The 56,458-nt window shown below is 65.3% G+C and carries 49 protein-coding genes (1 of these 49 running past the window's edge); 20 read left to right on the forward strand and 29 right to left on the reverse strand.

What is annotated here, in order from left to right; translation table 11 throughout:
• The 3 genes in view from potC to potA are tightly spaced (each overlapping or abutting the next) and all read right to left on the reverse strand, a layout consistent with a single transcriptional unit that may run on beyond the window.
• A protein-coding gene (gene potC, locus ACYQ3G_RS12240; protein ID WP_459826095.1) for a spermidine/putrescine ABC transporter permease PotC crosses the window boundary here: on the reverse strand, positions 1 to 501 show its 5' portion. Its footprint begins 264 nt before the window's first position; the window shows 501 of its 765 coding nt (coding positions 1-501); its start codon is at positions 499 to 501; the stop codon falls past the left edge of the window.
• On the reverse strand, positions 501 to 1,352 hold the full coding sequence (gene potB, locus ACYQ3G_RS12245; protein WP_459826096.1) for a spermidine/putrescine ABC transporter permease PotB: 852 nt from the start codon (positions 1,350 to 1,352) through the stop codon (positions 501 to 503). Before potB ends, potC begins: the two co-directional genes overlap by 1 nt.
• Positions 1,342 to 2,487: a spermidine/putrescine ABC transporter ATP-binding protein PotA gene (gene potA / locus ACYQ3G_RS12250; RefSeq protein WP_459826097.1), complete on the reverse strand. Its 1,146-nt coding sequence runs from the start codon at positions 2,485 to 2,487 to the stop codon at positions 1,342 to 1,344. The genes potB and potA overlap by 11 nt, the downstream gene beginning before the upstream one ends.
• Before the next feature lie 242 nt (positions 2,488 to 2,729).
• Between potA and ACYQ3G_RS12255 the strand changes: the two genes are divergently transcribed.
• Genes ACYQ3G_RS12255 through ACYQ3G_RS12270 form a run of 4 tightly spaced genes read left to right on the forward strand, consistent with a single transcriptional unit; the run spans position 2,730 to position 6,445 of the window.
• Positions 2,730 to 4,286: an NAD(P)H-hydrate dehydratase gene (locus ACYQ3G_RS12255; protein ID WP_459826098.1), complete on the forward strand. Its 1,557-nt coding sequence runs from the start codon at positions 2,730 to 2,732 to the stop codon at positions 4,284 to 4,286.
• Complete coding sequence (locus tag ACYQ3G_RS12260; protein WP_028576118.1) at positions 4,262 to 4,717, forward strand: CBS domain-containing protein; 456 nt, start codon at positions 4,262 to 4,264, stop codon at positions 4,715 to 4,717. The genes ACYQ3G_RS12255 and ACYQ3G_RS12260 overlap by 25 nt, the downstream gene beginning before the upstream one ends.
• Positions 4,714 to 5,190 (forward strand): tRNA (adenosine(37)-N6)-threonylcarbamoyltransferase complex ATPase subunit type 1 TsaE, encoded by a 477-nt coding sequence (gene tsaE / locus ACYQ3G_RS12265; RefSeq protein ID WP_459826099.1) that lies wholly within the window; start codon positions 4,714 to 4,716, stop codon positions 5,188 to 5,190. Before ACYQ3G_RS12260 ends, tsaE begins: the two co-directional genes overlap by 4 nt.
• A 4-nt stretch (positions 5,191 to 5,194) precedes the next feature.
• Complete coding sequence (locus ACYQ3G_RS12270; RefSeq protein WP_459826100.1) at positions 5,195 to 6,445, forward strand: replication-associated recombination protein A; 1,251 nt, start codon at positions 5,195 to 5,197, stop codon at positions 6,443 to 6,445.
• Between the two features lie 538 nt (positions 6,446 to 6,983).
• Here the strand turns inward: ACYQ3G_RS12270 and radA are convergent.
• The 5 genes from radA to ACYQ3G_RS12295 are packed head-to-tail and all read right to left on the reverse strand — an operon-like array spanning position 6,984 to position 13,083.
• Positions 6,984 to 8,315 carry a DNA repair protein RadA gene (gene radA, locus ACYQ3G_RS12275; RefSeq protein WP_459826101.1) on the reverse strand — a complete coding sequence of 444 codons (1,332 nt, stop codon included), beginning with the start codon at positions 8,313 to 8,315 and terminating at the stop codon, positions 6,984 to 6,986.
• Positions 8,316 to 8,367: 52 nt separating this feature from the next.
• Positions 8,368 to 9,600: a DUF3426 domain-containing protein gene (locus ACYQ3G_RS12280; protein ID WP_459826102.1), complete on the reverse strand. Its 1,233-nt coding sequence runs from the start codon at positions 9,598 to 9,600 to the stop codon at positions 8,368 to 8,370.
• Positions 9,601 to 9,636: 36 nt separating this feature from the next.
• Positions 9,637 to 10,161: a hypoxanthine phosphoribosyltransferase gene (gene hpt, locus ACYQ3G_RS12285; protein WP_028576113.1), complete on the reverse strand. Its 525-nt coding sequence runs from the start codon at positions 10,159 to 10,161 to the stop codon at positions 9,637 to 9,639.
• A 15-nt stretch (positions 10,162 to 10,176) separates the two neighbouring features.
• Positions 10,177 to 10,644 carry an N-acetyltransferase gene (locus ACYQ3G_RS12290; RefSeq protein WP_459826103.1) on the reverse strand — a complete coding sequence of 156 codons (468 nt, stop codon included), beginning with the start codon at positions 10,642 to 10,644 and terminating at the stop codon, positions 10,177 to 10,179.
• Between the two features lie 27 nt (positions 10,645 to 10,671).
• A complete protein-coding gene (locus ACYQ3G_RS12295; protein ID WP_459826104.1) occupies positions 10,672 to 13,083 on the reverse strand; it encodes a homocysteine S-methyltransferase family protein in 2,412 nt (803 codons plus the stop codon).
• A gap of 215 nt (positions 13,084 to 13,298) precedes the next feature.
• On the opposite strand from ACYQ3G_RS12295, the gene ACYQ3G_RS12300 reads away from it, so the two are divergent.
• The 8 genes from ACYQ3G_RS12300 to glpX are packed head-to-tail and all read left to right on the forward strand — an operon-like array spanning position 13,299 to position 21,385.
• On the forward strand, positions 13,299 to 14,330 hold the full coding sequence (locus ACYQ3G_RS12300; RefSeq protein WP_028576110.1) for a sigma-70 family RNA polymerase sigma factor: 1,032 nt from the start codon (positions 13,299 to 13,301) through the stop codon (positions 14,328 to 14,330).
• Positions 14,320 to 15,093 (forward strand): HD domain-containing protein, encoded by a 774-nt coding sequence (locus ACYQ3G_RS12305; RefSeq protein ID WP_459826105.1) that lies wholly within the window; start codon positions 14,320 to 14,322, stop codon positions 15,091 to 15,093. The genes ACYQ3G_RS12300 and ACYQ3G_RS12305 overlap by 11 nt, the downstream gene beginning before the upstream one ends.
• Complete coding sequence (locus ACYQ3G_RS12310) at positions 15,090 to 16,808, forward strand: tetratricopeptide repeat protein (protein ID WP_459826106.1); 1,719 nt, start codon at positions 15,090 to 15,092, stop codon at positions 16,806 to 16,808. The genes ACYQ3G_RS12305 and ACYQ3G_RS12310 overlap by 4 nt, the downstream gene beginning before the upstream one ends.
• Before the next feature lie 11 nt (positions 16,809 to 16,819).
• The gene (locus ACYQ3G_RS12315) at positions 16,820 to 17,602 is read left to right on the forward strand and encodes a hypothetical protein (protein ID WP_459826107.1); all 783 of its coding nucleotides are present in this window, start codon (positions 16,820 to 16,822) and stop codon (positions 17,600 to 17,602) included.
• A gap of 20 nt (positions 17,603 to 17,622) precedes the next feature.
• Positions 17,623 to 17,940, forward strand: a complete 318-nt coding sequence (locus ACYQ3G_RS12320) for a hypothetical protein (RefSeq protein WP_459826108.1) — start codon at positions 17,623 to 17,625, stop codon at positions 17,938 to 17,940.
• Position 17,941: 1 nt separating this feature from the next.
• The gene (gene rpiB / locus ACYQ3G_RS12325) at positions 17,942 to 18,379 is read left to right on the forward strand and encodes a ribose 5-phosphate isomerase B (RefSeq protein WP_459826109.1); all 438 of its coding nucleotides are present in this window, start codon (positions 17,942 to 17,944) and stop codon (positions 18,377 to 18,379) included.
• A 34-nt stretch (positions 18,380 to 18,413) separates the two neighbouring features.
• The gene (tkt, locus tag ACYQ3G_RS12330; protein WP_459826110.1) at positions 18,414 to 20,390 is read left to right on the forward strand and encodes a transketolase; all 1,977 of its coding nucleotides are present in this window, start codon (positions 18,414 to 18,416) and stop codon (positions 20,388 to 20,390) included.
• A 14-nt stretch (positions 20,391 to 20,404) separates the two neighbouring features.
• Positions 20,405 to 21,385, forward strand: a complete 981-nt coding sequence (gene glpX, locus ACYQ3G_RS12335; RefSeq protein ID WP_028576103.1) for a class II fructose-bisphosphatase — start codon at positions 20,405 to 20,407, stop codon at positions 21,383 to 21,385.
• Positions 21,386 to 21,509: 124 nt separating this feature from the next.
• Here glpX and ACYQ3G_RS12340 read toward each other — a convergent pair whose 3' ends face one another.
• Together ACYQ3G_RS12340 and ACYQ3G_RS12345 are read right to left on the reverse strand one after the other, a co-directional pair.
• Positions 21,510 to 22,016: a hypothetical protein gene (locus ACYQ3G_RS12340; protein ID WP_459826111.1), complete on the reverse strand. Its 507-nt coding sequence runs from the start codon at positions 22,014 to 22,016 to the stop codon at positions 21,510 to 21,512.
• Between the two features lie 158 nt (positions 22,017 to 22,174).
• Positions 22,175 to 23,944, reverse strand: a complete 1,770-nt coding sequence (locus ACYQ3G_RS12345; protein WP_459826112.1) for an ABC transporter ATP-binding protein — start codon at positions 23,942 to 23,944, stop codon at positions 22,175 to 22,177.
• Between the two features lie 234 nt (positions 23,945 to 24,178).
• Here ACYQ3G_RS12345 and ACYQ3G_RS12350 point away from each other — a divergent pair, with 234 nt between their 5' ends.
• Genes ACYQ3G_RS12350 through ACYQ3G_RS12370 form a run of 5 tightly spaced genes read left to right on the forward strand, consistent with a single transcriptional unit; the run spans position 24,179 to position 29,441 of the window.
• The gene (locus tag ACYQ3G_RS12350) at positions 24,179 to 26,146 is read left to right on the forward strand and encodes a TonB-dependent receptor plug domain-containing protein (RefSeq protein WP_459826113.1); all 1,968 of its coding nucleotides are present in this window, start codon (positions 24,179 to 24,181) and stop codon (positions 26,144 to 26,146) included.
• Positions 26,146 to 27,483 carry an ABC transporter ATP-binding protein gene (locus ACYQ3G_RS12355; protein WP_459826114.1) on the forward strand — a complete coding sequence of 446 codons (1,338 nt, stop codon included), beginning with the start codon at positions 26,146 to 26,148 and terminating at the stop codon, positions 27,481 to 27,483. Before ACYQ3G_RS12350 ends, ACYQ3G_RS12355 begins: the two co-directional genes overlap by 1 nt.
• 53 nt (positions 27,484 to 27,536) lie before the next feature.
• The gene (locus ACYQ3G_RS12360; RefSeq protein ID WP_459826115.1) at positions 27,537 to 28,157 is read left to right on the forward strand and encodes an energy-coupling factor transporter transmembrane component T family protein; all 621 of its coding nucleotides are present in this window, start codon (positions 27,537 to 27,539) and stop codon (positions 28,155 to 28,157) included.
• On the forward strand, positions 28,150 to 28,713 hold the full coding sequence (locus tag ACYQ3G_RS12365) for an ECF transporter S component (RefSeq protein ID WP_459826116.1): 564 nt from the start codon (positions 28,150 to 28,152) through the stop codon (positions 28,711 to 28,713). Before ACYQ3G_RS12360 ends, ACYQ3G_RS12365 begins: the two co-directional genes overlap by 8 nt.
• Complete coding sequence (locus ACYQ3G_RS12370) at positions 28,710 to 29,441, forward strand: hypothetical protein (protein ID WP_459826117.1); 732 nt, start codon at positions 28,710 to 28,712, stop codon at positions 29,439 to 29,441. The genes ACYQ3G_RS12365 and ACYQ3G_RS12370 overlap by 4 nt, the downstream gene beginning before the upstream one ends.
• Positions 29,442 to 30,190: 749 nt before the next feature.
• On the opposite strand, the gene lgt is transcribed toward ACYQ3G_RS12370, so the two are convergent.
• Complete coding sequence (gene lgt / locus ACYQ3G_RS12375; RefSeq protein WP_459826118.1) at positions 30,191 to 31,012, reverse strand: prolipoprotein diacylglyceryl transferase; 822 nt, start codon at positions 31,010 to 31,012, stop codon at positions 30,191 to 30,193.
• A gap of 274 nt (positions 31,013 to 31,286) precedes the next feature.
• Entirely contained in the window at positions 31,287 to 31,772 is a 486-nt protein-coding gene (locus tag ACYQ3G_RS12380; protein ID WP_459826119.1) for a FlxA-like family protein, read from the reverse strand.
• A 359-nt stretch (positions 31,773 to 32,131) separates the two neighbouring features.
• On the opposite strand from ACYQ3G_RS12380, the gene ACYQ3G_RS12385 reads away from it, so the two are divergent.
• Positions 32,132 to 33,316, forward strand: coding sequence for an OmpP1/FadL family transporter (locus tag ACYQ3G_RS12385; protein WP_459826120.1), 1,185 nt, complete (start codon positions 32,132 to 32,134; stop codon positions 33,314 to 33,316).
• Between the two features lie 82 nt (positions 33,317 to 33,398).
• Here the strand turns inward: ACYQ3G_RS12385 and ACYQ3G_RS12390 are convergent, their stop codons facing one another.
• From ACYQ3G_RS12390 to ACYQ3G_RS12445, 12 genes are all read right to left on the reverse strand, one after another.
• The gene (locus ACYQ3G_RS12390) at positions 33,399 to 33,995 is read right to left on the reverse strand and encodes a histidine phosphatase family protein (RefSeq protein ID WP_459826121.1); all 597 of its coding nucleotides are present in this window, start codon (positions 33,993 to 33,995) and stop codon (positions 33,399 to 33,401) included.
• Positions 33,992 to 35,107 (reverse strand): DVU_1551 family NTP transferase, encoded by a 1,116-nt coding sequence (locus ACYQ3G_RS12395; protein ID WP_459826122.1) that lies wholly within the window; start codon positions 35,105 to 35,107, stop codon positions 33,992 to 33,994. The genes ACYQ3G_RS12390 and ACYQ3G_RS12395 overlap by 4 nt, the downstream gene beginning before the upstream one ends.
• A complete protein-coding gene (locus ACYQ3G_RS12400) occupies positions 35,104 to 36,129 on the reverse strand; it encodes an XdhC family aldehyde oxidoreductase maturation factor (RefSeq protein WP_459826123.1) in 1,026 nt (341 codons plus the stop codon). Before ACYQ3G_RS12400 ends, ACYQ3G_RS12395 begins: the two co-directional genes overlap by 4 nt.
• Positions 36,126 to 37,433 carry a DVU_1553 family AMP-dependent CoA ligase gene (locus tag ACYQ3G_RS12405; protein WP_459826124.1) on the reverse strand — a complete coding sequence of 436 codons (1,308 nt, stop codon included), beginning with the start codon at positions 37,431 to 37,433 and terminating at the stop codon, positions 36,126 to 36,128. Before ACYQ3G_RS12405 ends, ACYQ3G_RS12400 begins: the two co-directional genes overlap by 4 nt.
• The gene (gene trsS / locus ACYQ3G_RS12410; RefSeq protein ID WP_459826125.1) at positions 37,430 to 38,845 is read right to left on the reverse strand and encodes a radical SAM (seleno)protein TrsS; all 1,416 of its coding nucleotides are present in this window, start codon (positions 38,843 to 38,845) and stop codon (positions 37,430 to 37,432) included. Before trsS ends, ACYQ3G_RS12405 begins: the two co-directional genes overlap by 4 nt.
• Positions 38,838 to 39,281 (reverse strand): DVU_1555 family C-GCAxxG-C-C protein, encoded by a 444-nt coding sequence (locus ACYQ3G_RS12415; RefSeq protein WP_459826126.1) that lies wholly within the window; start codon positions 39,279 to 39,281, stop codon positions 38,838 to 38,840. The genes trsS and ACYQ3G_RS12415 overlap by 8 nt, the downstream gene beginning before the upstream one ends.
• Entirely contained in the window at positions 39,278 to 39,805 is a 528-nt protein-coding gene (locus ACYQ3G_RS12420; protein WP_459826127.1) for a hypothetical protein, read from the reverse strand. The genes ACYQ3G_RS12415 and ACYQ3G_RS12420 overlap by 4 nt, the downstream gene beginning before the upstream one ends.
• Before the next feature lie 360 nt (positions 39,806 to 40,165).
• On the reverse strand, positions 40,166 to 40,867 hold the full coding sequence (trsM, locus tag ACYQ3G_RS12425; protein WP_459826128.1) for a DVU_1556 family methyltransferase: 702 nt from the start codon (positions 40,865 to 40,867) through the stop codon (positions 40,166 to 40,168).
• Positions 40,854 to 41,063, reverse strand: a complete 210-nt coding sequence (locus ACYQ3G_RS12430) for a DVU_1557 family redox protein (protein ID WP_459826129.1) — start codon at positions 41,061 to 41,063, stop codon at positions 40,854 to 40,856. Before ACYQ3G_RS12430 ends, trsM begins: the two co-directional genes overlap by 14 nt.
• Positions 41,060 to 43,330 carry a pyridine nucleotide-disulfide oxidoreductase/dicluster-binding protein gene (locus tag ACYQ3G_RS12435; RefSeq protein ID WP_459826130.1) on the reverse strand — a complete coding sequence of 757 codons (2,271 nt, stop codon included), beginning with the start codon at positions 43,328 to 43,330 and terminating at the stop codon, positions 41,060 to 41,062. Before ACYQ3G_RS12435 ends, ACYQ3G_RS12430 begins: the two co-directional genes overlap by 4 nt.
• A gap of 67 nt (positions 43,331 to 43,397) precedes the next feature.
• The gene (locus tag ACYQ3G_RS12440; RefSeq protein WP_459826131.1) at positions 43,398 to 46,115 is read right to left on the reverse strand and encodes a molybdopterin-dependent aldehyde oxidoreductase; all 2,718 of its coding nucleotides are present in this window, start codon (positions 46,113 to 46,115) and stop codon (positions 43,398 to 43,400) included.
• A gap of 50 nt (positions 46,116 to 46,165) precedes the next feature.
• A complete protein-coding gene (locus ACYQ3G_RS12445; RefSeq protein WP_028576085.1) occupies positions 46,166 to 47,188 on the reverse strand; it encodes a molybdopterin-binding protein in 1,023 nt (340 codons plus the stop codon).
• 588 nt (positions 47,189 to 47,776) lie between these two features.
• Here ACYQ3G_RS12445 and ACYQ3G_RS12450 point away from each other — a divergent pair.
• Complete coding sequence (locus ACYQ3G_RS12450; protein WP_459826132.1) at positions 47,777 to 48,178, forward strand: NifB/NifX family molybdenum-iron cluster-binding protein; 402 nt, start codon at positions 47,777 to 47,779, stop codon at positions 48,176 to 48,178.
• 58 nt (positions 48,179 to 48,236) lie between these two features.
• Here the strand turns inward: ACYQ3G_RS12450 and ACYQ3G_RS12455 are convergent, their stop codons facing one another.
• Positions 48,237 to 48,650: a winged helix-turn-helix domain-containing protein gene (locus tag ACYQ3G_RS12455; RefSeq protein WP_051306860.1), complete on the reverse strand. Its 414-nt coding sequence runs from the start codon at positions 48,648 to 48,650 to the stop codon at positions 48,237 to 48,239.
• Between the two features lie 8 nt (positions 48,651 to 48,658).
• Positions 48,659 to 50,338, reverse strand: a complete 1,680-nt coding sequence (locus ACYQ3G_RS12460) for an FmdE family protein (protein ID WP_459826133.1) — start codon at positions 50,336 to 50,338, stop codon at positions 48,659 to 48,661.
• 340 nt (positions 50,339 to 50,678) lie between these two features.
• Here ACYQ3G_RS12460 and ACYQ3G_RS12465 point away from each other — a divergent pair, with 340 nt between their 5' ends.
• A complete protein-coding gene (locus tag ACYQ3G_RS12465; protein WP_459828323.1) occupies positions 50,679 to 51,530 on the forward strand; it encodes a transposase in 852 nt (283 codons plus the stop codon).
• Between the two features lie 31 nt (positions 51,531 to 51,561).
• Here the strand turns inward: ACYQ3G_RS12465 and ACYQ3G_RS12470 are convergent, their stop codons facing one another.
• From ACYQ3G_RS12470 to fdnG, 3 genes are read right to left on the reverse strand one after another with little or no spacing between them, the layout of a single operon-like run.
• Positions 51,562 to 52,497 carry a formate dehydrogenase accessory protein FdhE gene (locus tag ACYQ3G_RS12470; RefSeq protein WP_459826134.1) on the reverse strand — a complete coding sequence of 312 codons (936 nt, stop codon included), beginning with the start codon at positions 52,495 to 52,497 and terminating at the stop codon, positions 51,562 to 51,564.
• A gap of 55 nt (positions 52,498 to 52,552) precedes the next feature.
• Positions 52,553 to 53,317 (reverse strand): 4Fe-4S dicluster domain-containing protein, encoded by a 765-nt coding sequence (locus ACYQ3G_RS12475; RefSeq protein WP_459826135.1) that lies wholly within the window; start codon positions 53,315 to 53,317, stop codon positions 52,553 to 52,555.
• A gap of 11 nt (positions 53,318 to 53,328) precedes the next feature.
• The gene (gene fdnG / locus ACYQ3G_RS12480) at positions 53,329 to 56,373 is read right to left on the reverse strand and encodes a formate dehydrogenase-N subunit alpha (protein ID WP_459826136.1); all 3,045 of its coding nucleotides are present in this window, start codon (positions 56,371 to 56,373) and stop codon (positions 53,329 to 53,331) included.
• Between the last annotated feature and the right edge of the window lie 85 nt (positions 56,374 to 56,458).

Genomic DNA, 56,458 nt, shown 5'->3' on the forward strand with positions numbered 1-56,458 from the left:
CTCCCCCGCCCCCAGGTCGCGCGCCGCCTCCACCACGTGCGGGTCGAAGCCGTGCAGCCGGCCGAAGACCGTGATGGCCACGAAGGGCACGCACAGGGTCACGTGGGCCATGAGCAGGGTCCAGAACCCCAGAGGCAGGGACAGGGCCATGAACAGGACCAGGAGCGAGATGCCGATGACGATGTCCGGCGACATCATCATGACGAAGAGCGAGGTGCGGATGACCTTGCGCGACGGGAAGCGCCAGCGGTGCAGGGCCATGGCGATGAAGGTGCCCAGGATGCTCGAGCAGGTCGCCGCGAGGACGGCGATGAGCAGGGAGTGCAGGGCGGCCTGCATGAGGCTCGTGTTGCCGAAGAGCTTGACGTACCAGTCCAGGGTGAAGCCCTTCCAGGCCATGGAGAAGCGCGAGTCGTTGAAGGAATAGATGACCATCACGGCCAGGGGCAGGTACAGGAAGAGGTACACCAGGCAGGCGTAGACCGTGCGCAGGGTTCGCATCAGGACGCCTCCCGGCCCAGGCGGGCCGCGCTCTTCCAGTACAGCAGGAGCATGAGGCCCATGAGCGCGGTCAGGGTCACGCTGGCCGCAGCGCCCAGGGGCCAGTCGCGGGTGGTCAGGAACTGGTCGCGGATGAAGTTGCCCAGCAGCATGGCCTTGGCCCCGCCCAGCACGTCGGACACGTAGAACATGCCGATGGCCGGCAGGAAGACGAGCATGCACCCCGAGACGATGCCCGGCATGGTCAGGGGCACGACCACGCGCCAGAAGGCCCGCCAGGGGCTCGCGCCGAGGTCGCGGGCCGCTTCGAGATAGCGGCGGTCCAGGCGCTCCAGGGCCGCGTAGAGGGGCAGGATCATGAACGGCAGCAGCGTGTAGGTCAGGCCCAGGACCACGGCCCCGGGCGTGTACATCATGGCCAGGGGCTCGTCGATGAGGCCCAGGGACAGCAGCACGTTGTTCACGATGCCGCTGGAGTTGAGCATGGCCGTCATGGCGTAGGTGCGCACCAGGGAGTTGGTCCAGAAGGGGATGACTACCAGCAGGAGCAGGGTATTGCGCACGGGCTTCCTGGCGCGGGCCAGGATGGAGGCGAAGGGGTAGGCCGTCAGCAGGCAGATGGCCGTGACCAGGCCAGAGAGCCTGAGGGACCCCAGCAGGATGTCCAGGTGAGTCCGGTCCATGAGGCGCGCGTAGTTGCGCAGGGTCGCGGCCGGCTCGATGAAATTCTCGGTCGAGGTGGTGCAAAAGCTGGCCAGGAAGACGAGGATGTTGGGCACGAAGGCGAAGACGGTCATCCAGCCCACGGTGCCGATGATCACGGCGCGTTTGAAGAAGCCGTCATTTTTCATACGGCAGCACCACTTCCCAGCCCTCGACCCAGCTCACGGCCACGCGGTCGCCGGCGCGGAAATAGACGGTCTCGTCGTCCTCGTTGAAGAACTCCGTGGCCGTGACCACCCCGCCGGCGTCCAGGCGCACGACGACGTCGTAGGTCGCGCCCTTGTAGATGGTCTCCTCCACGGTGCCGACGATGGAACGGCCGCGGGCGAAGGAGTCCTCGAGTTCCGGGTCCTCGGCCAGGTCCTTGAGGGTCTCGACGCGCAGGTCCTCGGGGCGCAGCAGGATGTGCGCCTTCTCGCCGGCCCTGAAGGCGTGGCCCGTGCGCATGAACACGTCAAGCCCGCCGGTGCGCACCCGTGCCCGCCCGTCGCCCGGCTCGACCACCTCGGCGTCGATGATGTTGATCTCGCCCACGAAGCGCGCCACATAGAGGTTGCGGGGCTCCTCGTAGACGGACACGGGCGTGCCGACCTGCTCGATGACGCCGTTGTTCATGACGATCACCCGGTCGGACATGGAGAAGGCCTCCTCCTGGTCGTGGGTGACGAGGACGAAGGTGATGCCGAGCTTGCGCTGGAGGTGCTTGAGGTCCAGTTGCATCTGCTTGCGCAGGCGGTAGTCCAGGGCCGAAAGGGGTTCGTCCAGCAGCAGGACCAGGGGCCGGTTGATGATGGCGCGGGCGATGGCCACGCGCTGCTGCTGCCCGCCCGAAAGCTTGCCGACCATGCGCCCCTCGAAGCCTTCGAGCTGCACCAGACGCAGGGTCTCGCCCACCTCGCTGGCGATCTCGTCGGCCGGGCGGCGCTTCATGCGCAGCCCGAAGGCCACGTTGTCGAAGACGTTCATGTGGGGGAAGAGGGCGTAGCTCTGGAAGACGGTGTTGACGTTGCGCCGCTCCGGGGGCAGGCCCGTGACGTCGCGGCCGTCGATGGCGATGGAACCCGAGGTGGAGTTCTCGAAGCCGGCCACGAGGCGCAGGATGGTTGTCTTGCCGCAGCCCGAGGGACCGAGGATGGTCAGGAACTCGCCGCGCTGGACGTCCAGCGACACATCGCACAGGGCGTGCTGGCCGTCGTAGACCTTGCTCACGTTCCGCAACCGGACCACGGGTGCCTGTGACTGCTGGGTTGCGGTATCGTTCATGGCCCCTCCTGACGTGGAATTCTGCCGGGGCGCTGTCATGACGACACCTTCCAGCAAGCCCTTTTTTTTGGAGAACTCGCGATGCGGAGTCAAGAATAATTTTCCGCCTTGCGCGAGATCGTGACATAAAGATCATGACTGGCATAGTGCCGCGATTCGTGGCAAGGACGGGCGGAAACGCGAACCGAGGCCTTCACCGCCGGCGCGAGAGCCGGGCAACGACAGCACGACGAGGAGACTCGATGGTCATCCATTTGCCCACCCCCGAGGAAATGGCCAGCTGGGACCGCCTGACCATGCAGGAATTCGGCCTGTCCGGCACGATTCTCATGGAGAACGCCAGCCGGGCGGCGCTCTACGCACTGAAAAAAGAGTTCGGCCCCGTGCGCGACATCTCGGCCATGGTCTTCGCCGGCCCGGGCAACAACGGCGGCGACGCCTTCGCCCTGGCCCGCCATCTCTTCAATCTCGGGGCCAGGGTCCTGATCCTGCATTCCAAGCTCCCGACCGCGTACACCAGCGACCCCGCCTACCACCTGCGGCTGGCGGAGAGCATGGGCATCCCCTGCTACTACCTCCCCGAGTACGAGCTCGACGCCCTGCCCAAGATCGACCTGATCGTGGACGGCCTCTTCGGCACCGGCTTCAAGGACATGCTGAGCCCCGCGGCCCAGTCCTGGATCAAGTCCATAAATAAGCTCGGCAAGCGCTCCTTCGTCCTGTCCCTGGACATCCCCTCGGGCCTGAACGGCGCCACCGGCGAACCCATGCCCGTGGCCGTCAAGGCCGACCTGACCGTGACCTTCGAGGAGGCCAAGCTCGGCCTTTTCCTGCCCCCGGCCAAAGCGCACGTCGGCAAGCTCGTCACGTCCAAGATCGGCATCCCCCGGCACATCAAGCAGAGCCACCCCGCGTCCCACATCGCCCTGGCGCCGGACCTGGTGAAGGTGCTGCCCGAAACCTCCGCGACCATGCACAAGGGCGAGGCCGGACATCTGCTGGTGCTCGGCGGTTCGCCGGGCCTGACGGGAGCGCCCATGCTCGCGGCGCGCGCCGCCTTCCGCTCGGGGGCGGGGCTGGTCAGCATCGCCTGCCCCAAAGCCCTGACCGCGTTCTACGGCAGCTTCCCCGAGGTCATGACCATCGGCCTGGGCCAGGGAGACAACTGGGACGCCGCCTGCCTCGACTCCCTGCGCCCGCACCTGCAGCGCTTCTCGGCCGTGGTCTTCGGGCCCGGACTGGGCCGCACCGACGGTGCCGCCGAATTTCTGGAGCGCTACCTTGCCGAACCCCATCCCGAGACTCTCTTCGACGCAGACGCGCTCTTCCTGCTGGCCAGACGCCCCGAACTGCTGGAACGGCTGGGCCCCGACGCGGTGCTCACGCCGCATCCGGGAGAAATGGCCAATTTCTTCGGCGTCACGCCCCGCGAAATCAACCTGGCCAGACCGCGCTACGCCAGGGAGTTCTCCTTCGGACACAGGGTCAACCTCGTGCTGAAGGGGGCCGCGTCCATTGTCGCCGGACACCAGGACCCCATCGCCATCTCGCCTTTCTGCGCGCCCAACCTGGCCATCGCCGGGTCGGGCGACGTGCTCTCGGGCGTCATCGGCAGCCTTCTGGCCCGTGGACTGCCGCCATTGACCGCCGCGCAGATCGGCGTGTATTGGCACGGGTATGCGGGCACGCTGCTCGCAGAGGAATTCCCGGACCGGGGCAACACCCCCCTCGAAATCGCCGATCATCTGCCAACAGCCCTGAAGGAGTGGAAAAAATGCGTACAGCTCAAGATATCATGACCACGGCGGTCGTTACCATCAGCCCCGAAGCCGACATCACCGAGGCGGCGAAAACCCTCATCGAGAAAGGCGTCAACGGGCTGCCCGTGGTCGACGCCGACAACCGTCTGGTGGGCATCCTCTGCCAGTCCGACCTGGTACGCATGCAGAAGAGCCTGCCCATCCCCTCGCTCTTCACCCTGCTCGACGGCTTCGTGCCCCTGTCCTCCACCGCCCTGCTGGAAGCCGAGGTCAAGCGCATCGCTGCCTCCAAGGTGGCCGATGCCATGAGCACCAAGGTCGTGACCGTCTCTCCGGACACGACCATCGACGAGATCGCGACCCTCATGGTCGACCGCAAGTTCCACACCCTGCCCGTCACCCGCGACGGCCTGCTGGTGGGCGTGGTCGGCATGCAGGACATCATCAGAACCCTTATGCCGAAGTCATGAACATCGTCCTGACCTCCCTCGAAGCGACCGCCAGGCTGGCCCGGACCCTGGCGGCCTGCATCGACGGGAGCCCCTTCCTTCCGCCCGTGCTCATGCACGGCCCCCTGGGCGCGGGAAAGACCACGTTTGTGCGCGAACTGGTCCAGGCCCTGCCAGGGAGCGACAAGGCTGAGGTCAGCAGCCCGAGCTTCAACCTGCTGAACCTCTATCCCACCGTGCCTCCCGTGGGGCATTTCGACCTGTACCGCACCACCGGCCAGGGCTTCAGCGCGGACCTGGAAGAGACCCTCCTGGCCCCCGACCACTTCTGCCTGGTGGAATGGGCCGAGCATCTCCCGCCGGACGCCGTTCCCGAAAGCTACATCGTGATGACCTGGACCGTGCAGGAAGAAAGCCGTTCCGTCGAACTGTCGGCCCGCGGCCGCGAGGCCCAGACCGTCCTCGACTGCGTGCAGAACGTCCTGGAGGCCTAGGAGCGTGTCCCAGAAGCGCCCCCTGGCCGAGTCCCTGCGGCCCCAGTCCCTCGACGATTTCATCGGCCAGAGCCACTTCCGCCAGCGGCTGCGGACACTCATGCAGTCCAAGAGCCTGCCGAGCCTGCTGCTCTTCGGCCCGCCCGGCTGCGGCAAATCCACCGTGGCCCTGCTCCTGGCCCAGCACACGGGGAGGCCCTTCCTGCGCCTGAGCGCGCCGGAGGTCGGCATCACGGCCCTGCGCAAGCAGATCCAGGACATCGAGATCCTCATCCTCGACGAACTCCACCGCTACTCCAAGGCCCAGCAGGACTTCTTCCTGCCCCTGCTGGAGACCGGCGAGCTGACCCTCATCGCCACGACCACCGAGAACCCGTCCTTCAGCGTCACGCGCCAGCTCCTCTCGCGGCTGCACGTATTGCGGCTGCGGTCCTTGGGCATGGCGGAGCTGGTGGACGTGGGCAAGCGGGGCACGGACAAGCTCGGGACGGCCATCCCGGAGAAGAGCCTGGAGCTGCTGGCCACCCTCTCGGGCGGCGACGCGCGGACCATGCTCAATCTGGTGGAGTTCGCCTCGGGACTCGAGGAAAAGGAACTGGAACTGGAGCACCTCAAGGCGCGCCTGCCGGAGATCGTGCTGCGCGGGGACCGCGAGGGGGACTCGCACTACGAACTGGCCTCGGCCCTGATCAAGTCCATCCGCGGATCGGACCCGGATGCGGCCCTGTACTACCTGGCCTGCCTGGTGGAGACGGGCGAGGACCCGCGCTTCATCTGCCGCCGCCTCATCCTGTCCGCGGCAGAGGACGTGGGCCTTGGCGACCCCATGGCCATGCCCCTGGCCGTGGCCTGCGAGCAGGCCGTGGAGCGCATCGGCATGCCCGAAGGCTGGATCCCCATGGCCGAGACGACGGTCTACCTCGCCCTGGCGCCCAAGAGCAACTCGGCCTACGCCGGCTACCTCTCGGCCATCAAGGAAATCCGCACCAACGGCCCCAAGCCTGTGCCCCTGCACCTGCGCAACGCGTCCACCAGCCTGCAGAAGGAATGGGGCTACGGCCAGGGCTACAAATACCCCCACGCCTACCCCGAAGCCTGGGTCGACCAGGACTACCTCCCCCCGGAGCTCAAAGGGCGCACCTTCTACCAGCCCAAGGCCCAGGGCCACGAGGAACGCCTGAACCTCTGGACCCGCAAGCTCAAGGCCTCCCGCGTCAAGCCCAAGGGCAAGGACGCCAAGGACTGGACGGGATGATCCGGATGGGTGAGGAGGGTCTGGCGATCCGGTGTCGCGAGCGGATGCATGCACCGAACGTGCGCGCCGGATCGAGTCATCCCCGTGAAGACGGGGATCCCTCCGCCAGCGGCCGAAGACATGGATTCCCGCCTTCGCGGGAATGACGTTGCGTGTGTGCGCCGACCGGAGTCATTGCCTTGCGTGCGCGGAGCCTCCTGGGCAGAAATTCCCGAAGACGATCTTGCCGTCGTCATCCCCTTGCGTACGAGAAGCCTCCATAACCGACTGAAAGGCGTCCCCCTGTCATGGAGGGGGCATTCAATGCCTTTCCCATTCGCGTTCGCGGCACCGACGGAGCTGTCTGGTCCGGGTCCGGGCGGGGGGCGGCGACTGTCCGACCGAGCCAGGCATCGTTTGCCGAACCGTCGCCCATCGCTCTGCCCCGACCACCCGCACCTCCGCGCGACGGTTGGGCTCTACGAGGCCGGCGAGGAAGTTTAGGCGCCCCCCGCCCGGACCCGGACCGGACAGCGGCCGCCCAAGCTCGCCCCTCTTCCTACTTCTTCCCCAGTTCCCCGAACAGCATCCGCTGCACGTCCGAAATCCTCGACCACCCGTCCCCCTTGGCCCCGGCCCGCGGATGCACCATGGGCGCATACCCCAGGTTCGCCGCCTGCCTCAGCCGCACGTCGTGTCCCGTGACGGGCCGAATCTGACCGTTCAGGTCCACCTCGCCCCAGAAGACCGCGCCTTCGGGCAGCGGCCTGTCGTAGAGCGACGACAGGATGGCCGCGACGATGCCCAGGTCCAGGCCCGGGTCCTTCATGCGCAGCCCGCCCCCGACCTTGGCGTAGACATCGACCTGCCCCAGGTTGACCTGCAGGCGCTTCTCCATGACGGCGATGAGCAGGTGCAGGCGGTTGGAGTCGAAGCCCAGGGCCGTGCGCCGCGGGAAGGCCAGGAAGGTCCGCGTGACCAGGGCCTGCACCTCGACCACGAAGGGCCGCTGGGATTCCATGGACATGACCAGGGCCGTGCCCGAGAGGGCCGTGTCCCGGGCCTGCAGGAAGAAGGTCGAGGGGTCCTCGATGACGCTCATGCCCTGCTCCTTCATCTCGAAGAGCAGGATCTCGTTGGACGGGCCGAAGCGGTTCTTGACCACGCGCAGGATGCGGAAAAGATGCTCCTTGTCGCCCTCCAGATAGAGGACTGTGTCGACCATGTGCTCCAGGAGCTTTGGCCCGGCGATCTGCCCGTCCTTGGTCACGTGGCCGACGAGGATGACGGTCACGCCGGTCTGCTTGGCCCGTTCCACCAGGGCCGTGGCCACGGCCCGGACCTGGCTGACGGAACCGGGCAACCCCTCGGCCTTGGACGAGACCATGGTCTGGACCGAGTCCACGACCACCAGGGCCGGCCGATCCTCCATGCAGGCCAGGATGTCCTCGGCCTGGTTGGAGGCCATGGCCGTGAGCCGCCCCCCCAGCATGCCCAGGCGCTCGGCCCGGCCGCGGATCTGGGACAGGGACTCCTCGCCCGAGACGTAGATCACGGCCTTGCCGGAGTTCTCCATGGCTGAGGCGACCTGCAGGAGCAACGTGGACTTGCCGATGCCGGGCTCCCCGCCCACGAGGATGACGCCGCCGGGCACGAAGCCGCTGCCCAGAACCGGGTCCAGGCCCAAAAGGTGGGTGCTGATGCGGTCTTCCTGGAACTGCGGCATGTCGCGCAGGTCCACGGGGCGATTCGCGGTCGGAGCCGTCCCCTGGACGGACTGCACCTGGACCGGTTCGAGGGTGTTCCAGGCCTGGCACTTGGGGCACTGCCCCTGCCAGCGCGGACTTTGGGCCTTGCAGGCCGAACAGACGTAAGCGGTCCTGGTCTTCATGGGCAATAAAAAAGGCAGGCCGGAGCCTGCCTCGTGGGGTTCGGGTTGGTTGTCATTGCTGCGGCAGCGTCGACTGGATCACTTCCAGCCCGAACTCCTCCACCGTTTCCGGCGCGTGGAAGAAGACGGTCATGAAGGGCACCGAGGCCCCGGGCTGGATATTGGTGTTGTTGGTCAGGATGCCGACCTTGGCCGTCAGGGCCGCCTCGATGTCGGCCTTGGAGGACACCTGCAGCTGGTAGAGAGACACCACGTTGCCGCACATGAACTCCTGGGAGGCCACATCCTTGCCCTGGCTGTCGAACAGGGAGGCCTTGAGGCGGATGAGTTCGCGGGCTTCGGGGAAGCGGTTCACGGCCTTGCCCTCGATGATGAAGAGCTGTCCTTCCTTCTCGTTGGGCACAAAGTACTGCCTCACGTTCTCCAAGGCGATCTGGGCCGCGCCTTCGCGCGGCGCGGCGCCCGAGGCGGCCGGGGTCGCCGGGGGCTCGGTCCCGAGTCCCAACAGGGCCGGACGGAAGAAATAGACGCCGGCGCCGGCGCAGACCAGCAGCACCATGAGCAGGCCAAGGACAAGTCCTGTTTTTCCGGACTTTTTGCCCTTGGCGACGGGAGCGTCCTCGTCGCGCAGGGGGTCGCGGTCGGCGGAACCGACGAGGGGCTGCTGGAAGGCGCCTTCGAGGTCCGCCAGCATCTCCCTGTCCACGGGCCGCGAGGGGGCGGCCTTGGCCATCCGTTCCTCGAGCATGGCCGTCAGATCGTCCTCGATGGAATCCTTGGCGGCAGGCTTGGACGCGGCCCTGGCCTTTCCGGCGTCGAGCAGCGCCTCCAGTTCGTCCTCCAGGGACTCGTCGACGGCAGGCTTTGGTGCGGGTTTTGGGGCGGGAGTTGCGGGCGCATCCTTGAACATGTCGCCGAACTCGTCTTCAAGAAAGTCGTCGACCGCGGGTTTCGGCGCGGCAGCGGCAGGCGCATCCTTGAAAACGTCGTCGAACCCGTCATCGGAAAAATCGTCGACCGCGGGTTTCGGCGCGGCAGCGGCCGGCGCATCCTTGAAAACGTCGCCAAAGCCGTCATCGGCGAAATCGTCGACAGGAGGTTTCGGCGCGGCAGCGGCCGGAGCCGCCTGCGCCGGGGCTAGCGGCTGCGCCGGCTCGGCAGGCTTGGGGCGGAAAACGGTGAAGACGCTCTTGCAGCGCGTACACCGGACCTTGGTGCCGTCATGGCCGATCTTGCTTTCGTCGAGATTGTATTTTGTCGTGCACTCGGGGCATTGAACGATCATGGCCTGTCCTTGCAAAAGGTCAATCTGGCTAAAGGACTACGCTTCGGAGAACTTGAGGTCGTAGATGCCGTCAAGTTCTCTGTATTGCTCGGCGTAGTCAAGCCCATAGCCGACGATATAGCCTTTATCCAGAGGAAAACCGACGAAATCGACCCGTATGTCGACTTCGCGGCGCTCGGTCTTGTCGATCATGGCCGCGATCCTGATGGACTTCGGCCCCCTGGCCTCAAGGACCCTGGTTAGGAACTGCATGGAATGCCCCGTGTCGACGATGTCCTCGACGACGAGCACGTGCTTGTCCTTGATGTCGATCTCCATGTCCTTGGAAAAGACCATCTTGGACTTGCGCGAGGTCTGGTCTGCGTAGCTCGACAGGCGGACGAAATCCATGCTCGGATGGATGGTCAGGTTGCGCATCAGGTCCGTGAAGAAGGCGTAGGCGCCCTTGAGTACGCAGACGCAGACCACGGGCTCATCCCCGTAATGTTCGGATATCTGACGACCGAGTTCGTGCGCGCGGGCCTCGATCTGGTTCCGGTCGAAAAGCTGGACGAATTTCATGAGCACTCCACTCTCTTACAATTCAATCATCATGGCCACTTCGTCACATTCCGGGAACTGGGGGCACTTGAGGCAATCGGCCCAGACCTTCTGGGGCAGAATGTCCTTGCTCACTTCGGAAAATCCCAGCTTCTGGAAAAAGGCGACCTGATAGGTCAAGGCAAAGACCTTGTAAACACCGAATGTCAGGGCATCGCTGACGCAGAACTCCACCAGCCTGCGTCCCAGCCCCTGGCCCTGGGCGCTCTCGGCCACGGCCAGGGAGCGGACCTCGGCCAGGGCCTCCCAGGTGATGGTCAGGGCGCAGCAGCCCACGACCTCGCCCGTCTGCCTGTCCTCGGCGACGATGAAGTCGCGCAGGTGGGAATAGAGTTCCCCGAAGGAACGCGGCAGGAGCAGGCGCTTGGTGGCGCAGTCCATGAGCAGCCTGTGGATGGCCTTGACGTCGGCGATGGTCGCCTTTCTGAGTACGAATTTTTCCATGTACGATCCCGTGATGTCGAAGTGATGTCAGCCCTGCCGGACCTCGGCGCACAGCTGCGTGGCCACCCGCACCGCGGCCACGGCGTCGTCGGCGTAGCCGTGGGCGCCGATCATGTCGGCGTAGGCGCGCGTGACCACGGCCCCGCCGACCATGACCCGGCACGTGAGCCCGCGCTCGCGCACCAGGCGCACGGTGTCCTCCATGCGCACCATGGTCGTGGTCATGAGGGCCGAAAGGCCGATGACGGACGCGCCGTGCTCCACGGCTGCGGCCACGATGTCGGCGGCGGCGACATCCTTGCCCAGATCCACGACGTTGTAGCCGAAATTCCTGAGCATCAGGCAGACGATGTTTTTGCCGATGTCGTGGATGTCGCCCTCGACGGTGGCCATGACCACGGTGTCGCGTGCCTCCTGCCCCTCGCGCACCAGCAGGTGGCGGATGGAGTCGAAGCCCGTCTGCATGGTCTCGGCGCACAGCAGGAGCTGCGGCAGAAAATATTCCTTCCTCTCGTACTTTTCGCCGACCCTGGCAATGGCCGGGATCATCTCGCCGTCCACCAGGGCGAACGGGTCAGCGCCTTCGGCGATGCGCCCGGCCAGGAGATCGGCGATGCGGTCCTTCTGCCCCTTCATGACGGCCGTGAAGACCGGGCTGCCCTCCTCCTCGGCGGTCGCGGCCACGGCGGGCCCGGCGGAGGCGCCAGGGGTCCAGCCGGAATAGGCGGCGATAAAGGACGAGGCCTGGCGGTCGCGGCCCAGGAGCACCTCGCCCGCGGCCAGGCTCTCGCGCAGGCGCGCGGTGTTGGGGTTGGCGATGAACGAGGTCATGCCCGCGCCCATGGCCATGGCCAGGAAGGTGGAGTTGATGAGGTCGCGGGCCGGCAGGCCGAAGGAAATGTTGGACAGGCCCATGGTCGAGCCCAGGCCCCAGCGCTCGCGGCAGTGGCGGATGACCTCCAGGCAGGCCTTGGCGGCCTCGGGCTTGGAGGACACGGTCAGCGCCAGGGCGTCGACCAGGATGAGGCGGCGCGGGATGCGCAGTTCCTCGGCCTTGGCCAGGAGTTCCTCGATGATGGCCAGACGCTCGGAGGCCGTGACGGGCAGCTTGCGGCCCTTGAGGGGCAGGAGGATGAAGGGCGCGCCGTAGTCGCGGCACAGGGGGCCGAGGGTCTCCATGCGCTCGGCCTCGCCGCTGATGGAGTTGACCAGGGCCGAGCCGGGGTAGGCCTCCAGGGCGGCGCGGATGGCGTCGGGGTTGCTTGAATCCAGGCACAGGGGCGCGGCGTGGGCGCTGGTCAGGGCCCGCACGGCCAGGGGCAGCATGCGGGTCTCGTCGACCATGGGCGCACCGACGTTGACGTCCAACAGGTCGGCGCCGGCGACGATCTGCTCCTCGGCGAAGGTCAGGACCTGGCGGGTTTCAAGCCGTTGCAGCTGGGCCGCAAGCTCGGCCTTGCCCGTGGGGTTGATGCGCTCGCCGATGATGCGGCAGGGGCGGTCGAAACCGAAGTCCACGGCCACCGAACGCGAGGTGACCGTCAGGCAGGGCCGGTCCTCGAAGGCCGGACGCGCCACGGGCCGGTCGCCGCACAGGGCGGACAGGGCCCTGATGTGCTCGGGCGTGGTGCCGCAGCACCCGCCCAGGCAGGCCACGCCGTCGGCGGCCAGAGTGGAAACAGTGGCGGCGAAGGGGTCCGGGGGCAGGCGGAAGACCGTGGCGCCGTCGACAAGTTCGGGCAGTCCGGCGTTGGGTTCGATGAGCACGGGCGCGGAGCAGGAGGCGAGGATGGCGCGCGCCACCAGGATGAGTTCCTCGGGGCCGGCGCTGCAGTTTGAGCCGATGAGGTCCACGCCCATGTTCTCCATGGTGCGGGCGAAGACCTCGGGGCTGGTGCCGGTCAGGCTGACGCCACCCTCGAAGGTCATGCTGACGCCCACGGGCAGGTCGCAGACCTCGCGCGCGGCCACGACAACGGCGCGGGCCTCGGCCAGGTCGAACTGGGTCTCGGCCAGGATCAGGTCGACGCCGCCGGCCACGAGGCCGCGGATCTGCTCCTTGAAAATTTCGACGAGCCCTCGGAAAGTGATGTCGCCCAGGGGTTCGACCATCTTGCCCGTGGGGCCCACGCTGCCGGCCACGAAAACGCCCTCGCCCACGGCTTGACGCGCGGCCCGGGCCATGGTCTCATTGACTTCGAAGACGTCGAGGCCCGCGGGAAGCTTGTGGCGGGTCGCGCCGAAGGTGTTGGTGGTTACGACACGGGCGCCGGCCCGGGCGTACTCGCCGTGAATGGCGGACACGACCTCCGGACGCGCCATGCCGAACTCCTCGGGGGATTGGCCGGGCCTGAGCCCCCGGCGCTGCAGCAGGCTGCCCATGCCTCCGTCGAAGATCAGTATGTTTCCGTCCTTCAGGGAACGGCGAAAATCGCGCATTGTACACCTCGCGTCACGGCCGTGTCGGCACCGGTTTGAACGAAGTGCCCTACTGAAAATCATTGAAAAGGACAAACAAAAACTCTATGATTGCAGACTTTGAAATAGCGGAGTGATTCGGCGCCCCCTCGTACTCGAAGCGTCCCCCCGGATACCGGTTTTCTCCTCATTTTCGGCCTCAGACGCCTAAGGATCGCCCCTAAACGCGCACCATCATGAAGTTCAAACAGCCACTCGAAGACGAAACCCTGGACGAGGAGTTCGAAGCGGAACCCGTCGAGGTCATCGAAGACATCGACGAAGATGACGGCGACGACGGGCTCGAAGACACGCCCCCGTTGACCGCCGGCCCGCTGGTGCTGGCCGCGCCTGCCCGGCGCGAGGTGGCCACCCTCGACCCGCTGCACATCTATCTCCAGGAGATCAAGAAATTCAGAGCCCTGGAGCCCGACGAGGAGTTCGACCTCGCGCGCCGCTACCGCGACGAGAAGGAGGATCAGGCGGCCTTCATCCTCATCACCTCCAACCTGCGGCTGGTGGTCAAGATCGCCATGGACTTCCAGCGGCGTTGGATGAAGAATGTCCTGGACCTCATCCAGGAGGGCAACGTGGGGCTCATGAAGGCGGTCCAGAAGTTCGACCCCGACAAGGGCATCAAGTTCTCCTATTATGCGTCCTTCTGGATCAAGGCCTACATCCTCAAGTTCATCATGGACAACTGGCGCATGGTCAAGATCGGCACGACGCAGGCCCAGCGCAAGCTGTTCTACAACCTGGGCAAGGAGCGCCAGCGCCTGCAGGCCCAGGGCTTCGACCCGAGCACCTCGACCCTGGCCGACAACCTGCAGGTCTCCGAGGCCGACATCGTGGAGATGGGCCAGCGTCTGGGCCAGCACGACGTGTCCCTGGACATGAAGATCGGCGACGACTCGAGCTTCACGCCCATGGACTTCATCCCCGCCTTGGAGGCCGGGATCGAGGAGAGGATGGCCGCCGACGAGATCAGCGTGCTCATCCACGACAACATCGAGGCCATCCGGGACGGGCTGAACGAGAAGGAGCTCGACATCCTGGAGCAGCGCCTTCTGGCCGACACGCCCATCACCCTGCGCGAGATCGGCGACAAGTACGGCATCACCAGGGAGCGCGTGCGCCAGATCGAGGCCAGGCTCCTGCAGAAGATCAAGAACCAGATGTCCAGCACCATCCAGGACTTTTCCGCCGAGTGGATCGAACATGAAGAATGAGATTCTACGCCGCATCAAGCAGGAGAGCGCCACGGTCACGCCCGAATCCCTGCCCAGCTTCTACACCGCCATGAGCGCCGAGCTGGCCTCCGCCAGGGACACGTTCTTCTCCCACCCCATGGTCCTGCGCTGCCGCGAAGACGTGCTGCCCTTCCTGAACGACGAGTTCGGGCACGGCATCGAGCACTCAAAGAAAGTGGCCATCGAGGCCTCGGCCCTCGTCCTCGGGGAGGCCAAGGCCCTGGGTTTCGACGCGGCCAGGCGGCTGGCCCTCATGGCCATGCTCTCGGGCCTGCTGCACGACACCTGCCGGCTGGAGGGCGAGCACGCCTCGCGGGGCGCCGAGCTGTCCCTGATGATCCTGCGCGACTACCCGCTTACCGACGACGAGAAGCAGATGATCGCCTCGGCCGTGCGCTGCCACGAAGCCTTCTCCCCTCCCATGGATTTCGGCCACGACCGGACCCAGCTCCTGGCCGACGCCCTCTATGACGCGGACAAGTTCCGCTGGGGGCCCGACAATTTCATGACTACGCTGTGGGAGATCTGCAACTACCAGGAATGGACCCTGGAGCAGATTCTGGACAAGTTCCCGGCCGGCCTCGAAATGGTCGCTGCGGTGCAGAACACGTTCAGAACCCCGGCAGGCAAGATCTACGGGCCGGAGTTCATCGAGCTCGGCCTGAACATGGGCAGAAAAATCTATCTGATAATACAGACATTTTGCCAGAAAAATGACTGTTCCGGACGCCTCATTCCATGATCATCACCCTTGCCATACGGTTTCTGCTCCCGGTCCTCCTGGCCGCCCTGCTCGGGTGCGCCGCCCATCCGGCGGCGCCGGACTCCCGCGCCCAGTCGGCGGAGGCCCCCTCCCAGCCTTCCAGACCGGCCCCGTCGGCCGAAGCCGAGGCCATCTATTCCTATCTCGCCGCACGCGAGCTGCTCCAGGAGCAGAGGCCTGATGAAGCCATCCAGGCCCTGGAAAAAGCCGTGGCCATCGAACCGACCCCGGAACTCTACATCGACCTGGGCAACCTCTACTGGCGCGCCTCGCGCTTCGCGGACGCCCTGCTGCTCCTGCGCCAGGGTCTGGACAAATACCCCGAATCCGAGCTTCTGCTCAGCACCCTGGCCAAGACCTACGCCGCCCAGGGCCGGTACGACGACGCAGTCCTCGTCCTCGACGACTACCGCAAGAAGCACCCGGAACTCCTCGACCTCGCCCACGAGGCCGCCGCGTACCGCATGGAGCAGGGGAATTACGGCGAAGCCGTCGACCGCCTGTCGGCCATCCCCGTGGACAAGGTCACGCCGACCACGGATTTTCTCCTCGGCAAGGGATATTTCGGGCTGGGACTCTACGACAAGGCCATCGCCGCCTACCAGCAGTCCGTGGCCGCCGACCCCGAATATTACGACGCCTGGATCGAGATGGGTCTGACCTACGAGGCCCAGAAGAACTACGTCGATGCCGAGCGCGTCTTTTCGCAACTCTTCGACGCCGGCATCGAGAACCAGCAGATCGTCTTCCGTCTGGTGGACCTGAACCTCAAGCTCAACAACCCCGACAAGTCCCTGGCCCTGGTCCAGCAATTCAGCGACGATCTGCCGCTGACCCTGGAAGCGGCCAACCTGTTCCTGAACCTGGCCTTCTACGACCACGCGGCCCAGCTCCTCGACCCTCTGGCCCAGCAGCGGCCCATCCCGGAAAACGCCCTCTTCTACCTGGCCATCCTCGAATACGAAGGGCGGGACAACCCCGAACAGGCCGTGAAATACCTGGAGACCATCCCGGTCAACCACCCGCACTACGAGCGCAGCCTGATCTTCCGCATCCACCTCCTCTACCACGGAGGTGACAAGGACGGCGCCCGGCAGCTCTGCCAAACGGCCATCGGCCTTTTCCCCAAGCAGCCCGAATTCCGCATTGTCATGGCCGAGCTGCACGAACGGGAGAACGAGTTCGAGCAGGCCCTGGACGTGCTGAGCCTGGCCGCAAAGCAGTGGCCCGACAACCTGACCATCCTCTACCGCACGGGCCTCGTCCACGACCGCATGGGCGACCGGGCGCAGGCCATGGCCATCATGGAGCGGGTCATCGCCAAGGACCCGGAACACGCCGACGCCCTGAACTTTCTGGGCTACAGCCTGGCCGAGCAGGAACGGGACCTGGACCGGGCCCTGCTGCTCGTCCAGGGAGCCCTGCAGGTCAAGCCGGACAACGGCTATTTCGTCGACTCCCTGGCCTGGGTCTATTTCAAGCAGAAGAAATTGCGTCTGGCCTGGGCGGAAATCAAGCGCGCCGTGGAGCTGGTGGACTCGGACCCGGTCATCTGGGAACACTACGGAGACATCGCCCGCGCGCTGAACTACACGGCCGAGGCCCGCAAGGCCTATTCCCGTTCCCTGGAGCTGAACGGGGACAACGCCGAGGCCGTGCGCGCAAAACTCAATGAAACCGGCCGGACACGATGACACATACAAAAATGCCGAAAACGCTGACACCCCTTCTGGCCGCCCTGTTCCTTTCCTTCATGATCGGCTGCGCGCCGCAGATCCCGGTCCGCGACCCCGAGGCCGTATCCCGCGTCTGGTCCGTCCTGCGCCCCCTCACCTCGGAGACCGACCGCGTCACGGCCCGCTTCTCCCTGCAGATCGAGACCCCGCAGCGCAACGGCAGGCTGGTCGGCCAGCTCTGGGGGTACGCCGCCAGCCTCGTGCGGCTCGACCTCGCCTCGGGCACCGGCGCCTCCGTGGCCATGATCCGCGAGACCCCGGAACTCTGGCTGGCCTACATCCCCTCTGAGAACAAGGCCTACCACCACCCAAGCGCCCAAGCCGGGCTCAGGCTCTTCGAGATCCCCGTGCCCTTCAACGCCAAGCAGATCGGCAGCCTCTTGACCGGCGACTTGGCTCCGGTTCTCGGCGGCGAATACTCCAGCGTGCAGGGCACCCGGGACGGCCGCATCAGCTTCACCTTCGCCCAGGGCGCGGTGACCCGCATGGTCGCCTCCGAGGACCTGCAGACCCTCGAACTCACGGGCCGCGGCGGCTGGACCCTGACCTGCGAGAAGCCTTACGCCTCGCCGGCCTTCCCCGACCGCCAGCTCTACGACAGGTACACCTTTTCTTCCCCCAGGGACGGCAAGGCCGTGCTCCGGGTCAAATCCCTGGAGCCCGGCGGTGACTGGCGCTCCTCGGACCTGGACCTGACCCTGCCCCAGGATGTGCAGTGGATGCGCATCACGACCAAACCCCAGTACAACTGATCAAACATCGGAGGGAGTGCATGCTCGCAGATATCGTCAAACCCGTCACCGCCGGATTCAGGCTCCTGTTCAGCGAGACCAAATGGGTCTTCATCAGGGGCTTCCGGCGTTGGGAAATCCGGCAGATGGAGAAGCGCCTGGCCGAGGAATATCAGAACCTGGGCAAGAGCTTCACCGAAAGCCAGGCCAAGGGCGAAGCCTTCGACCCCAAGACCAGCGACAACGACCTGACCCTGAAGCAGATCGCCTTCCTGCGCGAGGAACTGGCGCACCTGGAGAAGGACCTGGAGGCGACCAGGGCGGAATACGTCCGGGACCGCAGCGGAGAGGGCAAATAGCATGCGCACCATCGTCTTCGGCTCCGACCACGCCGGCTTCGGCCTCAAGAACATCCTGATGGAACACCTGAAGGACCGCTGCCAGGCCGTGGACGTCGGCACCCACTCCCTCGACAGCTGCGACTACCCGCTCATCGCGGGCAACCTGGCCCGCGAGGTCCTGAACCGCCAGGCCTTGGGCATCCTCATCTGCGGCTCCGGCATCGGCGTGTCCATGGCCGCCAACCGCTTTTCCGGCATCCGCGCCGCCCTGTGCGCCAACGAGTACATGGCGCGCATGAGCCGTATGCACAACGACGCCAACGTCCTGTGCATGGGCGAGCGCATCATTGGCGTGGACCTGGCCAAGGCCATCGCCGACGCCTTCCTGGCCACCGGGTTCGAGGGCGGACGCCACCAGCGCCGCGTGGACCTCATCGACTCCCCACATCAACCCTAACCGCGCATTTTTTGAGAATATCACGGGAAACACCATGACCACCAACGCTTCACAGATCGATCTCAAGTCCGTCAACGTCATCAAGGGCCTGATCATGGACACGGTCCGCGCGTCCAACTCCGGCCACCCCGGCGGGGCCATGTCTTCGGCGGATTACGCATACGTCCTCTTCAAGGAATTCCTCAATTTCGACCCCAAGGACGCCAAGTGGTTCAACCGCGACCGTTTCGTCCTCTCGGCCGGCCACGAGTCAGCCCTGCTCTACGCCCTGCTGACCCTGCGCGGCATCCTTTCCGTCGATGACCTGAAGGCCTTCCGCCAGTTCGGCAGCAAGACGCCGGGGCACCCCGAGCACGACATGACCGACGGCGTCGAGGCCACCACCGGCCCCCTGGGCCAGGGCTTCGCCATGTCCGGCGGCATGGCCGTGGCCGAGACCTTCCTGCGCGCCTACCTCGACGCCGAGACCGCCGGGCACCACACCTACGTCCTGGTGTCCGACGGCGACGTGCAGGAGCCCATCTTCCTCGGCAGCGCCGCCCTCTTCGGCCAGTGGGGCCTGGGCAAGCTCATCGCCTACTACGACAGCAACAAGATCCAGCTGGCCGGGCCCACCTGCCGCGTGGACAACGTGGACTACAAGGCCCTCTTCGAGAGCATGCACTGGCAGGTCATCGAGATCGACGGGCACGACCACGAGGCCATCCGCCAGGCCATCCTGGCCGGCCAGGCCGAGACGGCCAAGCCGACCATCATCATCGGCCACACGACCATGGCCAAGGGCTGCGCGACCCTCGAAGGCAGCGAGTCCACCCACGGCTCGCCCCTGCCCGAGGCCGAGATCAAGGCCACCAAGGCCAAGCTCGGCCTGCCGGACGAGGAGTTCCACCTGCCCGCCGACGTGCTCGCCCACTTCCGCTCCCGCTTCGAAGCCCTGAGCGCGAGCCGCGCCGCCTGGGACAAGGCCCTGGCCGCCAAGCTGGCCGACCCGGCCTTCGCCGACAAGTGGAAGAACGCCACGCAGCCCGCGTGCGAACGCAGCCTGACCTGGCCCGAGTTCGAGACCGGCGCCAGCGTGGCCACCCGCAAGGCCTTCGGCGCCAGCCTGAACGCCATGATGGAGCAGCTGCCGACCCTCATGGGCGGCTCGGCCGACCTCGACCCGTCCAACCAGACCGAGAAGTTCCGCGTCACCGCCGGCATCTTCAACGCGACAACCAACCCCACGGGCCGCAACCTCTGCTTCGGCGTGCGCGAGTTCCCCATGGGCGCCATTCTGAACGGCCTGGCCCTGCACGGCGGCATCGTTCCCTTCGGCGCGACCTTCCTGGTCTTCTCGGATTATGAACGTAATGCCATCCGCATGTCGGCCCTGCAGCACCTGCCCGTCCTGCACGTCTTCACCCACGACTCCTTCTTCGTCGGCGAGGACGGCCCGACCCACCAGCCCATCGAGCACGTCAGCTCCCTGCGGCTGATCCCGAACCTCCTGGTCCTGCGCCCGGCCGACGCCCGCGAGAGCACGGCCTGCATGGCCGTGGCCCTGAAGCAGAAGTCCCGGCCGTCGGTGCTCGTCTACACCCGCCAGGGCCTGCCGGTCCTCGACCTGCCCCAGCCCCTGGAGGCGCACGTGGCCAAGGGCGCCTACGTGGTCCGCGACCCCGAAGGCACCGCGCCCGAGACCCTGCTCCTGGCCTCGGGCTCCGAGGTGCACCTGGCCGTTGAGGCCGCCAAGGCCCTGCCGGAGATGAAGATCCGCGTGGTCTCGGTGCCGAGCATGGAGCTCTTCGACGAACAGAGCGCCGAGTACAAGGAATCCGTCATGCCCCGCTCCGTCTCGCGCCGCGTGGCCATCGAGGCCGGCCGTTCGGACCTCTGGTACAAGTACGTTGGCCTGGACGGAAAAGTCTGGGGCATCGACCACTTCGGCGCCTCGGCCCCGGCGGGCGTGCTGAAGGAGAAGTACGGCTTCACGGCCGCGAACCTCATCGCGTTCATCAAGGGCGAGTGATGTCCGGAGGAATGATGGAAGCACCGCAACGCAACCTGGCCATGGACCTGGTCCGGGTCACGGAGGCCGCGGCCCTGGCCTCGGCCCGCTGGCTCGGCAAGGGCGCCAAGAACGAGGGCGACGGCGCGGCCGTGGACGCCATGCGCCTGTCCTTCAACACCCTGGACATCGACGGCCGCATCGTCATCGGCGAGGGCGAAAAGGACGAGGCCCCCATGCTCTACAACGGCGAGCACGTCGGCACGGGCCGCGGCGCGGCCGTTGACGTGGCCGTGGACCCGGTGGAGGGCACCAACCTCCTGGCCTACGGCCGGCCCAACGCCATCGCAGTGGTCGGCCTGTCACCGGCCGGGACCATGTTCAACCCGGGCCCGAGCTATTACATGAAGAAGCTCGTGGTCCCGGCCCCGGCCAAGGGCGTAGTCGACATGGACGCGCCCGTGGGCCAGAATCTCAAGGCCGCGGCCAAGGCCCTGGGCAAGAAGGTCGAGGACCTCATGATCTTCGTCCTGGACAAGCCCCGCCACAAGGACCTCATCGCCCAGATCCGGGCCGCCGGCGCGCGCATCCAACTGCACACCGACGGCGACGTGGCCGGGGCGCTCATGGCCGTGGACCCGACCTCGTCCGTGGACATGATGTTCGGCACCGGCGGTACGCCCGAAGGGGTGCTGGCGGCCTGCGCCATCAAGGCCCTGGGCGGCGAGATCCTGGCCAAGTTCGACCCGCAGTCTGAGGACGAGAGGAAGAACGTGCTGGACTTCGGCCTGGACCTGAACATGGTCCTGACCACGGACACCCTGATCCGCGACGACAACGTTTTCTTCGCGGCCACGGGTATCTCCGGCGGCACGTTCCTGGGCGGCGTGAGCTACACGGGCACGGGCGCGACCACGCACTCCCTGGTCCTGCGCGGCAAGACCGGCACCATCCGCCGCATCACCTCCACCCACCAGTGGGACAAGCTGATGCGGTTCTCGGCCATCAAGTACTGAAAAATACGGGACTCCGCAGAAAAGACAGCGCCTCCGGCCGGTATCGGCAGGAGGCGTTTTTTTGTGCAGCGCAGTGCTGCGCGCCTTTCAGGTCAACGGGCTTGAGCAGCCTGGAGAGGGCCGTTCAGACCCTGAACCGGCAGATGCCGATCTTCGTCGCGGGCTGCTCCACAAATCTGCTTTTGAAAATCAGTTCGTTGTCGCGGTAGAAACGCAGCACGGCATCGACCTTTTCTTCGGCCGCCCTACGGTCGATCCTGCCCTTGTAGGTATGCATGACCAGATCCACCCCCATGTCGCGGGTGATCCTGTTGTAGAGAAAGAGCATGGCCGCGGTACCTTCCGCGCCGAAGAATTTCGTGGGCGCGAATGCGCCCTTCTTGCTTTCGAGCACGACGCCGTCATCGTAGGGCGTCGAGATCACGAAATTTTTCCCGATAATGACGACATCGTTCTCGACAAACACCTTGTCGGCAAAGGCCGCCCCGCAGCTCAGCAGGGAAGAGACTACGAACAGCGCGAACGCGAACCGGTACCGGCGAACAAACGACATTCCAGATACGAACTTCATAACGACTCCTTGCAGGCGCGCCTGCCGGCGGACAAAAATCCACCTTTTCCGGACAAACATCCCTCTCCGCCATGCGGGAAGCCAATCGGGCGGGCGTACACTCCCAGGCCAACGGCTTCATTTCCTTCACAAAAGATATACGCAGCGCTGACCGAAACCGTCACACCCGCCGCGCGCACATGGCTTTGCCAGTGAGTTGCAATATCCGCGCCTGACCCCTATTCCCCGCTCTGCACCTGCCACAGCCCGGCGTAGACGCCGCCCGCGCCGACCAGTTCGGCATGGGTCCCGCGCTCCACGATGACGCCGTCGACGATGACCACGATCTCGTCGCACTGCCGCACCGTGGACAGGCGATGGGCGATGGCCAGGGTGATGCGGTCGCCGCGCAGCTCCTTCAGATTGTTCTGGATGACCTCCTCGGTCCGCGTGTCCACGCTGGCGGTGGCCTCGTCGAGGATGAGGAACTCGGGGTCGCGCAGGATGGCCCGGGCCAGGGAGATGCGTTGGCGCTGGCCGCCCGAGAGCTTCATGCCGCGGTCCCCGACCAGGGTGCCGTACCCGTCGGGCAAGGCATCGATGAACTCCGCGGCCCCGGCCAGGCGCGCCGCTCGCCGGACGTCGTCATCCACGGCACTGGGCGAACCCAGGCGGATGTTCTCGCCCACTGTGCCGTGGAAGAGGTAGGCCTCCTGGGACACGTAGCCGATGCGGCCCCGCCAGCTGTCGAGGGGCACCGAGGCCAGAGGCCGGCCGTTGACCAGAATCTCGCCGCCCATGGGGTCGTAGTAGCGCAGCATGAGCTTGGCCAGGGAGCTCTTGCCCGCGCCCGTGGGCCCGACCACGCCGAGGACCCTGCCCCGCTCCAGGGAAAGGTCGATGCCGCACAGGACCTTGTCGCGGCCGGGATAGGCGAAACACATGTTTCGGACCTCGACGCGTTCAAGCGCGCCCTGCAGGGGAGCGGCGGAGGCCTCGTCACGGACCGTGGGCGCCGTGTCGAAGATCTCGGTGATGCGCTGGGCCGAGGCCTCGGACTGCTGGATCTGGTTGATGAGCATGCCGAAGACGAAGAGCGGCAGGATGAGGCGCATGGCCAGGAGCACGAAGGTCGTGAAGTCGCCGACGCTTGGGCCGATGCCAGAGAAGGTCATCCAGCCGCCCACCCCGATGAGCAGGGCGTAACCCATGCCGGCCACGCCGTAGAGCAGGGGCACGAAGCGCGAGCGCTCCAGGGCGGCACGCACGGCCGCGTCGCGGTACTCCTCGGAGCGCTGGCGGATGCGGCCCGTCTGGTGGTCCTGGGCCGAGTAGGCCTGGATGACGTGCATGCCCTGCAGGTTGTTCTCGAGGATGGAGTTGATCTCGCCCACGGCCTTGCGCGCCGTGCGGTACTGGGGCGAGACGCGGGTGGCGAAGAAGCGCACGGCCCAGACGGCGATGGGCATTGGCGCCAAAAGGAGCAGCGCCAGGTGCCAGTCCAGCCAGAAGAGGATGCCGTAGATGCCGGTGAAGGTGATGAACAGGCGCACGATGCTCGTGGACGTGTCCGAGAAGAAGCGCTCCAGGTTGTCCACGTCCCCGGCCAGCACGGCCATGATGTCGCCCGTCTGGCGGGACTCGAAGTACGACACGTCGAGGCGCTGCACGTGGGTGTAGAGTTCCACGCGCAGGTCGTGCCGGATCATCTGCGCCGCGCTGTCCAGGGTGTAGTCGCTGACGCTCTGGAACACGGCCAGCCCCGCGAAGGTGCCGAGCACCAGCAGCCCGGCCCAGAGAAAATCAGTCTCGGCCAGGGCCTGCCCGTCCCGCAGGGCCACGGACACCGTGTCCACCACCCGGCCGACCACGATCATGGGCAGCAGATCAAAAAACCGCGCCCCCGCATTGGCCGCGAGCCCCAAGGCGATACGCCGCGCATGGGGCCGGGCGAAACGCACCAATCGCCACAGGGCGCGGCCGAGGGTGCGGGTTTCTTGTGCGTTCATAAAGTTTTCCTTGCCGACAAAAGCCAGATGTCGTGCACATCCGCTCTCACCGGGATATCTTTTGACGCGTCCACATCCTGGATGCAGCTGATCGTGAACGCGCGCCATATATTATGCCATAAAAGACATATGTGTCCGTATTGACTAAAATTTTTCCTAAATATACCTACGCAGACATAATAAAATCTTCCGGCAAAGGACCCTATCTTCAACTTCCTACACATGAGGATTCCCATGACCCGATTCCAGCAGGTCTTCATGCTTCTCCTCGCCCTGGTCCTGGCACATCCGGCATCCGCCCAGGAGGCCGAATATGTCCTGGGTGAAATCGTTGTCAAATCCGACAAGCCCGGCGTCGAAGACGTGACCAACGTCGCCGAGGTCACGGCAGAAGACATCGAGATGCGCGGCGCAACCACTCTCAACGAAGCCATCGAGATGCTGCCGGGCGTGTACATCCGCACCGCGGCCGACGGCACCCCGCGCATCGACGTCCGTGGCTTCCGCACGCGCCACATCAAGCTGCTCATCAACGGCACGCCCTTTCAGTCCACCTACGACGGACAGTTCGACCCGGCCTCCATCCCGGCCGAGAACATCGCCCGCATCGTGCTGACCAAAGGCGCCAGTTCCGTGCTCTACGGGGCCGGCGGAACCGCCGCCGTCATCAATATCATCACCAAGGGCGGCGAACAGGGCATGCACGGTTCCGTGGGCGTACGGGCCGGGGAGGTCGATTCCTACCTTGGCAAGGCTTCCCTGTCCGGCGGAAGCGAAAAGGGATTTTTCTTCGGCAGCGTGAGCAGCCTCAATTCCGGAGCATATCCGATTTCCGACGACTTCGACCGGAATGCGGCGCAAGACTCCGACAAGCGTGAAAACAGCGACCGTGACCGCGACAGCGCCTTTTTCAACGGCGGGTACAACATCAGCGACAGCACCAAGCTCGGCGCAGTCTTCTCCTACAGCGGCGGCAGCTACGGCAAGCCGCCGTCCGTCATCACCGACAGCAAGGACCCCTTCGGAAAGACGGCCAAGTACGAACGCCTGGAGGACTACAGCGAGGTGGGCACCCAGTTCAACCTTCGCCACGAGTTCGATTTCCCCCTGTCTCTCGACACGGCCGTATACGCGAACCAGCGTAACGAACTGACCAAAACCTTCAAAGACGACACATACGACGCTATCAACGGCAAAAGTCGTTCCACAAGCAGCGTAGCTGGCGCATCCCTCCGCGCCAGCTACGACTTCGATGTACTCGGCGTCCTTACGACCGCCCTCAACGGCGAAAATCAAAGCTGGGACGAATCTGGGTTCTCTACGAACACTAAAGGCAAGAAGACCGACATCGGTGTGAACCAGGATCTGCAGGAATACTCGGCCGGACTGGAATACACCATCACTCCCATCGATCAGGTGACCCTGGTCGCCGGTGGCAGCTACGTCGCCCAGACCGGCCCCGAATCAGAAACGGCCACGGACTGGACCTATCTCCTCGGCGCGAGCTACCGCCCCTTCGAAGGCACGACCCTCTCCGCCAACCACGCCCGCAAGGTGCGCTTCGCCTCAGTGCGGAACCTTTTCGACTCCGCATCCGGCAACCCGGATTTAGAGCCCGAAGTTGCGAAGCATTTCGAAATCGGCCTGACCCAGGAGCTACCGTTCAAGACGATCTTCAGCGGATCGGTCTACCGGATCGAAGCGCAGGACATGATTGAAAAGGTTGCGACTCCGACCATTCTTGAACCGAAAAAGGAAACCTACACGAATTTTGAAGAATATCTATTTCACGGTTTTGAAGTTGGACTGGAAAACACGTTCTTCGACTCGCTTTGGATCAGGACAGCATACAATTATCTGGACTCCGAGGACAAATCTGACGGCTCCGAACGCGATGAGTTGCAATACCGTCCCCGTGACACTGTTTCGCTGGAAGGCAAATACACCTGCCCCTTCGGCACGACCCTGTACGCAGGACTCCAGTACGTGGCCAACCAGTACACGTACAACGATGACGCCACCCTGAAGAAGCGCATGGACGACTTCACTTTGGTCGATCTCAAGCTGAGCCATGCCTTTCTGGAAAAGGCCCTGAGCGTCTACGCCGGCGTCAACAACCTCTTCGACGAGGATTACGAGGAAAGCTACGGCTTCCCCCGGCCCGGCCGGACGCTGTACTGCGGCATCGACTACGTCTTCTGATGAACCTCACGTTGCAAAACGTCAGCGCGGCCGGCATCGCCGGCCCGCTCTACTCCGGGGTCGACCTCAACGTCGGCCCCGGAGAATGCCTCTGCATCACCGGCCCCACCGGCAGTGGCAAATCGACGCTGCTGCGGACCATGGCCGGGCTGCATCCCCCCGGTCCCGGCGGCAAGGTCCTGCTCGACGGCCACCCCGTGTCCGAAGCCCTGCCCGGTCGCATCGGGCTTATCCTGCAAAACCCCGACACGCAGCTCCTCTGCCCGGACATCGGCTCCGAACTGGCCTTCGGGCTGGAGAACCTGCGCGTAACGCCGGCCGAGATGACCGGCCGCATGCTGCAGGCCATGGCCCGCGTCGGGCTCGGCGCCGCCGAAGTGACCCTGGACCGTCCCGTCGGCACGCTGTCCGTCGGCCAGAAGTACAAGCTTCTCCTGGCCTCCATGCTGGTCATGGACCCGTCTGTCCTGCTCCTCGACGAGCCCTGCGCCCAGCTCGACCAGCCCGGCATCGAAGCCCTCGACGCCTTTCTCGGACATTTTCTGGCCGCGGGAGGCAGCGTCGTGCTATGCGAACACGACCCCATCGCGCTCACAGTCATCCAACGCACCCTCGGCATCGCCGACGCAACCCTGCGCGACGTCGTCCACCCGGCCCCGGTCCCGCTTTCGAGCCCGCCGCAGCTTGCCGATACTCCCTTCATGGCGCGCCTTTCGTCCGCGTCCCTTGAACTGGGCGACAGGCGCATCTGGGACAACCTGAATTTCACGCTGCGAAAAGGCGAAATCGCCATCATCCACGGTGACAACGGATCTGGAAAGACCTCTCTCCTGCGCTGCCTGACAGGTTTCCAAACCCTGTCGTCGGGAACGGCCGAAGTTCTGGGCCTGCCCCCGGCTCCGGCGAAGCTGCGCGGGCGGGTCGGCCTGCTGGTCCAGAACCCGGCCCGGCAACTGACGGCCGACACGGTCTTGGAGGAAGTCTCCTTTCCCCTGGAATACCGGAAGCTACCCAAGGCGCGCCGCCTCGAACTAGCGCTGGAGATCCTGGACGGGCTGGGCCTGTCGGACCTCGCGCAGCGCCCGCCTTTCCTGCTGAGCCACGGCGAGCAACATCTCGTGGCCCTGGCCTCGGTCCTGGCCGTGGAGCCCGAACTGCTCCTCCTCGACGACCCCTTCGTCGGCCTCGACCCCACCAGCGCGGCCCGGGTCTGGGACATCCTGCACACCCTCTGCCGCGGCGGAACATCCGTCGTCTGCGCCCTGCACCGCAGGCCCGCAACGCACGGGGCGCACAGCATCCACCGCCTCGACCGCACGGGGCTGACACCATGCTGAGCGGCGCATCCCGACACACTCAGCGGGTCAAGCAGACTCATCTCGTGGCCCGCATGACGGCAGCCCTCGGCCTAGCCCTGGCCGCCATGCTCTGGCACGGCCCCTGGAGCCTGTGGGTCCTGACCCTCGGCACGGCGGCCCTGGCCGTGGCTTCCGGGGCGCACCGGCACCCCTGGAAGCGCCTCGTTCTGGTCTTCGTCTGGCAGGTCGGACTGGTCCTGGCCCTCTATTTGCTTCGCTACGGGCCGCAGAGCCTGCCGGAAGGGGCGAGGGTCGCGTATCGACTGGTCCTGCTCGTCCTGCCCGGCGTGCTGCTGATGCGGACCACGCACCACGGCGACATGGCCCGCCTGCTGGTCCGCGTGCTGCCAGCCCGGATGGGCTTCGTGCTCTCGACCTGCGTCTTCTTCTTCCCCACCCTGTGGGGCGTGACGGTCCAGACCTACGAAAGCCAGGTGCTGCGCGGGGCCCGCATCCTGCCCCGCGAACTCCTGACCCCCGTCAACTGGGGCACGCTGGTGCGCGTCATCTGTCTGCCGGCCATCGTGACCAGCCTGGCCCTGGCCCGGGACATCGCCCTGGCCGCGCACTGCCGCTGGTACGGCCTGCATCCCGACCGCACCGTCTGGCCCGGCCCGCAGCAATCACCACAATCCGGAGCGCCCCATGCGTAACCACATGTTCGGCTTCACCCTGCAGGAATCCCTCTTCCTGGGCTTCTGCTCCCTGCTGATCCTGTCCACAAAGCTCCTGCTGCGCCTCAATCTCAAGATGCCGGGACATTCCATGTTCTTCCTAATCCTCTTTCTGCTGCTGGCGGCCCTGTGCGTCCGCAAGCCCTGGAGCGCGACCATGGCGGCGGTCATGGCCGGGCTGCTGGGCATGTTCACGGGCAGCGGCAAGCTGGGGCCCCTGGGGCTCGTCAGCTACGTCCTCCCCGCCCTGGTCGTGGATTTCTGCGTGCCGTTCCTGCGTCGAAGCCGCAAAAACCTGCTGGCCTTCGCCTTCGCCGGATTCCTCGCGGCCGGGGCCAGGGCCCCTGTCTCGCTGTTCTCGGAATGGATGGTCGGCATGGACCTACAGGTCCTGATGCTCAGCACGGCCATCAAGACGGGAAGCGGCATGGTCTTCGGAGCCCTGGGCGCCCTGCCCGTGCCGGCTCTGCTGACCAAGCTCGAGGCCCGCGGACTTCTCCCAACCAACCCAAACAATTCAGGAGCTGCGTCATGAAGCTCATCATCTGCATGGACGACACGGACAATCTGGAAAGCAAGGGCACCGGCTGGCTGGTCGAGGACGCCTGTCGCGAGATGACGGGCATGGGCTGGGGGCGGTATTCCCAGATCTCCAGGCACCAGCTCTTCGTGCACCCGGACATCCCTTACACCTCCCACAACAGTTCCATGGTATTCACGGCCGACACGGACGTGCCGGGTGAAAAGTACGTCGAATTCCTGAGCGCCTTTCTGGAACGGCACAGCGCGCCCGGCTCCGACCCGGGACTGTGCGTCGCGTCAGAACCCCTCAACGGGACCAGGGAAGCCCTCATCTCCTTCGGGCTGCGCGCCAAGAAGGAGGTCCTGACCAAGGCCGAGGCCTACGCCCTGGCGCGAGAGCTCGGTGTGCATCTGTCCGAACACGGCGGCACCGGCGGAGGGGTCATCGGCGCCCTGGCGGGCATCGGCCTGAGGCTGTGGGGCAACGACGGCCGCTTCCGGGGCTGGTTCCACCTCGGCCGCGACGGCGAAGTCGTGACCGCGGACAGGATCCTGGCCTTCGAATCGGTAGAGTCCATCCGCACGCCGGACGGTGCCGCAGTGCACAGCGACGCGCCTATCGCCATCTCCGATCAGCTCAAGACCATCTGCATGGACGGCCGCTCCACGCTCCTCGTCCATCCGGCGGGTGGCGACGGCGTGTACAGGGTGCTCGCCAAGCAGGAACTCAAGCGCTACTGACATCGGCCGGCGCCGAGCCCGCAAGGCCGCGACGCCTCGCCACTGAAAACGCCGTTTCGGACAACCGGAACGGCGTTTTTCATTTCAGCCCACGGGAACCATGCAACGCAGACACGACGTCCTACAGGTGCAAGCCCGCACCGGTTGCCGCCCAGTGGCGGACAGGCCTTCCGAACAGCCTGATTCATCACGATCAAATTTCCAACAAATCACACTTTCAATTCCAAATCATCACGCCTGAAATTCCAAATTATCACAAACAAAAATCCAAATTATTCAGTATGAAGTGGATGTTGTCATCGAAAATCCCCAAGGCGAAATCACTTTAGTGAGATCAAGGCCGCGGCCACGGTCACCGAGCGCGACCTGCGCGGGCTCAAGCGTTTCTGCGCCGTTGCCGGCGAAAGGATGCGTCTGGGCGTGATCCTCTACGACGGGACGGAAACGCTGTCCCTGGGGCCGAATCTGCTGGCCGCGCCGCTGTCGACATTGTGGGGTCGGCCGGATTGAATCCGCAGGCCGGATGAAAGCGGATGAGGTCACCCATTGCCTGGCTCAGACCCCGCGCATCCCGTCTTGACCCGCCGGCAGGCGGATGATGAAAGATAATCTGCAGCGTCTCGCTACCCTCGCACAACGCCTGCGGCAGATTCACCCGGAACTCCCTGACGATGCGGCCCGAGCCGAAGTCGAACAATTTCCGCACATCGCAGTCCTCCGCCGGCATTCCAAGGGACGCGCCGGCCGTGTCACCGCTTCCCTTTGCGCCGCTCCTTCATGCCGGCAGCGGTCTGCGGATGCTTCACGGCGTACGCGACCAGCCCGATGCCCAGCGCGAGAAACGGCACGCTCAGCCACTGGCCCACGCTGAAGGCCTGCCCGGCCTCGTAAACGGCCTGCGGCTCCTTGGGAAACTCCGCGACTATGCGCACCAGGAAGACGAGGGTCAGCAGACACCCGGTCAGCAGGCCCAGGGGGGTGCGCCTGCCAAGCCGCGCGTACAGGAGGACGAGCACGCCCAGGGTCGCCAGATACCCGGCCGCCTCGTAGAGCTGGGCCGGGTGCCGTGGGACCTGGTCCACGAGGTCGAAGACCACGCCCCACGACCCCGAAGTGGGCTTGCCGACGATCTCCGAATTCATGAAATTCCCGAGCCGGATACAGACCGCGCCCAGAGCCCCGGGCAGGGCGAGCCGGTCGAGGAGCCACAGCAGGGGAACCGGCGGGGAAAACTTCCGCGCGGCCAGCCAGAACCCGCAGACCAGCCCGGCGATGCCGCCGTGGCTGGCCAGCCCGCCTTCCCAGATGGCCAGAATCTTCAGCGGGTTGGCGAAATAGTACTGCGGGTCGTAAAAAAGGCAGTGCGCCAGCCGCGCCCCGATGACCGTGCCGAGCACGGCGTACAACAGCAGCCGGTCGAGGTTCGATTCAGCAATCCCCTCTTCACGGAAAACGCGCCTGAAAAAGGACAGTCCGGCCAGAAACGGCGCGGCGAACAGCAGGCCGTACCAACGCAGGGCGAAAGGCCCGAAGGAAACGATGACCGGATCGATGTGCCAGTGGATCAGCATGGTTCTCCCGATGAAAAAATAGTGTCACACGAAGATCATCCGACACGAGGCCAGACACCACTTCATCGCGATGCCCCCCGTTGACTCGGATGTCGGTCATTTCTCGATCAGCGTTGAATTTTGACGCAAATATCACGCATGATCAACGCCATCTTCGACATTCAGGGCAAGGCAGGTCGGGCCGCCGATCACCCTGCTCCCATCCTCGCGAAAAGTGAAACACTATGTGCCAAATGGCCCCGGACAGTGCGGCGAGACCGTCCCCTGTCCCGCATCACTCCTTTCCCGCCTCCATCAGTTCCTGCAACTGCTGCTGCAGTTCCTGGATCTGCTGCAGATATGGCGCGGCCGCGGTCTGCTTCTGCTCGGGCGGCAGATCGCTGTCCATGATGTGCTTGACCTTGTCCATCAGGTCCTTGATGCGCTTCCTGATGTCCTCGACCTGGCTGCCCGTCCCGGAGCCGCCCGACGCGCCTGCGCCGGCACCGGCGACGGAAACTGCGGAGCTTCCTGCCGGTGCGCCTTCTTCCACCCGTCCGGCGGAATAGGCCAGGGAGGCCGCCTGCCCGGAATCGGACCCGGCGGACGCGTCCTTGTCCTTTTCGAACTGCATGGTGCGGAAGTGTTCCAGCAGCCGCTTGGCCTCGGACGACAGGGTCACCGTGTCGCCCCGGGCCGTGCGGGCCGTGTCCGCGGCGCGGGTGTGGGTCCGGCCGGAAAGATACATGTCGGCGATTGACGCGGCGCCGTCGATTCTCATGTCGCCTCCGTTTGCAGGAAGATGTTGCCGCATTGCGGGCCAATCAGCTCTGGAAGCAAAAATCGTTCTCCCGCAGGGATGTCATCGGGTCGGGCCGCCATGGCCTATCTGGCCGGCGTTGCTGGCAGGTTCGCGACTTCGGCCCGTTTGCCCCAATGCATAGAAGTGCCGGCACACACTCAATGCCGTGAGCCACCGCATACCCTGGGTTCTCCCAAGAGCGTGCATGGTCTGAACGCGCCGGATTGAGCGCACGCTCTTCCACTTGTCCTTGAGATGACAGACAAAAGGGCTTATGGGCCCGAGGTTGTCGCGCGTCCGGCCGGTCGCGCATGAACCTTGGCAGATGAGGAGGAACAATGGGGAAAGTTGTTGCCGCTGTCGTGTTGGCGCTGCTGCTGACGGGACAGCAGGTGCTGGCGGCCGGATTCGCCGTCTATGAGTGGAGTGCGCGTGGCATCGCGCTGGGCGGAACGACCATGGCCAGGCGGCCCGACGCGTCCGCGGTGGCGTCCAACCCGGCGGCCATGACGGGCCTGAACGGCACGCAGGTCATGACCGGCCTGGTCGGGGTGGCTCCCATGGCCACCGTGTCCATCGAAGGCGAGGAGAGCTGCGACGGGGAATCCAACGTGTGGCTGCTGCCGCACGCCTATGCGGTCACGCAGCTGGGCGAGCGCTACTGGCTCGGGGTCGGCGCCTTCAACCGCTTCGGCCTGGGCACGGAGTTCGACGAGAACTGGGCCGGAAACGACAGCGTCTACTTCGCGAGCATCAAGAGCGTGTCCCTGACCCCGGTCCTGGGCATGCGCCTGACGGACACGTGGTCCATCGGCGTTGGCGCCGAGGCCAACTATTTCGAGTTCACGCAAAAAAAGAAGGTCGCGAGCATCTACGACCTCAAGGTCCAGGGCGACGACGTGGGCGTTGGCGTCAACCTGTCCACCTGGTACGCGCCCACGGACTGGCTGTCGCTGGGGCTCATGTACCGCAGCGCCATCGACGTGCACCCGCGCGGCGAGGCCGACAGCGATATCCCATCCCTGAACGGTGACGCCGACGGCGAGATCACCCTGCCCGATTCCTGGTCCCTGGGCATGTGCATCACCCCCATGGACAGGCTGAGCCTCGAAGTGGACGTCACACGCACGGGCTGGTCCTCGTACGAGGAACTCGACATCAGCATCAACGGGTCCTCGACCGGCGCCGCCCTCAAGGACTGGCAGGACACCTGGCGCCTGGGCATCGGCGCCGAATACGCCCTGACCCCGGCCTGGGACCTGCGCGCGGGCTACGTCTACGACGAGACGCCCATTCGCACCGAGCGGGCCGACTACATGGTCCCGGCCAACGACCGCCAACTCTTCTGCGCCGGCCTGGGCTGGCACGACCAAGCCTGGAGCGTGGACCTGGGCTACACCTACCTGCTCATCAACGACCGCAAGGGCGCGACGATCTACGTCAGCGGCGGCACGTCCGAAACCGCCGACTTCGAGGACGGCGACGCCCACCTGTTCGGAGTAAGTTTGGCGTACCGCTTCTAGGTCGGCTCCGATTCGCATCAAAAAGGCCGCCGGGAAACAAAACCGGCGGCCTTTTTGATGGAGCGCGCGCAAAGCGGTACGCTCACAGCGCGGGAAGGTTCATGGCGGCGACGCGGCATTCACCGTCCCCGGCGTGCAGGACGTTGACGCAGGCGTAGTGCTGTTCCAGGCGGAAAAGATTCTCCAGGGGCATGCCCAGGATGCGGCACAGGAGGACGCGGTTCACGCCGCCGTGGGCCACGATGGCCAGGGGCTCGTCCATATCCGTGACAGCCAGTTCGAAGGCGGGCCAGGCCCGGCGCTGCACGTCCGCGAAGCTCTCTCCGCCCGGCGGACGGAAGCCGGCCAGGTTGCGGCCCCTGGCCTCGTAGCGGCCGGGAAAACGATCGCGGACCTCTTCCACGGTCAGTCCTTCCCAGGCACCGAGGTAGATTTCACGGAGATCCGGCATGGTTTCCGGCACGAGCCCCAGGACCGCGCCGACGATGCCCGCGCTCTCCACACAGCGCGCCAGGGGGCTGCACAGCAGGCGCGCCACGCCACGGCCGGTCAAAAAACGGCCCACTCCGGCCATCTGTTCCCGGCCACGGTCCGTCAGAGGCAGATCCGTCTGGCCCACAAAGCGACGCGGCGCGGTCTGCGTGATCTCCCCGTGGCGGATGAGATAGACCTCGCTCACGACAGCACCCCGGCCAGAATATCCTCCAAACCGCGACTGCAGGCCTTCTCCACCATGCCCCGCAGGGCCAGGGCGTTGTGCATGCGGCCGCGAATGGCCGCGCAGGCCTCCTCGTCGCAGGCATACAGGGCCAGCTTCTCGCCGAAACGGTCCTCCACGCGCACTCGCCTGTCGCAGCGCACCAGCTTGTCCGCCAGGCAGACGACCTCCTTTTCCGTAAGCAGGCCCGATGCAGGAGGCGGCACGTCGCGGTGGGCGGCCACGGTCCGCGACAGGCCGCCCAGGCCCAGACGCGCAAGCAACTCGCCGCCGGCGGCCTCGTGGTGAGGCCAGCCCTTGGCCACATCGTGCAGCAACGCGGCGTTGTGGACCAGATCCAGATCGAGCCCCGCGCCCTTGCGGTTCAGTTCCTCCCCCATGCGCAGGGCCACCGCGGCCACGGCCAGGCCATGGGCCAGGCCACGCTCGGGCATGGACTGCCCGGCCAGGGCCAGGGCCTCGTCACGATCCCCCACATGCAGACAGGGGACGCGCCGCTGCAGGACGGCAAAATCGTCGGGCGTGTCGGCGTCCAGCAGGATGCCCCTGTCCCAGACCGGGACGTCGAGGGATGGCGCATCCTCCAACAGACCTTGCAACCCGCCACTGCCGTCATGCCCCAGAATGCCCGGGATCAGGCTTGCGGGAATCAGCGGCGGGTGGCCGCGCTCGCCCGCGAAGACCGGATAGGCCACGCGGCCGTCGTAGGCGTCGAGCATCAGGCTGACCGTGGCCGGCCGCACAAGGGGAATATCCGCCGGAAGAATGAAGAAGGCGTCCAGGTCGGACAGGCCTGCACAGGCGGTCGCCGCCGCCCGTACCGACGAGAACATGCCGTCCGCATACGCGGCGTTGTGCGTGACGCTGACGCCCAGCCGGACCGCCTCGGCCTCGACCTCCGGGGCGCGGTACCCCGTCACGACCAGGGGGCTGCCTATGCCGGCCTCCCGGAACACATGCACGCAGCGCGACAGGACCGTCATCCCGCCGAGATCCATGAGGGGCTTGAAGCCGCCCATGCGCGAGGAGAAACCGGCCGCCAGGATGACGGCGCCGAAACGCCCGACCGTCATCCCTGCACCCCGGCACGCACCCCGATCATCTCGCCGACGATGCTCACGGCGATCTCCTCGGGCGTGTCGGCGCCGATGGTCAGACCGATGGGACAGAAGACGCGGTCGATATCGGCCTGCGTATAGCCGTTCTCGAGCAGGGAGCGGTAGACCGCGTCGCGCTTGCTGCGGCTGCCGATCATGCCGACGTACCCCGCCTCGGTCCGCAGGGCCTGGGCCAAAACATCGCGGTCGTGCATGTGCCCGCGGGTGACGATGACCACGTAGTCGTCGGGACCCAGATCCTTCAGGCATTGGTTGAAATTTTCCAGCACCCGCACCTCGCGGGCCTCGGGGTAGCGCTCGGTGCTAGCGAACTCGGCCCGGTCGTCCATGACCACCACTTCGAACCCGGCGAAGGCCGCCACCTTGGCCGTGGCCAGGGCCACGTGCCCCGCGCCGACGAGGTGCAGCACCGTGGGTGCGACCAGAGGCTCCGCAAAGACGCGCAGACCATCGCCTTCGAGGCTGAAATTCTGGCGCGTCTTCGACGCCTTGCGGGCCAGCTCAAGAGCCATGCCTTCGGGCAATTCCGCGCCATCCAGGCCCGTCGCCTCGGACCACAAGGCCAGGGCAAGCGCCCGTTCGGGCCCCATGACGGTCACCAGGGCCGGCCGTTGCCGCGCGTCATGCAGGTCCTTCAGCTTTTCGAAAAAGCCGCGACACTCGGGCGTGACGCGCTGCAGCAGCACCTTGACCGCCCCGCCACAAACCATGCCCGCCTGGGCGGCCGTGTGCGAATTCAGGTCGAAGGGCAGCAGCACGTGCGACTCGCCCCTCTCAAGCATCTTCCTGGCCCGGGCCAGACTGGCCCCCTCAACGGGACCGCCGCCCACGGAGCCGCGGATGCCGCCTCCCGGCAAGACCAGCATCCTGGCCCCGGATGTGCGCGGGGCCGAGCCCGAGCTCTCGACGATGCCGCAGAAGACAGCGTCCCGCCCCTGAGCCAGGGTCTCCAGCAATGATTCGAGTATATCCTTCAAAGCGTGCTCCCGCGTTGATCGTTGATGGTGCGCTTGACGGTGTGGGACGGCGAAAAGGCCTCGACCCGGCGCATGGGGGCCAGGCTCAAACTCCCAAGGTCCAGGGCCGCGGCCACCCCGGGCACGCGCCGCAGGGCCAGCCCCAGGTCCCGCTCCAGATGCTCATGCCCCGCCCCGGCCCGGAATTCAATGCCCAGGCGGTCCGCGCCTGCGCAAGACTCCAGCGTGGCGCGGTAGTCCAAAAGTCCCTCCACGTCGAAAAGCCTGTCGTCCAGTTCCCGGCTGGTCAAGCTGAAACCCCCGCCGAGAACGCACGCATTCCCGCGTCCGGTCACATCGCACAGCCGCGCCGTGACGCCGCCGCAGGCGCACCGCCCCTTGGCCAGGCGGGCCAGGTCGCCCGTGCGGTAGCGCAGCAGCGGCATGGCCCGGCGGCCCAGCGTGGTCACGACCACCTCGCCCTCCTCCCCCTCGCCCAAAACCGCGCCCGTTACCGGGTCCACGATCTCGAAAAGAAGGTCGGACTCCCGCAGATGGCAGCCGTCATGGACTTCGCACTCCACGCCGCCGCCAAGGCCCGTCTCCGTGGCGCCGTAGTGCAGAAATGTCTCGCAGCCGCAGGCCTCCTCGATGCGCCGGCGCAGGGCCGGCGGGGCGTAATCCGAACACAGCAGCATGGTCCGGATCGCGCCGAAGGGTAGCGCATCCGACAGGGCCAGAAGATGCTGGGGCAGGCCCACGAGGCAGGAATATCCCTCGCGCACGACGAACTCGGCCAGCCCTTGCACATCCTCAGGCGGCCAAAGCCCGGCGCAGTGCACCCCGCCGCCGGTCAGGGCACGGATGAGCAGGTCCCCGGTGCTGTCGGGCTGACTGAAGGGCAGCAAGGCCAGAACCCGGTCCTCCTGCCCCGCCAAATTCAACATGCCGTGCAGAAAGAAATCAAGAGTCCCGGCCAGATCGTCCCGCGTGAAGTGCAGCCGCTTGGGTGCCCCGGTGCTGCCAGAGGTCTGCAGGGTCACGATGCGGGCCACCTCGCCCTGTGGCACGCAGACCATGCGCTGGCCGAAGGCGGCCACATCCGCCACGGTCACGAAAGGCAACCGCGCCAGGTCGGCCGGACAACGCAGCGTCTCCGCCGCCACTCCCGCCAACCGCTCGCGGTACCACGGACTGCCCGCTTGCGCGTGCAGGACCGTCGCGCGCAGCGCCGCCATCTGCGCCCCCTCCAGACGACCCCGCTCCAGCGGACCGGAGATTCCCAGCCTGCGGGACGTGAGGCCGTCGACGGTGCTGACCCTCACGCACGCCCCCGGTACAGACTGCGGCCGTCGCGGGACGTCAGGTTGAAGGCGCAAAAAGGCACCAGGCGCCCGTCAGGCTGCGCCACATGGATGCAGCAGCCCTGCAGGCGCTCCAGATTGAGGCTCCACGCGTCCTGGAAAGCCATGGCCGAGATGGTGAACGTGTGGGTCCGGGCCCTGGCCAGGAAGCGGTCGAGGTCGTTGTCGGGGGTGGGAGCGGGAGTGGGAGTGGAAGAGATGCGGGGCGCCGCCCCGCGCCCCGCAAGGGGCTCGGCCCCTTGACCCTTTAGGGGGGGATGCGATGATTGGAGGGCCTGTGCCGCTGGCGCGGACCATTGGCGGGCGGTGACGCCGATGGACTTGAGGGCGCCGGCCTCGGCGGGTTTGGGCGTGCAGTCGCAGGAGGCGCTGCCCAGGCGCGTGAGGCTGCCGTCCTCGCGCGTCATGTACTTGCCCGAGAAGGAGCACAGGGCGTGCTCGCAGCCCGGAGGCAGGAAGTCGGCCACCCTGACGATGCCGCCACTCTGCGCCTCCAGGCCCGTCATGAGCTCGGGCAAGGTCACGTGGTCGGGGACGAAGTCGGCCGGATACCGTCCGAAATGGCTCATGGGCTGGAAATGGACGCCGCGTACAAAAGGCTGGCGGTCCAGGCCGAAGCGCACGATGTCCCAGAGCTGGTCCGTGTTCACGCCACGCGCCACCGTGGGCACGAGGACGATGCCCAGGCCCGCCGCCGATGCATTGTCCACCGCCCGAACCTTGATCTCGAACAGGTCCCGGCCGCGCAGGGAACGGAAGACTTCGTCGCGCACCCCGTCGAACTGCAGAAAGATGGACGACAGCCCGGCCTTGACCAGCTCGACGGCCAGCCCGGGGGCTTCGGCCAGCCGCAGGCCGTTCGTGTTGAGCTGCACGAAGCCGAAGCCGGCCCGCTTGGCCATGGCCACGATCTGCGGCAGATCCCCGCGCACCGTGGGTTCGCCGCCCGAGAGTTGCAGGTTGCAGCCGCCCGTGCGGGCCATTATCTGGTCGAACATGCGCGCCAGCGTGTCGTGGTCCAGGTCCCGCCCAGCCCCGCCGCTGTCGGCGAAGCACACGGGGCAGCCCAGGTTGCAGCGCGACGTGACCTCCACCAGGGCAGTGCAGGTCCGCTGATTGTGGCGGGCGCACAGGCCGCAGTCGTAAGGGCACCCCTGCCCCACGGCTTCGCGCGGCCCGCCGCCGAAGGGGATCTTGGGCCGCGCCCAGCTCGAAAACGCCGGCTCCCCACGCCAGACCACGGTCGAAAACTCGCCATGCTCGGGGCAGCGTTTGACCAGCCGCACGCACCCGCCATCCTCCACCAGCTGCCCTTCAACCCGGCCCAGACACTCGGGGCACACGCTGCCGACCGTGCCGACCACCCTACTCATGTGCCGCGCTCGGGTCGATGCCATTCTCCACAAGGATGGTCAGGACCTTGCCGTAGCATTCGGAAACCAGCCCGCCGCAGACGGATGCGTCAGGCTTGCCGTCTGGCACGATGGCCGAACAGCTGATGCCTCCGAAACGCGCCGTGGCATACTCTTCGAACCATTCGGCCAGTTCCGAAAGCATGAGCGGCAGCCTGTCGTCGGCCTCCTCCGCCGCAGTGCCCTTGCCTGCGTAGGAGGCAATGAGGCAGGCCGCACCCGTCAGGGCCCCGCAGGCGCCCTGGGGCGACGAAAACCCAACGCACAGCCCGGACATGGCCCGCACCAGCCCCGGGTTCTCCACACCCTGCATCTCCAGGGCCATCTGCACGATGATCTGCGCGCAACAGAAGCCCTGCGTGTGCAGGCGCAGGATATCGAGATCGTATTCGTTCATGTCGGCCTCAAAATTTCGTTATGAATGAAGTTGAAATGGAACACTCGGGACTCGCAAGCGCGGACATGCCCCGAAGGAAGTCCGTCCGTGACGGCATCCATGTCCAGGCCGGGATTCATGGTTCCCAAGTCGTCAAAGGCATGGATTCCCGCCTTCGCGGGAATGACGCCTTTCTGGGGCGACGTTTCGGCGTTATTTTTGGCGGCATCCTCCCGCATCACCACCGCGTCATCCCCGTGCAGACGGGGATCCATGGTTCCCGAGTCGTCAAAGGCATGGATTCCCGCCTTCGCGGGAATGACGCCTTTCTGGGGCGACGTTTCGGCGTTATTTTTGGCGGCATCCTCCCGCATCACCACCGCGTCATCACCGTGCAGACGGGGATCCATGGTTCCCGAGTCGTCAAAGGCATGGATTCCCGCCTTCGCGGGAATGACGCCTTTCTGGGGCGACGTTTCGGCGTTATTTTTGGCGGCATCCTCCCGCATCACCACCGCGTCATCACCGTGCAGACGGGGATCCATGGTTCCCGAGTCGTCAAAGGCATGGATTCCCGCCTTCGCGGGAATGACGTCAGGACAAAGCGGGCAACCTCATCTCAGCCAAAATCGCCAACTCAACACGCCGGCAGACAATTCACTTGCCACCAACGCGCCAAGGCCGGGGCGGTGCGGGCTTTTCAGGCCGCGTCGGCTGTCTGACTGAGCCAGGCATCGTTTGGTTGTCCGTCGCCCCGCGCCCTGGTCATCCCAGACACTCCCGGCACGCGACGGAGAACCATTACGAGGCCCGCGAAGGAATTCCGGCGCGGCCTGAAAAGCCCGCACCGCCCCGGCCGCCCCCCGCGCCACCCAGGCCTCTCTTCCCGCCTTCACTCCGTCGAGTCATTGCAGCGGAACATGCGCCATCAGCAAAAACAGCCCCGGCTTCGACTCCCGCGACGCCGCGCAGGCCATCTCGGCCAGGCTGGCGTCTCCGGTCACGGCATGCCAGAATCCGAATAGCGAACCGTGGCGGAACACGAAATCCGCCGCGGTCTTCTTCAGCATGGACGTGTGGTCCTCGACCACGTCGATCCCGAAACCGGCCCCGGCCACCTGCTCCAGCACGGTCTGCAGATCCGTGGCCTGGGCGAAGCAGCAGCGCACGGGCCACTCCCCGGCCCGATATCCCCGTGCGTAGATGTCCGACAGGGCGAGCACACCGCCGGGCCGCAGGATCCGAAAAAACTCCGCCAGCACCTGCTCCTTGTCCGTCAGGTTCCAGGTGCACTCGCACACGATCAGGTCCAGGCTCCCGTCAGCCATGGGCAGATGCGCCAGGTCGGCCCGCGCCACCGCGCGCCCGTCCCCGGCGGACTCCCGCAAAAAAGCTGAGTTCAGGTCCAGACCGAAGACTCTCGCCCCGCGCTCAAGCAGCAGCCCGAGGGTCGTCCCGCAGCCGCAACCGGCATCGAGGGCCCTGCTTCCTGGAGCCGGCCGCGCAAGCTGCAGCATGCGCCGCGTCAACGCCTCCCCGCCGGGCCGCAGGGTCCGGCCCAAGGATACCCTGACAGGTGCGGACGCGTACAGCTCACTTGTCCTCAAGCAACTGCTCCACTTCGTGAATCCGCCCCAGGGCCAGATCCTCGTAGATGTACACGGCCCCGCATTTGGGACAGACCGGCAGTTCCACGTGAAAGGCGTTGCCGAGGTAGTCCAATTCCACCTTACCGGACTGCAGTCGCTCGCCGCACGGCTCGCAGACCCAGTCCATGTCCTCGGGCATGAAAACGAGGCTCATAAATCCCCTCCCGCGATGCGCATGCGATGGCTCCAGGCCTTCAGGATCTCGTAACCGTCCGCCCCTTCCCGGTACTCGACCCAGAAGGTCACCTCCCCGAGCCGGGACGCGGCGATGAGGCGCCCGTCCCCGCCGTGGCGCAGGACGCGACCGCCCTTGGACGCCGCGAACAGGACCCGCCGCACGTCGTCCTCCAGGATGCGCCGTTCTTCGAGCATGGCCGCGACATCGTCGGCCACGACGATGCGCAGCTCCTCCCACGGTTCACGCGGCCCGCGGTCCAGGCCGTGGCGAGCCAGGATCTCGTCCTTGAGCCTGCGCCGGTTGACCCGGCGCGCCGAGATGCCCGCCGGCGGCTCCGTTGCTGGCCTGGCCGTCTCCGGGAAGAGCAGGTCGAGGATGTGCAGCACGGGCTTGCCCGTCCTGGCGAGCTGCTCGCGGCACATGGCGCAGTAGGTCAGAAAGTCCGCCTCGGACTGGGCCACCCGCGCCTGCGCCACCTTGCGGGCCAGGGCCGGGTTGGCGTTGTCCATGAGTCCGCCGAAACCGCAGCACTCCGTCAGTTCGCCGGACATGGGCAGCTCCGCCAGGGGCTGGCCCAGCCGCGCCAGCAGGGAGCGCACTGCGTCGCGGGTCTGCGCGTCGTGGCGGGACGTGCAGGGGTCGGACAGGGCCAGGGGCCGGCCCGTCGAGGCGGCCTGCACCCCGCTTTCGGACAGGAGCGTCCAGACCGAAACCGCCCCGAAGGCGGGCAGGTGCTCCCGGAACATCTTGAGGCAGGTGGAACAGGCGGTCACGACCATGGGGCGCCCCATGCCGCTCCACATCTTTTCCATCGCCGACAGGACCGCCGCGAACTCCTCCCGCCGGCCGGCCCAGTGGGCCGGGGCCGCGCAGCAGTCGAGCCAGATGCCGGTCCTGGGTTCGATCTCAAGCAGACGGTCGTAAAGCCGCAGCGTCTGCTCCGGCCTGATGCCGGCCAGCTGGCAGCCGGGAAAGAATATGGCGTCGCTGGCCGAGGCGCCCGGGGCGTGCCGGATCAGGGCGGCCTGGGCATCCTTGGCCGAGCGCATCTCCTCCAGGGCGAACCAGTGGGCCGATGGGGGCATGCGGTTCAGGTCCACCATCTCCCGCCTCGCGTCCAGGCACATGTCGGCCATGGAGAAGTCGTTGGGGCACAGGGTCTCGCACTGCCCGCACATGGAGCAGGAATTGATGAACGTGTTGGCTTGGCGCATGCCCTGAACGATGGCCGAATTGTTGAACACGCGGCGCGCATAGGACTTCGGGTAACCGCCGTGCTCGGCGAGGTAGACGCAGTGCTTCACGCACTCCAGGCACTGGCAGTCGAGGCAGCGCCCGGCCTCCCTCACGGCCTCCTCCCGGGTGAACCCGCCTTGGCCGGCCGGGACGACCCGTTCGACGGGTTCGATGCCGAAGGTCTGGGTGAAGAGATCCGTACGGCCGTCCCGCAGGGGCACGCGACTCGACGTCAGGGAGGCGTTCTGCAGGAATCTGTCGATGGAAACGGCTGCCTCGCGCCCTTGGGACACGGCGCTGATGAAGCGGAACTCGCGTCCGGCCATGCCGCCCGTGAACCAGCCCGGACGCTCCAGGGCCATGGTCTCGGGATCGGGCGGAGTCAGCAGGGCCAGGAGATCGGGGGCTATTGTATCATCCTGACCCACATACATTGCATCGGCCGGATGGACCTCGATCAGGGCGGCGTCAAGGGCCGGGACGGAGACGAACGTCACGTGCAGGGAGCCCAGGCGCTGCAACTCCGCGTCGAGCACGGTCTGCGGCAGGAAGGACTCGTCCAGTCCGCGCAGCCATCCGCCGGGTTTTTCGCCCAGATGGTACACGCTGATGGGGTGGCCTTTTCTGGCCAAGTCGAAGGCAACTGTCAGGCTGCTGGGCCCGGAGCCGATCACGGCGACCTTCCTGGGCCTGGCCGGCAGACGGGGGATTTTTCCCTTGGGGCTCGTTTCGCGGATGCACTGCCGCTCAAGCCCGCCCACGGCGATGGCCCCGCCGAGGTCCTTGCGGATGCAATAGACTTCGCAGGGAGCCTCGCACAGCCTGGCCGTGACGGCGGCCAAGGGCATGCTTTTTTCCAGAACGGCCCGGGCCCCGTCGAGGTCGCCCCTCGCCATGGACAGCACAAAGGCTCTGGCGTCGACGTTCAGGGGGCAACCCGCACGGCACGCAGGCGGCTCCTCCTGGATGCACTTGGCTTCCCATTCCCGCAATTCCTTCTGATCCATGCCCACTCCTTGAAATAAAAAAAGCCCTCCGGGCGCAAATACGCCCGGAGGGGGGTTGAACGGGTCACTATTTCTTCATCGCGGCCAGGATTTTCTCCGGCAGAGCGGGAATCTCGTGGACGCGGGCGCCGCACGCATTGTACACGGCGTTCAGGACCGCGGCATGAGGAGCGGTCAGAGGCATCTCACCGACGCCGGAAGCTCCGAAAGGACCGGCGGCACGGGGAGTTTCCACGTAGATGATCTCCATGTCGTCCGGGATGTCCTTGATGTAGGGGATGCCGGCGCCACGGATGGTGGCGTGCTTCTTCAGATCCTCGTAGTCCTCGGTCAGGGCCAGGCCGATGCCCTGGGCCACGCCGCCGTAGATCTGGCCGTCGACCAGGGAGTAGTTGTTGACCTTGCCGATGTCGCCGACAATGGTCATCTTCTCGACGGTGGTCTTGCCGGTGGCGACTTCGACAGCCACCTCGGACAGGAACAGGCCGTACATGTAGCAGCAGAAGGGGCTGCCCTGGCCGTTGGCGTCGCAATCCTTGGCCGGAGCGGTCCACTTGCCGTTGTAGCGCAGGGGCAGCTTCTCGGCGACCATTTCTTTATAGGTGCGGAAACCGCCGCCGGGCTTGGTCATGGCCTTCACCAGCTGCTCGCAGGCGTTGATGATGGCCTGGCCGCCGACGACCTGGGAACGGCTGCCGCCGGCGGGGCCGGTGTTCGGGGCCACGCGGGTGTCGTTCATGACCAGGCGAATCTTGTCGGGGGTGATGCCCAGCGGCCGCAGGGCCTCGTGGGCCGTGCCCAGGGTGCCCATGTCGGCGCCCTGACCGTGATCCTGCCAGCAGTCGTAGATGGTGACGGTGCCGTCGGCCATCAGCTCGGCATCGGCGGCGGCGGAATCTGCTCCGTCGAGGCCGGCGCCGTACACGCCCAGGGAGATGCCGACGCCGCGCTTGATTTCAGCGGTGGAAGCGGCTGCGGCGCGCTTCTTGGCTTCCTCGTACTTGGGCCGCATGATGTCGAACATCTCCGGCAGGCTGTACACTTCGGGATCCTGGCCCGTGGGGGTGGTGGAACCCTTGCGGTAGATGTTCTTGTAGCGCAGCTCGAAGGGGTCCATGCCCAGCTTTTCGGCCAGTTCGTCCATCAGGGTCTCGGACGGGAACTCGGACTCGGGAGCGCCGTAACCGCGGAACGCAGCGCCCCAGCAGTGGTTGGTGCAGACCGTGCGGCCTTCGCCGCGGATGTTGGCGATGTCGTAGCCGGCGCCGATGTACTGGGCGCCGCGCAGGGTCAGCAGGTCACCGAACTCGGAGTACGGGCCGTGGTCCACGGTCCAGTCGGTTTCCATGCCCAGGAGCTTACCGTCCTTGGTGGCGGCCAGGCGCACGTCGGTCCAGAACGGGGAACGCTTGCCGGTGTAGGCCTGCTGCTGGCGATAGTCGTAGACCAGGTTCACGGGACGGCCCGTGGCCAGGGCGGCGGCGCCGACCAGGGCTTCCAGGGTCGGGCTGAACTTGTAGCCGAAAGTGCCGCCGGCGGGGTTCTGCACGAGATGCAGCTGATCGGGTTCCAGGCCAAGGCCGGGGGCGATCATGTACAGGTGCAGGTGCAGGCCGATGGACTTGGAGTGGATGATGAGCTTCCCTTCGTCGTCGATGTAGGCGAAGCCGCAGTCCGGCTCGATGGGCAGGTGGGGCTGGCGGGAGGTGTAGTAGCTGCCTTCCACCACCACGTCGGCCTTTTCGAAGATGGGCTTCGTGTCGGCGCCCTTGGCGATCTTCTGGATGTAGTAGACGTTGGGCGTGCCGGGATGAATCTCGATGGCGTCCTCGGCCATGGCCGCCGGGGCGCTCATGTACTCGGGCAGCTGCTCCAGCTTGACCACGACCTTCTTGGCAGCGGCCTTGGCCTGCTCCTCGGTGTCGGCACAGACGATGGCGATGGCGTCACCGTACTGGAAGATCTTCTCGTCGCACAGGATGGGACGGTCCCAGCCGTCGCCCTTGTTGGTCGGGAAGGTGATGAGGCCGGTGATGCGGTTCTTGCCTTTGACATCCTTGTGGGTCACGACCTTGAACACACCGGGCATCTTCTCGGCTTCGGCCGTGTCGATGGACAGGATCTTGGCGTGGGACACTTCAGCCTGCACCAGGGCGCACTGCAGGGTGCCGGCGGGCAGCTTCAGGCCGAGGTCGGCGCCGAAGTCCAGGGTGCCTGTGACCTTGGCCAGAGCCGAGGGGCGGGGATAACGGGTGCCCCAGACGCTGCCGTCCTTGGGCATCTTGAACTCGAGGTCGGCCGTGCTCTTTTCGCCGCGCAGGACCTTGGCCGCATCCATGACGGCGTCCACGAGGGGTTTGTAACCGGTGCAGCGGCAGGCGTTGCGGTGCTTCTGGAACCAGTCGCGGACTTCGTCGCGGGTGGGCTTGGGATTGGTGTCCAGCAGGCCCTTGGCGGAGACGATGAAACCGGGCGAACAGAAGCCGCACTGGGCCGCGCCGTGGAGCATCCAGGCCTGCTGCAGCGGATGGGGGTTGGCCGGGGTGCCGATGCCTTCGATGGTGGTGATGTTCGCGCCGTCTTCGACGCGTTTCATCTTGGTCGCACAGGAACGCACGACCTTGCCGTCCATGATGACGGAACAGGCGCCGCACTGGCCTTCGTTGCAACCGACCTTGGTGCCGGTCAGGCCCAGGCTCTTGCGGAGCACGTTGACCAGGGTGTCCTCAGCGTCGACCACCAGGTTCCTGGCGATGCCATTGACCACGATTTGCTTTTTGATCATTCCGGTTCCTCCAAATAACATGTTATTTCAAACAGATTCCGCGATTGGTCTTAGAGCTTGCCGAAGCCGCAGGCCGGGTAATGGCAGGTGGGGCAGCTTTCGCACAGGCCTCCGTGGCCGAACGCAACGATATCCTTCCTCTCCAGCCGCTCCCCGCTCAAGAGACGGGGCACGACCAGATCGAAAATACTTGCCTTGTAGTACATGACGCATCCGGGCAGGCCGACGATGGGCACGTCGCCCAGGTAGGCCAGCATGAACATGGCGCCGGGGTAGGTGGGCGCGCCGTAGGAGACGACCTCGGCGCCGGTGGCGCGGATGGCCGCCGGGGTCTGGTCGTCGGGGTCCACGCTCATGCCGCCTGTCACGGCGATGAAATCGGCCCCACGCGCGACGAGATCCCGGATGGCGGCCACGGTCATCTCCACCTTGTCCGAGACGAAGACCTGATCCAGGACCGTGGAGCCCAGGTGTTCGAATTTCCTGCGCAGGACCGGGCCGAATCCGTCCTTGATGCGGCCGGTGTAGACCTCGCTGCCCGTGGTCACAACGCCGACCCTGGCGGGCTTGAGCGGGCGGACCTCGATCAGCGGAGCGTATTGGCGGCAGACGTCCTCGGCCTGGCGGAGCAGGTCCTCGGGCACGGCCAGGGGGATGACGCGCGTGCCACCGAGCACCCGCCCGGCCTTGACGCACTGGCCGGTATGGATGGTGCCAAAGGTCACGTCGGTGATGGAATTGAGACGGAACAGCCCTTCGACGTCGACATGCAGGACGCCGTCATGGGTCGCGGTCAGGGCGGACTTGCCCTCGCAGGGCGAACTGACGGTGATGCCCTGCCCCGCCGCCGCATGGGCCAGGCGCAGGGCGCACTCGTCCTCGTGGACGTAGCCGTCCCTAGGGTCGAAAACATAGAGATTGGCCTTGCCGATATCGAGCAGAGCCTGGATGTCCTGGGGAGTTACGATATGACCGCGGCGAAAGGCGGCACCCTTGGTTTCGCCGGGAATGATGCGCGTGATGTCGTGGCAGAGAACGGTACCTACAGCTTCTTCTACGGGGATGGCTTTCATCGATGAACGCAACCTTATTTACGTCAAGCAAGACATTGTGAATTTAGATTTATGCCAATCAAGGCATATTTCAAGGACAAATCGTGTCATACACAACTCTCCTTCCCGGACCCGCGCATGCGTGTGGACGGTGAAGGCTGCATGGACACACGGTTATGTCAATAACGACACATTTTCATGACATAGGCAAAAAAAAGGCCAACGTATCCGAAAAGACGAAGGCCTTCGCAACCATCTCGCATCATATTGAAAATACGATATTTTTATTGCTGGAAAAATTGATTCCGCACCGCATTTGACCATGGCGAGTCGCTTTCGGTCACGGAATTGGGGCAAATAGGGACAATATGGGGCACATCGATGGGTCAAAAAGAAACACACTCAACTGCCGACCGCTTCATTTCGCCTCGAAATCAATCCCCGCGGCGTCAGTACCGGAATCGGCCCGGCCGGGTCTGGCCTTCCCGGACGGCCAAAACACTCGCATGCGGAGGTAAATTGCCGGACGCGACATTTTACCCTTGAAATATGTCCAACAAGGCACGATACATGCTCGCGCCGCACAAAACCATCATGCAAGGAGCCCACATGAACATAGCCGTCACAGCCGCCTCGGATTCTTTGAACAGCCGGGTTTTTCACGAATTCGCCCAGGCCCCCTATCTGCTCGTCGTGAACATGGAGACCATGGTCTGCACTCCCTTCCCCCACATCCCGCAGGCGGGGTCGGATCTCGAACTGGTTAGGACAGTCCTCGAACACCGCTGCGAAGCGGTCATCACCGGCAAGTTGGGCGAAGAGGCCTTCAAACTTCTCGCCGACGAGGCCGTGACTCGGTACCGCGGTACGGGAATGACCGTGGCCTACGCGCTGGAGGCCATGGAGAACAGGGAGTTGGGCCTGATCCGCAACGCGGACGGAACGGACGAATGCGCAAGCTCGCACCATGACCTGGAAGAACTGCAGGTCTGCAGCGGGCATAACCATTGATTGGAGTCTGACCGAAACTCCCGGCCGGGCTCAAAGCCCGGCCCGAACGTCGCCAGACCTACATGCCGGGACGTAGTTCGGCGGCCATGCGCGCCGGCCTGACCGATGTGCGCCGTTTTTCCTCGAAGCTCTGCACCCTTTCGGCAAAGATGTACTGCGCCTGGTCCACGGCAACCTTTTCCACGGCCGTGAACCAGGCCCTGAACCTGTCCCGGAAACGTTTGCCTGCGGGGGTCAGGTGGCATCCCCCGCGCCGGGTGCCGCTGGACTCGACCAGCACCACCCCGAGGGCGTCCTCGGTGGCCCGGAGCTTGCCCCAGGCCGCGCGGTAGGACATGCCCATGGCCTCGGCCGCCTTGCGCAGAGAGCCGTGCTCCTCGATCATGTCGAGGAGCATGAGCCGCCCCATGCCGAAATAGACGCTCTCGCCCGATTCCAGCCACAGATGCATGCGAACGGTGGGTGTCTTCATGATCTTCCTCACTTGCCGAAGGGGCACTTGGGGAACGTGCAGCGCTTGCACTGCATGCACATGCCGCCATGGCCCAGGCGCGCCAGGTCGCGCCGCGACGGGGACATCCCCGCCAGGACCCGCGGCAGCAGAATGTCGAAACTCGTGGTCTTGAAATACAATGCACAGGCCGGGACGCCGATGACGTCCACTTCCCCGACGTTCGCCAGGAGCGTCATGGCCCCGGGCAGAATGGGCGTGCCGTAGCGCATGTTCTCCACCCCGGCGTCCGCCAGCCCGAGGCGCGTCACATCGCCGGGGTCCACGGACAGCCCGGCCGTGGTGACGAGCAACTCCACCCCACGGGCGAGCATGCCGCGCACGGCGGATCCAATGCGCTCCCTGTCGTCGGGCACGATGTCCGTAGCCGCCACGGGGCAGCCGAAGGCCTCGACCTTTGCGCTGATGATCGGAATGAAGCGGTCGTCCACCAACCCCTGGAAAACCTCGGTGCCCGTGACCAGGATGCCGACCCTGCGCTTGCGCAGGGGGCGGACCTCCACCACGGGGCCGTCGTCCAGAACGCGCATGGCGTCGGCCATCACGTTGCGTTCGAGGTAGAGGGGAATGGCCCGCGTCGCCGCCACCTGCTGCCCCTTTTCGACCACGCTGAAGGCGTGGCGGGTGGCGCACATGACGCCCGGAATGGCGTTGAACTCTTCCAGGGCGGCCTCCCTGACGCAGAACAGGCCGGACCGCTCGGCGACCATGGTGATCTTGCCCTCGCGAGGGTCGCCGGAGCAGTCGATCCCCTCTCCGGCCAGGGCCCGGGCCATGACCCGGGCTGCATCATCCTCGTGCACCCAGGTCCCGTCCTGCTCGTCCTCCTCCACGTAGACCTCGAAGCGGCCCATGCGCTGCAGGCGGCAGACATCGCCCACGTCGAGCACCTGGCCGCGGGCGAAAGCCGCATCCTTGCTCTCGCCCGGCTCGATGCAGGTCATGTCGTGCAGGGCCTTTTCGCCCACGGCCTGCTCGGCCGTGACGATCCGAAGCCGTGGGCCCTCAAATCCCAGCTCGCGCCGGTCGTGCCCGCCGATCCAGCCCGCATAGGGGGACTCGCCGCGACAGGAACGGCAGACCGAGCCGTCGCGGGCCGGATAGGCCTGGCCACAGGACGGGCAGGCCGCGATGGCCCCCTTGCCGCGTCCGCCCATGAACTCCGGCCGCAGGGAGATCTCCGTCACGGAGCAGATGGTCGCGCCGGCCGTGCGGATTTCCACGCGCAGGCGATCACTGTCCTGCTCCCTCTTGGGTTTGAGCTTGAAGAGCCACTCCCGGATGGTCGGATAGGGGTCGAGCCGGGCCGTTTCCACGGCCACGCGCACGCCCTTGCCCGTATGCTTGTCGAAAAGGGACACGGCGTAGAGGCCCAGGTTGAAAATCCGCAGCCACCCGTTGCCCACGGTGCAAGGGGTGAGCATCTGCACGGCATCGGGCAGGCACCAGGCCGTTTCGGAGATGGCGTCGAAAAGGATGCCCTCGGGAATGTGCGACTTGGCTTCATGGACCATGAACCCGCCCAGGATCAGACCGGGGGCGGCATACCCGTGAAAGCGGGCTGCGGCGGCAATGAATTCGTCGATGGTGTAGGGTCCGATGACCGGGCTCGCGTAGCTGAGGGCGGAAGATCCTTCGGGCAAGTTCATGAGCGCTCCGAGTGTGAGATTGAGAGTCAAAGACATTGAAGAAGATGTACGTACTGACTCATACCACCCAAAAGCCTGTCGACAACTAGGACGACTTCTACAACCAAACGCTTTGGCCTCCCCTCACGCTCGCACAATTACCCGAAATAATGCTACATTATTGTACCACTCCAGAATAATGCCTTTTATTGCGTCCGGATCATGAAGGGGCCGATGATTATGCCTTGTTTGACATCAAACTTTGTGACACAAACGCAGCCAGCATATCGGCCGACATGAACACAATCACGCCCTGGCACGGACAATGATGGCTAAAATTAACATAATAACCTTCAATTCCATGACTTTTTCAGAAAAAACGGCCAGGCGTTTCTTTCTGGATTTCTGCTGGAAAAACCATCAGCGGCATTGCCCGGCCTGCAAAAATCGGAAATTGTACCGCCTGTCCGATGGCCGGAGACGATGCGGACGCTGCGGCTACACCTTCCACGACTTCAGCCGCCGCTTCCTGAACCGCTGCGCCTTCACGGCCCAGCAGTGGCTCTGGTTCCTGAAGCTCTTCTCCCTGGACGTCTCCCCGGCGGCCATCGGCGAGCAGATGGCCGTCAGCTACGCCACCGTGCTCAAGGCGGCGGACACGGTCCGACGGGCCATCCTGGCCCAGGCCCTGGACGCGCCCCGCCTCTACGCGGCCGGCGTCTGGCCCGGCCCGGGCAACCCCATGCCCGAGCGGGACATGGTCAACGCCCCGGTCTTCGGGATCATCGAACTCGGCGGAATGGCCATCTGCGATCTGCTCCCCGACCTGAGCGCCGAGAATCTGCTCCACTTCAAACTCAACTTCTGCCTCAAGACGGCAAGCATCGGCCAGGTGGTCTACACCGCGCCCTACAAGCAGTATCAATCGCTGGTCTCCTGCGGTCCGGCCCTGTGGCCCGCCCGGTACGTCAAGCATGAGGACAGGCGCCTGCCCGTGGAGGGTTCCCCCTTCTGGGCCTTCTCCAAACAGCGCCTGCGCCAGATGCGCGGCGTGCAGGCTTCCCATTTTCCGCTTTATCTGAAGGAATGCGAACTGCGCTACAATTCAAGGGACCAGGATCTCCTGCCCGTTCTGGCCCAGGCCCTGTGCGCCTTCGTGCCCAGGCCCACGGAAATGAAAGCGGCCGCCAGCGGACTCGCCCAAGTCCGCTGACGGCCTGTCACCGTGGAGGAGGGTGAAGATTTCAGGAGGCTTTGGTCTGTTCCTCCGCAAAGCCCAGGGCTGCCCAGGGCGCGGGCGAAAGAGGCACATATCCCCTGGTCTGGGCCGCGGCGTCCAGATGAATCGCCTTCAACGCGGCCAGGTCGAAATCGATCTTGTCGGCCTGTTCTACGAGATCCAGACACGGGAGATACTGCCGGCACTGCTCGCAGGCGTAGACGTGCTCCCGCGGCGATTCGGCCAGGGTAAAGCGGGTCAAAGTCTGGTGGTCCTGGTTTCCGCACCCGGGGCAGACCATGCGTATGAAACGCCAGCGGTGCGCGCAGACCGGGCAGTGATGCCAGACTTCTCCGCTCTTGGAGACGAGAAATTCGGACGCGTCGGGGTGATTCTCCAGAACGGCGAGATCCGGATCCGAGCCGCAGACGGGGCAGTACGGCTTGCGCCAGACTTCCACGGGCGCCTTGGACACCAGAGCCTGTCTATGGGCTGCGATGCAGGGAGCATAGGCGGCGCCGAGGGCCATGAGCAGGAAATCGGAGGTGACCCCGATCCGAGCCGCCGCGGAATCCAACGTTTCGCCGTCGCCCTGGGCCACGGCCTGCAGGCACTGCGAGGACAAGGCCGGGACATCCGCAAGCTTGCGTTCGAGCAGGGTCAGGCTCTCGGCCAGACTGGGAAAGATGACGCCCATGACGGGCCACACGCGAGATGCGGTCTGTCGGAACGGCCCCTGGAGAAGTTCGGTATCCAGGAAATTGACGAGGGGTTCACCGTTCAGAAAGCGTTGCTCGTCGGGCGCAAAGGTGCCGAGATCGACAGGTTCGAGGCTGTCGCGCGCCTCCGCCTGCCTGCCGAGAAGCAACCCGAAGCGGTCGATGATCTCGCGAAAGGGTTCGTGACTCCTGTCCGTTTTCTGCAACGCGGCCTTCATTCCCGGAGTTCCTTTGGACGGCATGTCTTCTCCTTGTAAAGTGGCCCGCCGGGAAACCCGGCGGGCCTTGTTATGATGATCAGCCCAGGATGCTGCGCATCGGCCGGGTCAGCGTGGCCAGGAAGTCGGCCCGGTTCAGGGGTTTCATTTCACGCCGCGCGTACTGATGGTACATTTCACGGGGCATGCTCACGAGGTAGATGACACCGAGATCTTCGGCGTCGAGCAGCTCGCAGGCATTGCCGGAGTCGCAGACAATGACCGTCTCGAGGGCGGCCTGCGGGCTCTCTGCCTTGACCTTGTCCAGACGCTCCTTGGCGAGCTTCAGCATGTCCTCGCGCTCGCCGAAGTTCATGGCCCCGGTGCAGCAGGTCTTGACGCACATGGGGATCAGTCCGGCATGGACGCGGTCGATGCACATGTCGCACTTGGTCAACATGCCCGTGGCGTCGTTGCGTCGCGGGATGTTGTACGGACACGACGAGATGATCTCGTCGCACTGCTCTTTGGACAGTTCCTTGGTCTTTTCCGTGCACACGACGATGCCCGTGGCCTCGTCGATGACGATGGCGCCGTCTACGTACCCGTCGGCCGTTGCCTTGCAGGCGGGCTGCAGGCAATGGCGGCACTGGTCCGGGAAGAAGAGCCAGTAGATGCGTCCGTCGATCTTCTTTTCGGAGAAACGGACGAGTTTGAAGTTGTGGGGGGTCAGATCCGGCGGATTCTGATGGGTGCCGGTCTGCAGGGTCGGCACGGCCTCGTGGTCATGCCACTGCTTGCACGCCACCTGACAGCCACGGCAAGCCGTGCAACGGGTGGTATCGATGAAGATGCTTTTTGCCATGTCGTTCCCTCCTACCTTGCCAGTTCCGTGACCTTGTCGGCCTTACGGATGTTCACCAGACACGCCTTGTACTCAGGAATGGTCACGTTGGGCTCGCCCACCGACGGCAGAAGCCGGTTGGTGGCGTCGCCGCAGCCGGGCGTTGTCCAGCCAAAGCAGAAGGGCATGCCGACGAGGTGCACGGTCTTGCCCTGTACGGTAAACGGGGTGATGCGCACCGTCACCATGGCGACGGCCTCGACGTTGCCGCGGATACTCTCCACGACCACCACATCACCGTTGTTGATGCTCTTTTCCTTTGCCAGTTCATGGCTCATCTCGACGTAGAGCTGCGGTTCGGCTTCGAGCAGGTACGGGGTGTTGCGGGTGTCGCCGCCGCCGCACCAGTGCTCTGTCATGCTGTATGTAGTCAGCACAATGGGGTATTTCGGATCCGCAGGCTTGGTGTACAGATCCATGTCGCTCTCGAACAGGTCGACGCATGGGTTGCTGAGCTGACCGGAGAACGGGTTCTTGGCCACGGGTGTCTCTACCGGCTCGTAGTGTTCCGGGAACGGACCGTCCACACGGCCCGGACCATAGAGCTGGCCGTGGCCCTCGGTGTGCATGATGAAGGGGTAGACGCCCTTCTCCATGGCCATGGGCGGCGCCGGCCCGTCTGGGATGTCGCCGATCCATTTGCCCTCTTCCCAGGCGATGACGGGCAGTTCGGGGTTGAAGGGCTTGCCGTTCACGTCGACGGAGGCGCGGTTGTAGATGATGCGGCGGTTCACGGGCCAGGTCCAGGTGTAGTTCGGATACAAACCGATCTTGGCCTGCATGGGGGTCTGGGCGTGGTCGCGGCGTTTGGCCAGGTTCTTGCCGGCTTCGGGATAGCCTCCGCAGTACACCCAGTTCAGGCTGGTGGTGGATCCGTCGGCCTGCAGCATGGGGAAGGCCGGGACCTGCTGCCCCTTCTTGAAGGACTTGTCGCCAATGGTCACGTCCTTGGTGAAACGGCCGTTGATGCGCATGGCCAGTTCCTCGGGGTCGTATTCCTTCAGCCAGTCGTGAGTCAGGACGCCCTCGGGGAACGCGCCTTTCTCCTTCTCGTAGAGCGCGCGCACGCGCTTCATGATCTCGACCACCATCCAGCCCATGGGCTTGCTCTGGCCGGCGGGCTCGACGCCCTTGTAGTGCCACTGGTGCCAACGGCCGGAATTGGAGGTCGTGCCGTCCTTCTCGCCTCTCTGGCAGGACGGCATGAGGAAGACCTCGGTCTTGATCTTCTTGGGATCCAGACCGGGCTGACGCCAGAAGGACGCGGTCTCGGTGTCGTGCACCTCACCCACCACCAGCCAGTCCAGCTTCTGCAGGGCCGCGCGGACCTTGTGCGTGTTGGGGAAGCTCATGGCCGGGTTGTGGCCGAAGATGACGCCGCCCTTCATCTTGCCGGCGTACATGCGGTCGAACATGAACATGCTCGAGTACTTCACGCCCGGTTCGAGTTTGGGCAGCAGGTCGTAACAGAACCCGTTTTCGGGCGTGGCATTGTCACCGAACCAGCCCTTGAGCAGACTGACCATGTATTTCGGCCGGTGCTGCCACCAGTTTACGCTCTTGGGATCCTTGGTGACCGGGGTGTTGCCCTTCAGATAGTCGTCCAGGGTCGGCCAGGCCGTGGTCGGGGTGTTGTTGTAGCCGGGGATGATGTGCCACAGCAGGGCGTGGTCCGTGGAGCCCTGGACATTGGGCTCGCCGCGCAGGGCGTTGACGCCGCCGCCGGCCACGCCGATGTTGCCCAGCAGGAGCTGGATCATGCAGCCAAGGCGGATGTTCTGCACGCCTACGGAGTGCTGGGTCCAGCCCAGGGCGTACATCATGGTGCCGGCCTTGTCGGGCTTGCCCGTGGCCGAAAAGGCTTCATAGACCTTGAGCAGGTTTTCCTTGGACACACCGGTGATGGAGGAAACCTTGTCCAGATCGTAGCGCTCGTAGTGCTTCTTCAGCAGCTGGTATACGCAGCGCGGGTCCTTGAGGGTCTTGTCGCGCTTGGACACACCGTTTTCGTCTTTGGCGAAGGCCCACTTCTTCTGGTCGTATTTCTTCGTTTTCGGATCGAAGCCCGAGAAGAGGCCGTCTTCGAACTTGTAGTCATCGCCAACGATGAAGGAGGCATTGGTGTATTCGGTGACGTAGTCCTTCTGGATGAGGTCCTTCTCCAGTATGTACTTCACCATGCCGCCCAGGAAGGCGATGTCCGTGCCGCTTCTGAGCGGGACATGCATGCAGCTTCTGGCCGACGTGCGCGAGAATTTCGGATCCACATGGATCACCGTGGCCCCCGCGTCCTTGGCCTTCAACACCCATTTGAAGGAAATGGGATGGTGCTCGGCAGCATTGCTGCCCATGATCAGAATAGCATTGGCGTTCTTGATGTCGATCCAATGCTGGGTCATCGCGCCGCGTCCGAACGACTCTGCCAGAGCCGGTACAGTCGGAGCGTGTCAGACTCGGGCCTGATGATCGATGTACACGCCTCCCAGCGCCCGGCACATCTGGTGCGTGACGGCGCATTCCTCGTTGTCCATCTGGGAGGTGCCCAGCTGGAAATACGTTTCCCAGCGGTTGACCGTGGCGCCCTTGTCGTTCTTCGCGATGAAATCCTTGTCGCGCGTGTCCTTGATCTTGCGCGCGATGTTGTCCAGCATCCAGTCCCAGTCCTTCTCTTCCCACTTGTCGCTGCCGGCAGCCCTGTATCTGGGCTTCAGGACGCGGTGGTCACTGACGTGCATGCTGTAGAACGCCGCGCCCTTGGGGCACAGCGAGCCCTCGCTGATGGGATAGTCTGCGTTGCCTTCGGAACTGATCATCTTGCCGTCCTTGACGTGCATGATGATCTCGCACCCGCAGGAGCAGAAGCCGCAGACCGACAGGACTTCCTTGGCCCCCTCGATCTTCAGCGCCTTCGCGTACGCGTAGGCGGGCTTCAGATCGAACCCCAGTTGTCCCAGGGACATGGCCGCAACGCCCGCCCCGGTAATTTTCATGAACCCTCGCCGTGAAAACGTAGCCATCAAAACCTCCATGGTTTCTGGTTCTTGCACCCGTGGCCGCGCATTGCGGAACAGGCAACCGGCGCAAAGATGATGGCTGAATAAC

Source organism: Desulfomicrobium salsuginis, assembly GCF_054657795.1.

Excerpts from the sequence above, each read along its gene's own strand:
- potB (WP_459826096.1), bottom strand. The coding sequence starts at position 1,352 with ATGAAAAATGACGGCTTCTTCAAACGCGCCGTGATCATCGGCACCGTG.
- potA (WP_459826097.1), bottom strand. The coding sequence starts at position 2,487 with ATGAACGATACCGCAACCCAGCAGTCACAGGCACCCGTGGTCCGGTTG.
- ACYQ3G_RS12255 (WP_459826098.1), top strand. The coding sequence starts at position 2,730 with ATGGTCATCCATTTGCCCACCCCCGAGGAAATGGCCAGCTGGGACCGC.
- ACYQ3G_RS12260 (WP_028576118.1), top strand. The coding sequence starts at position 4,262 with ATGCGTACAGCTCAAGATATCATGACCACGGCGGTCGTTACCATCAGC.
- tsaE (WP_459826099.1), top strand. The coding sequence starts at position 4,714 with ATGAACATCGTCCTGACCTCCCTCGAAGCGACCGCCAGGCTGGCCCGG.
- radA (WP_459826101.1), bottom strand. The coding sequence starts at position 8,315 with ATGAAGACCAGGACCGCTTACGTCTGTTCGGCCTGCAAGGCCCAAAGT.
- ACYQ3G_RS12280 (WP_459826102.1), bottom strand. The coding sequence starts at position 9,600 with ATGATCGTTCAATGCCCCGAGTGCACGACAAAATACAATCTCGACGAA.
- hpt (WP_028576113.1), bottom strand. The coding sequence starts at position 10,161 with ATGAAATTCGTCCAGCTTTTCGACCGGAACCAGATCGAGGCCCGCGCG.
- ACYQ3G_RS12290 (WP_459826103.1), bottom strand. The coding sequence starts at position 10,644 with ATGGAAAAATTCGTACTCAGAAAGGCGACCATCGCCGACGTCAAGGCC.
- ACYQ3G_RS12295 (WP_459826104.1), bottom strand. The coding sequence starts at position 13,083 with ATGCGCGATTTTCGCCGTTCCCTGAAGGACGGAAACATACTGATCTTC.
- ACYQ3G_RS12300 (WP_028576110.1), top strand. The coding sequence starts at position 13,299 with ATGAAGTTCAAACAGCCACTCGAAGACGAAACCCTGGACGAGGAGTTC.
- ACYQ3G_RS12305 (WP_459826105.1), top strand. The coding sequence starts at position 14,320 with ATGAAGAATGAGATTCTACGCCGCATCAAGCAGGAGAGCGCCACGGTC.
- ACYQ3G_RS12310 (WP_459826106.1), top strand. The coding sequence starts at position 15,090 with ATGATCATCACCCTTGCCATACGGTTTCTGCTCCCGGTCCTCCTGGCC.
- ACYQ3G_RS12315 (WP_459826107.1), top strand. The coding sequence starts at position 16,820 with ATGCCGAAAACGCTGACACCCCTTCTGGCCGCCCTGTTCCTTTCCTTC.
- ACYQ3G_RS12320 (WP_459826108.1), top strand. The coding sequence starts at position 17,623 with ATGCTCGCAGATATCGTCAAACCCGTCACCGCCGGATTCAGGCTCCTG.
- rpiB (WP_459826109.1), top strand. The coding sequence starts at position 17,942 with ATGCGCACCATCGTCTTCGGCTCCGACCACGCCGGCTTCGGCCTCAAG.
- tkt (WP_459826110.1), top strand. The coding sequence starts at position 18,414 with ATGACCACCAACGCTTCACAGATCGATCTCAAGTCCGTCAACGTCATC.
- glpX (WP_028576103.1), top strand. The coding sequence starts at position 20,405 with ATGGAAGCACCGCAACGCAACCTGGCCATGGACCTGGTCCGGGTCACG.
- ACYQ3G_RS12340 (WP_459826111.1), bottom strand. The coding sequence starts at position 22,016 with ATGTTTGTCCGGAAAAGGTGGATTTTTGTCCGCCGGCAGGCGCGCCTG.
- ACYQ3G_RS12345 (WP_459826112.1), bottom strand. The coding sequence starts at position 23,944 with ATGAACGCACAAGAAACCCGCACCCTCGGCCGCGCCCTGTGGCGATTG.
- ACYQ3G_RS12350 (WP_459826113.1), top strand. The coding sequence starts at position 24,179 with ATGACCCGATTCCAGCAGGTCTTCATGCTTCTCCTCGCCCTGGTCCTG.
- ACYQ3G_RS12355 (WP_459826114.1), top strand. The coding sequence starts at position 26,146 with ATGAACCTCACGTTGCAAAACGTCAGCGCGGCCGGCATCGCCGGCCCG.
- ACYQ3G_RS12360 (WP_459826115.1), top strand. The coding sequence starts at position 27,537 with ATGACGGCAGCCCTCGGCCTAGCCCTGGCCGCCATGCTCTGGCACGGC.
- ACYQ3G_RS12365 (WP_459826116.1), top strand. The coding sequence starts at position 28,150 with ATGCGTAACCACATGTTCGGCTTCACCCTGCAGGAATCCCTCTTCCTG.
- ACYQ3G_RS12370 (WP_459826117.1), top strand. The coding sequence starts at position 28,710 with ATGAAGCTCATCATCTGCATGGACGACACGGACAATCTGGAAAGCAAG.
- lgt (WP_459826118.1), bottom strand. The coding sequence starts at position 31,012 with ATGCTGATCCACTGGCACATCGATCCGGTCATCGTTTCCTTCGGGCCT.
- ACYQ3G_RS12380 (WP_459826119.1), bottom strand. The coding sequence starts at position 31,772 with ATGAGAATCGACGGCGCCGCGTCAATCGCCGACATGTATCTTTCCGGC.
- ACYQ3G_RS12385 (WP_459826120.1), top strand. The coding sequence starts at position 32,132 with ATGGGGAAAGTTGTTGCCGCTGTCGTGTTGGCGCTGCTGCTGACGGGA.
- ACYQ3G_RS12395 (WP_459826122.1), bottom strand. The coding sequence starts at position 35,107 with ATGACGGTCGGGCGTTTCGGCGCCGTCATCCTGGCGGCCGGTTTCTCC.
- trsS (WP_459826125.1), bottom strand. The coding sequence starts at position 38,845 with ATGAGTAGGGTGGTCGGCACGGTCGGCAGCGTGTGCCCCGAGTGTCTG.
- ACYQ3G_RS12415 (WP_459826126.1), bottom strand. The coding sequence starts at position 39,281 with ATGAACGAATACGATCTCGATATCCTGCGCCTGCACACGCAGGGCTTC.
- ACYQ3G_RS12420 (WP_459826127.1), bottom strand. The coding sequence starts at position 39,805 with ATGGATCCCCGTCTGCACGGTGATGACGCGGTGGTGATGCGGGAGGAT.
- ACYQ3G_RS12430 (WP_459826129.1), bottom strand. The coding sequence starts at position 41,063 with ATGAGCCTCGTTTTCATGCCCGAGGACATGGACTGGGTCTGCGAGCCG.
- ACYQ3G_RS12435 (WP_459826130.1), bottom strand. The coding sequence starts at position 43,330 with ATGGATCAGAAGGAATTGCGGGAATGGGAAGCCAAGTGCATCCAGGAG.
- ACYQ3G_RS12440 (WP_459826131.1), bottom strand. The coding sequence starts at position 46,115 with ATGATCAAAAAGCAAATCGTGGTCAATGGCATCGCCAGGAACCTGGTG.
- ACYQ3G_RS12445 (WP_028576085.1), bottom strand. The coding sequence starts at position 47,188 with ATGAAAGCCATCCCCGTAGAAGAAGCTGTAGGTACCGTTCTCTGCCAC.
- ACYQ3G_RS12450 (WP_459826132.1), top strand. The coding sequence starts at position 47,777 with ATGAACATAGCCGTCACAGCCGCCTCGGATTCTTTGAACAGCCGGGTT.
- ACYQ3G_RS12455 (WP_051306860.1), bottom strand. The coding sequence starts at position 48,650 with ATGAAGACACCCACCGTTCGCATGCATCTGTGGCTGGAATCGGGCGAG.
- ACYQ3G_RS12460 (WP_459826133.1), bottom strand. The coding sequence starts at position 50,338 with ATGAACTTGCCCGAAGGATCTTCCGCCCTCAGCTACGCGAGCCCGGTC.
- ACYQ3G_RS12465 (WP_459828323.1), top strand. The coding sequence starts at position 50,679 with ATGACTTTTTCAGAAAAAACGGCCAGGCGTTTCTTTCTGGATTTCTGC.
- ACYQ3G_RS12470 (WP_459826134.1), bottom strand. The coding sequence starts at position 52,497 with ATGCCGTCCAAAGGAACTCCGGGAATGAAGGCCGCGTTGCAGAAAACG.
- ACYQ3G_RS12475 (WP_459826135.1), bottom strand. The coding sequence starts at position 53,317 with ATGGCAAAAAGCATCTTCATCGATACCACCCGTTGCACGGCTTGCCGT.